The organism is Serratia sp. HMSC15F11 (assembly GCF_001808215.1).
GTDB lineage: Bacteria > Pseudomonadota > Gammaproteobacteria > Enterobacterales > Enterobacteriaceae > Serratia > Serratia nevei.
In genome coordinates this window covers 78,293-133,784 of record NZ_KV792508.1, presented here as the reverse complement: position 1 = coordinate 133,784, position 55,492 = coordinate 78,293, and the positions used below count along the sequence as shown (strand labels likewise).

Below are 55,492 nucleotides of genomic sequence, written 5' to 3'. Positions count from 1 at the left end.
AGATCCCATAGAGCTAAAGGAATTCCTCGAAGTTTCGTTGCGCTCGATCTCGACATTCATCGACAGCAACATGTGTACATTGACTCAAATTCTCCTGGAGGAAAAGAGAGCTCAGATCCATGAGGGTTCTATCGACAAACGCAGCCTGGTCAGCCGGTTGCTTGATGGTGGAAACGTGGATGTTGAGCAATTAGGCAGGCAACTGGGTTACAGTCTTTTTCAGCGGCACCGTGCCTGTCTAATCTGGAGCGAGATCGAGGATATGGATATTCGCCGACTGGAGACAATGGCGTATGCGGTGGCACATCTCATGGGTTCGACAGCTCCCCTCATCGTCTTCGCTGGCCCTGCGACCTTATGGGTTTGGTGCCATACGACAAAAGTATTGGATTTAAACGAACTGCAAGATATTGCTCGGCGTTTCCCAACACTACGAGCGGCCATCGGCTCACCGATCGCAGGAATAGGCGGCTTCCGCCGATCTCATCTGGAAGCCTTGACCACCCAGAGATTATTAGGGCGATTAACTGGTGCGCCGGCCGTTGCTACGATAGACCAGGTGAGGATGGTGTCCCTGATGACCCACGACGCCCGTGCGGCTAGGCAGTTTGTCTTGAGAACGCTCGGACGCCTAGCGACAGATTCTGTGGTACTTCAACGATCGCTGCATGCTTTCCTGGCCAACGGTTGTAATGTCACCCAGACCGCTGAAGCACTGCGTACGCATCGCAATACATTGCTGCGCCGCCTGGATCGCGCTCAGCATCTACTGCCTCTCCAGTTTGCCGACCACCGTATTCAAGTTGCAGCAGCCCTTGAACTGTTGATTTGGAATATCCCGCTGAATGACGAGGAAAGCAGATGATGAGATGAGCAGGGCACGTTCTTGCGGCTCACTCAGGGCTGTCTTGAGGCGACGCAGGATGGAAACAATAAGCGATATGCTGGGGGTTATATAATGAATGCAGGGAACAAAGCATCTTTTGGTGGCGTTGCACCATTGAAGTTTCGCAGCCTGGGGGGCTGGGTGGAGCCGCCTGCCGACCTACAGCCCTCGCTTGAAGGGGATGTGAAGGCTGATGTCATCGTGGTCGGTGCCGGATTTGCCGGGCTATCGACTGCGCTGGAGTTGAGGGCGCTGGGGGCGCAGGTCATCCTGCTGGAGCAGGAGTTCGCCGGCTTCGGCGCCAGTGGCCGCAATGCCGGCTACCTGCTGGGCAGCATGGGAATCGAGTACGAGATGTTCGTCAAGCGGTTAGGTGTGGCACAGGCGACGCAGTTCGTCAGGTTCTACGACGAGGCAGTGCCCTACGTGGAAGGTCGAATGAAAACGTTAGGTATTGACTGTGATTACAACCCGTCCGGTGTGTTGCGAGCAGGTATTCATCTCAGCCAGGAAAAACGCCTGCGGCAAAACATGGCATTGGGTCAAAAGTTAGGGGCAAAGACCCGCTTCGTGGACAGTTCCGAAATGCGGGCGCGGGGAATTCCGCCGGCCTTTCTTTTCGCCGCCGAGCAGTGTGGTGGCACGTTGAATCCTGGGAAGTATGTCGGCGGTCTGCGCCGTGCGGCTATCGAGGCGGGGGTGAAATTTTACGAGCGCACGCCATTGCTCTCCTTCAGCGAGGGTTCGAGCATTGTCTGCAAGACTGCGCACGGTAGTGCGACCGCTCCGGTAATGGTATTGGCGGCCAATGCTTACCTCCCCCAGCTAGGCGTGCTGCGCAACAAGGTTGCAGCGATTCGGGTGTCGGCGATAGAAACGCAACCGCTCTCGCCGCAACAACTTGCTGCTCTGGGATGGCAGGGAAGAGAGGGGATCATCACGCCGCACTATACCATGGAGAGTCACCGCCTGACGGCGCACGGCACCATGGTATTGACTGTCAAGAAGTTGGGCTATGCCTATGGTTCAAAGACGCCCAACATCCCCGATCAAGGTGCCTATGTGGCATTGGAACAGGTACTACGCGCACGCTATCCGGCCTTGCACGACCTAGGTATCAAGCATTGTTGGAGTGGTTATGTCAGCGGCGCCTATGACTTCCTGCCGGTACTCGGCGCAATGGGCGAAAAACAAAATATTTTCTATACCGCCGGTTGCTCGGGCCATGGACTCGGCACCCAATCGTTTATCGGCTTGCTTTTGGCCAAGCAAATCAACGGCAGGACGCCAGAGCTGTTGGCTGCGTTGCACCACAAGACGCCATCCATGCTGCCTGAGCCCTTGCAGTGGTGCGCCATACAGTCCGCGTTTGCGGCGGCTAAGTTGATGGATGACTGGATCGATAGGAAAGTACGTAAAGATATTGCCATAAAAGGCTGATTGCATTTGATGTCGTTGCCCTTGGTTCGTGACGGCGGAGCAACGACGTAACTCTAGTGACAGAGGCTGTTATCGTGGAATTAATAGATATATTCGCGTTGTTCTCGTGTGTACTCCTGGTGGTGTGCGGTTTGTATTATGGTGCGGCATTTGTCAGGCGCAAAAACTACCTGCTTGGCGTGGAATTTTTGATAGTTGGTATTTCCGCGACAAACTTTACGACCTTCATCGCTACCGGCTGGCAAACCAACTACGATGTTGCCATTTTTCTTGATGCCTTTTCCCGAGGTGTCGGTGTGCCGATTGTTGGAACGCTTGGCTTGATGGCCGTGACGCATGGCTACAAGCCGTCGCCGGCGAAGGATTTCATCTTGTTCTTGGCCGCTTTCAGTGTCACGGCTATTTACTTCCTGTCGACGGCATTCAAACCGTGGCTGCCCTATTTTTATGTGCTGATGTGGGCGCTGTACACATTGTATCTGCTGTATTTCATTTGGTGTCTGGTGCGTGCCGGCGAATTCCTGCATGCGCTGGCGACTCTGCTGGGGGGGGGCGCAGGGGGGACGATTGCGCTGAAGTATGACTTCTTCCCGATCCTGGGAGATGGCACGAAGATGGTCTTTATGACCTGTGCCTTCCTTACTTGGTCTTACATGATGGCGCAGTTATTCTATGCTTATTGCGCACTTCAGCGCTCAATGAAAACCTCTACGCACACTATGGTTCATTCTCGTTGACGCGTACCGGTTTGTTGAATCAATTAGATCTGGAATGAGCCGTGTAAAAGGCCATTGCTTTCTGGCAGGGGCTGTACAGCACTCTGAGTAAAGACTTTTTTTCAGTCAGTGGCAGAGTGAAAAATGCAAAGTTTATTCGTATACGGCACCCTGGGGACGGGCAGACCCAACGCGCACATTATGGAAGCCATCGGCGGCAGCTGGGAAGAAGGCAGCGTTGGCGGATCGCTGCTTAACGAAGGCTGGGGCGCCGAGATGGGCTACCCAGGCATCGTGTTGGATAACAGCGGCAATCGGGTGAATGGTTTTCTGTTCCGTTCAGCTAATCTCGTCAACCACTGGCCGACTCTCGATGCGTTCGCAGGCGAGGGGGATGAACGGGTAGCGGTCAGCGTCACCACCGCCGGCGGCGAAACCGTCGATTCGTTTATCTACATGTTGAAGAAATGATCTGAAGCCGCCTCGCCGAGTGGGTGCGAGGCGCATGACCCGCCGGCAATTGAACCTTCGTTTATTTTGCCGCGCTACAATAGGCGAAAATTTCCCCATGGAGCCTATCGTGCGCAAATCCAGATTCCTGCTCGTGACCTTGCTGTGCCTGTGCGCCGCCGCCGTGCTGTACGTGATGGCTTACCGGGCGCTGGGGCATTACCTCAGCGACGGCGAGAAGGCCTACCCGGATATCAGCGTTGAAATCCGCTGAGAGTCGTGCGGCGCCGCGGTGATTGCGCCGACTTTTTCGCACTGATTTACCCGCCATTTACCCGCCGTCGGCAATGATGACGCTGCGTCTCCACACTGTGTGGTTCTCTTGGGCGGAATGCGGTTATGTCACTGCAACAGGTTTCGAATGTCTCTTTGAGCAACAACGGCTTAAAGGGTATCAGTTACAAACATTACGCGTTGGCGATCGTGGCGTTTTCGGCGATCGTGCGGTTTATTTCCTTAACGGATCGGTACTTTTGGTGCGATGAGGCCTCCAGCGTGCTGACCAGCCGCTATGATGTGGGCGCTTTGCTGTACCACGCCTCCTTCGACGTTCACCCGCCGCTTTATTATCTGTTGCTGCATGGCTGGATGGTTCTGTTTGGCGACGGCATCATGGCCGCCCGTTCGCTGAGCCTGGTGTTCGGCGTGGTGACGGTGGCGCTGGCAATGCGCTTTACCCGTTGGTTGGCCAACGAGCGGGCGGCGCTGATAGCGGGATGGCTGATGGCAATCATGCCGATGGCGGTGCGTTACAGCCAGGAGGCGCGCATGTACGCGCTGATGGGGATGCTGGCGATTGCCGCCGCCATGGTGCTGGCGAAGTGGCTGAAAACGCCGGATAACCGCCGCTATCTGGCGCTGTATGCGCTGTTGATGACGCTGAGCTTTTATACCCATTACTTCACCATTTTCACGCTGATCGCCCACTGGCTGGTGGTGTTGGCGCTGTCGTGCCGCCGTGAAGGCGTACGTTACATCAAGCAGCCGGCGTGGTGGCTGGCCAATGTGGCGATCGGGGTGGCCTACATTCCCTGGCTGCTGGTGCTGTTCAATCTGCTGGCGCATATCGCCGAACTGCGGGTCGGCGGCGACGTCGGTTGGATCCCTCAGGTCTCCTGGGGCGATCTGCCGGCAATGTATTGGCGTTTTCTCACCAGCCATGACGGCAGCAACTATCCCACGGCGATTCTCTGGCTGCTGCCGGCGATGTTTATCGCGTTGTGCGCGCTGCTGCTGAAACGGCGCGCGATGCCAAGGACATTCTCGCTACTGCTGCTTGGCGGCATTCTGATCCCGGTGACGCTGGTATTCGCCATTTCCTGGCGCACGCCGCTGTTTGTCGATCGCTACCTCTATTCCGCCGCGCTCGGCATTCCGCTGGTGTTGGGCGTGTTGATCGCCGGAATGAAAAGCCGGGTGCGCGGGATCTCTTTGCTGTTGTTCTTCAGCCTGCTGTTCGGCTGCGGCGTGCGTAACGACTACCCAGTCGAGAAAGATGAGTTCAAGGTGATGGTGCACTATATCAACAGCCACTATCAGCCTAACGATGCGGTAGTGGTCAGCAACATGTTTAACTACCTGAGCTACGTGTATTACAACAAGAAGGGCTATCGCGCCTTGCTGTATACCCCGGCCAGGCCCAACGGCATTTCGGGCAAGCCCAATGCCTATGGCTTCGGCACCTTTTTCCACGATCGGGCGGCGCAGACCTATGTCGATAAGCTCAGCGATTTATCGAAAGGCCATCGCCGGGTCTGGCTGGTCAGCGGCGGGGATTTCAATCAGGACTTCGGCCGTTCGCCGCCGGGATGGGTCAATACCGCCACCTTCAAGAGCGGCGGTTTCGAATCGCGCCTGTTTGTGGTGCGTTGAGCGAAATGTCATATTTCCCATTCGGCGTTACATCTGGCCGAGCAAACTTACGCGGGGATGACAGTTCTATACATTGGGATTGGTACTGTAGCTCTACCCGATGATGTTGTGTGTTATCCATTCCCTGTAGTGTATTACCCCATCCCTGTTAAGTTTATCCCGCCTTGCGCGGGATTTTTTTTATCTGCGCCGGGCGAGATGCACGCTGCCGGTCATGATGTTGCGTGTGGCTGGCAGGGCGAGAAAATCGTGTGGGAATCCCAGCTCGATGGCGCTGAGATCGTCCAATCGTCGCCAATGATCTTCCGCCAGCGCCACCTTCAAGGCGCCGAGGTTATCTTCCAATTGCGCCAGGGTTCGGGCGCCGACGATCGGCGCGGTGACCGTCGGGTGACGCAGTGTCCAGGCCAGCGCGATTTGTGATGGGGAATATCCAGTCTCATCAGCTATCTGGTTGACGGCGTCGGCGATATCAAGATTGTGTGCGTTCAATGTCCCCTTGGCTCGCACGGCTTCACGCCGAGAGCCCGCTTCATCGGGCGACGGTTGCAGATCCTGCCGCCGGTATTTGCCGCTTAATACGCCGCCGGCCAGCGGCGACCAAGGGATCACGCCCATCCCCAATTCTTGCGCCATCGGCATCAGCTCGCGTTCGACGGTGCGCTCCAGCAGACTGTACTCGATTTGCAGAGCGATCAGCGGCGACCAACCACGCAGGTCCGCCAGCATTTGCATTCTCGACGCCTGCCAGGCGGGAAGGTCCGATACTGCTACATACAGCACTTTTCCGGCGCGTACCAAATCGTCCATGGCGCGCATGATCTCTTCCACCGACGTGGTGAAATCCCAGGCGTGCAGATAGAGCAGGTCGATGTAATCGGTATTGAGCCGTTGCAGGCTTCCCTCCACCGTTCGCAGCATGCTTTTGCGATGATTGCCGCCGGAATTGGGATCGTCCGGCTGCATCGGCAGGGTGTATTTGGTGGCGATCACCAACCGATCGCGGCGCCCGGCGGCGAATTCCCCCACGAAACGTTCGGCGCTGCCCTCGGTATAGCGGTTGGCGGTATCGATAAAGTTGCCGCCGCGTTCGACATAAACGTCAAACAGACGGCGAGCCTCGGCCAGTTCGGCGCCCCAGCCCCAGTCGGCGCCGAAGGTCATGGTGCCCAGCGCCAGCGGTGAAACGCGCAGGCCGGAACGGCCCAATAAACGATAGTGATCCAGCGATAGTGACGTGTTCATAGGCATTCTCCCGTGTAGGTAGCGTCTACGGTAGCGCCCGCAGGTTGTTTAAGGAATGCACTATAATCTTCATGAATTATTAAGGAGGGAGAGCAGAATGAGGGGCAGTGATTTCGCCGAGTTGCGCGCCTTTGCCGCGATTGTTGAGCATGGCGGTTTCGCTCGCGCCGCTGCACATTTGGGGATGTCCGCTTCGGCGCTCAGCCAAACGCTGCGCAACCTGGAGGAACGTCTGGGTGTGCGTTTACTGAATCGTACCACTCGCAGCGTGGCGCTGACTGAAGCCGGAAGACAGATGTTGGCGCGCCTGACGCCCGCGATGGCCGAGATTGACGCGGCGGTGGCACAGGCGGTCGAGCAACGCCAGAACCCCTCAGGTCTTTTGCGGCTTAATGTAACCCGCGTGGCGGCGTTACATTTTCTGGCGCCTTTGATCGCGCCGTTTCATCATCAATATCCTGATATTACGCTCGATCTCAATGTTGAGGAGCGGTTGGTGGATATCGTTGCCGGCGGTTTTGACGCCGGCGTGCGGCTGCACGAGAAACTGGCGAAAGATATGGTGGCGGTCAAGCTGGGCGGGGAGGTGCGGATGCGTGTCGTTGCTTCACCGGCGTATTTGGCGCGTCACGGCCGGCCGTCAACACCGGGCGATCTGCATCGACATCGCTGCTTGAATTACCGCTGGCCGACCAACGGCAGTTTGTATCGTTGGGAGTTTGAGTGCGACGGTGAAAAGCAGGAGATCGCCGTGGAAGGGCCGGTGATAGTCGATGAGCCGGAAGTCTTGGTGCGGGCTGCGATGGATGGGGCTGGCATTGCCTACCTGTTTGAGCAACAGGTTGCCGCCGGTTTGGCCGATGGCCGGTTGTTGCCGCTGCTCGATGCCTGGACGCCGCCGTTCCCCGGTTTCTATCTGTACTATCCGGCAAACCGCCAAATGCCGCGCCCGCTGCGTGCTTTTATCGACTTCGCCCGTCAACAGGCAGAGCAGGGCGCATAACGCGATTTTTTTGAATAACACCGTCAGTTTTATTCGGTATTCAGCCGCTGCGCGCTTGATTAGATTGAACGCGAGAGGGGCGCCGTCGGCGCCTTTGTGCAATGAGTGGAGAATTTCTATGGCGAAGACAGTAGTGGTGTTTCATTCCGGCTACGGCCATACCGAGCGTTTGGCGAAAGTGGTGGCGGAAGGCGCCGGGGCGGCAGCACTGATCGCCATCGACCAGAACGGTGATATCAGCGACGAAGCCTGGCAGGCGCTGGATGAGGCGGACGCCATCATCTTTGGTTCGCCAACCTATATGGGCGGCCCATCCTGGCAGTTCAAGAAATTCGCGGACGCCAGCTCCAAGGCCTGGTTCGGCCGCAAGTGGCAGGACAAAGTGTTCGGCGGCTTTACCAACAGCGCCAGCCTGAACGGCGACAAGCAGGTCACGTTGATCGCGCTGCAGACGCTGGCTTCGCAACATGGCGGCCTGTGGGTCAGCCTGGGGCTGCTGCCGGCCAACACCAAATCGGCGCAGCGCACCGACGTCAATAACCTGGGCGGTTCGGTGGGGCTGCTGGTGCAGACCCCGGCGGATGCCGGCGTGGATGAAATGCTGTCGGGCGATCTGGCGACCGCCAAGCTCTATGGCCAGCGCGTAGCGGGTTTTGCCGCCAAACTGGCGTAAGGTCTCCCGTGCAGAGAGGGCAGCGACGCGACTGAACGGACGCCGCGTTCATTTTCTCTGCACAATTGGCGTGTAAGCCGCGAAATGTTATTAGCCTGCTTGGGCTAACAGTGCATTTCGTACAAATATTCCCGGTTCCTAGGCCGGGTTTTTTGTTGCTAAGGTCTGCTTAAGCTTTCACCGCTATACTGCGCGGCAGCACAGGCATGCAACGTATGGCTGTGTCGTAACTGTCGATTTGCTGTTGTTCAAGCAAGCCCGCGCTATGCGGGCTTTTTTGGGGTTGTTATTGCACGGGCGGCCCAGTTGCAGGAAAATAATCGCGTAGTTATTCAAACATCATTCAACGACCAATAACCACAAGCTTATTAATGTAATTAACGCCGGCGGCGGCCTATTACGCTATGCGCTATGCTGACAGCAGAGTCGGCATTATTTGCTGACGCTATGCGGGTGAGCCCGCCGCGGTCGCATCAGGCTAAGAAAAGTCTGTTAATTAAATGTTAACGTTTTTTATTATTGATTTGTCTGGCTTTTTTGGTTGAAATCCGAGTTGACTATCCCTCACTGGCCGGGCGAGAGAGTATGCACATTATTATTCTGGTTATTAGCGAAATATGGGCGAGGCGATGAACGTCAGAATAAACGCCAGGCATGGCCTGCCTCTGACGGTTCAGCTGATCAATCTTTTCATGCTGGCCTTTTTACTTTCTCTGGTGGGTATTCTTAGCCGGCCGATTGGTTCGCTTTCTTTATTTTGGCCGGTGAATGCGATTCTGCTCGGTCTGCTGCTGCGCAAACCCGTTTACGCCACGCCGCTCGGCTGGCTTACCACTTACCTGGGCATGGTCGCCGCCGATCTCAGCACCGGCGAAGGCTGGTCCCTGGCGCTGTGGCTGAACGCCTGCAACATGTCGCTGATCGCCGTCGGTTACGGCATCATGCTGATGCTGCCCCAGTCGCAACGGCGCATGGGCAAACCCCAGGCGATACTCTATATGTTCAGCGCCAGTCTGGCCGGTGCGGCGGTGGCGTCGACGCTGTCGGTGCTGCGCAACGACAGCCTGTACAACAACACGGTGGTGGTCGCGTGGCTGGCCTGGTTCAGCGAGCAGTTCTCGACGACCTTGCTGCTGTTGCCGGTGCTGATGGCGGCGCCGCGGCTGAAGCAGCTGTTGCGCATACAGGTGCGTTGGCGTTTGAAAGGCTGTCTGCCTCTGCTGGCGCTGCTGCTGTCGCTGATCTTCAGCGTCTATATCGGCGGGCCGGGCGCTATCGCCTTCCCGATCCCGGCACTGCTGTGGTGCGCGGTGCGTTACCAGCTGTTCCCTGTAACGTTGCTGACGCTGTTGACCGGCATGACCGAGATCAGCAGTATTTCCGCCAACCTGGTGCTGTACGAAACGCCGAACAACCACAACGCCTTCCTCGACACGCTGATGTCCGCCCGCTTGGGCATCGCCATGTTGGTGATGGGGCCGCTGATCCTCGCCAGTTCTATCGCCGCCAACCGCAAGCTGATGCGGCGTCTGGAGCACAGCGCCAACCACGATTTTCTGACCGGGGTGCTGGCGCGCAGCGCGATGACGCGCAAAGCGGGCGAGCTGCTGGAGCACAAGCACCGCTCCAAAGAGGCGGTGTCGCTCCTGCTGATCGACATCGACCATTTCAAGCAGATCAACGATACGCACGGCCACAGCGCCGGCGATCAGGTTTTGGCGTCATTTGCGCACATCGTACGGCGCGAGCTGCGCCACGATCAGCTGTTCGGCCGCTTGGGCGGGGAAGAGTTCGCCATAATGCTGCCGCGTGCGCTGGCGGCACAGGGCGTGGCGCTGGGGGAACATCTGCGCCGGCTGGTGGAGCAGGCGGAACTGCAGGCGGAAGGCAAGCAAACGTTGAAAATTACCATCAGCGTCGGCGTCGCCAGCCTGGCGATGAACGAGGTGAAATCGCTGGAGCAGCTGATGAATATGGCGGATATCGCGCTGTATCGCGCCAAATCGCAGGGGCGTAATCGGGTGGAGTCGTTCAATGTGGTGAACGGCAACAGCGTCGAGCATATCCTGTTCCGCTAACCGTTTTCAGCCTTGCCTGGGCTCGAAGCGGGTTTCGCAATTAGGGCAAATCAGTATCACGTCTTGCAGCATTGCCGCGCATTTTTGCCGGGTAACATAGCCGCATTTAGGGCAGACGATTTGGGTGGAGCGGTTGATAAAACCTTTAACGCTGATGGAATCGGACATATCAATAGCCTGTGTCAGGTGAAAACTCACGCTAACACAGGCGACGACAAATTTCGTTGGTTATTTTCTGTACGCAGAAGCTTACAGGCTTTTCAGCGCCTTGATGGTCTCATCCATGTCGATCTCGTGCTCGGAGAAGGTATGGGTGGTGTTCTGGAAAGTGGTAATGGTCAGCATGCGCAGCGTTTGCATGGTCTGCGCCTGGTCTTCTGACTGCGGGCGAATGCGGTTCATCAGCAGGCCGACCGACAGCACGGTGTTCTCTTTATCCACGTCGGCTTTGACCGGCACTTCCTTGGTGAAAGTATTGAAAGACTTGATGCTGGCGATCTTGATTCTTTCGTTGGCGATGATGATGTATTTGCTGGGCGCCAACACTTTGACCGCATAAGCCGACGGGCCTTTGGTGTTGTTGGTCGGTTCGAAGGTCACCGCCGCATTTTTCTTAATCAGCTCCGGGTTCTGCACTTTAATCACGTGAAAATAACGATTTTCTCCGTTCTCGTCGGTAATAAAGCCGAAGCCTTTGTCTTCAAAAAAAGTCGTTATCTTGCCGTTCATCGCTATTCTCACAAAAGGGTTCTATACAGAGCTTATGATAGCGCGGAATGCCTTGCAGCGACAGATTGCGCGGGCGGCATTTAGTCATGCGATAACGGCATTTAGCGGCTTTCTCCCCACATGCTATGTTCATGCTGACTTCATTCAATGCGAAAAAGGAATAGCGATGGGCATCAAACGTCTCAATCACGCCGTGCTGTATGTCAGCGATGTGCGGCAGAGCGCCGACTTTTATCATCAGGTGTTGGGGTTCAAGCTCAAGCCGTCCGACAGCCCGGATCGGGCGGTGTTTACCCAGGCCGCCGATTCGGACAACGATCACGATTTGGCGCTGTTCAGCAAGAACCTGGGCCAGCAGCGCGCCGGGGTCTTTCGCGCCAACAACGAGCCGCCGGCGGAGCATGAGCCACCGGCCGGGCTGTACCATCTGGCCTGGGAAGTGGATAGCCTGGAGGAGCTGGAGCGTATTCGTCACCAGCTGGCCGAACGCGGCATTCTGGGGCTGGAAGAGGATCACGGCGTGCACAAAAGCATTTATGGCCACGATCCGGACGGGCTGCTGTTCGAGGTGACCTGGTTTATTCCGCCGGCGTTGCTGACCGACGAGGACAAAAACCAGCAGGGGATCCGCCCGCTGGACTTCGCCGCCGAGAAACGGCGTTTCGCCGGCCGGTAAGCGGCTCGGGTACGGGGCGCCGCGGCGCCCTGACGATCACAGCACTTTGTTGAGAAAGTTGACGGTGCGCGGATGCTGCGGCTGAGCCAGCACTTGCTTGGCGTCGCCCTGCTCGACGATTTGCCCGTCGACCATAAACACCACCCGATCCGCCGCTTCGCGCGCAAAGCCGATTTCATGGGTGACCACCACCAGCGTGACGCCCAGATCCGCCAATCCCTTTATCACGTCCAGCACTTCGCCGACCAGCTCGGGATCGAGCGCGGAGGTCGGTTCATCGAACAGGATCACCTTCGGGTTCAGCGCCAGCGCGCGCGCGATGGCGATGCGCTGCTGTTGGCCGCCGGAGAGGTGGCGCGGGTAGGCGTCCGCCTTATGGCGCAGCCCGACCGTATCCAGCAGCTCATAGGCTACCGCTTTCGCCCGTTCACGGGAGTGGATCTTGTGCACCACCGGCGCTTCGATGATGTTTTCCAGCACCGTCAGATGCGGGAACAGGTTGAAGTTTTGGAACACGTAGCCGACGTTGATGCGCTGCCGGAGGATGGCCTTTTCCTTCAGCTCGTACAGCCGGTTGCCCTTGCGGCGGTAGCCGACGTAGTCGCCGTCGATGCGGATAAACCCCTCGTCGACGCGCTCCAGATGGTTGATCGCCCGCAGCAGCGTCGATTTTCCGGAGCCGGAAGGCCCGAGGATCACGGTCACGGTGCCCGGCTGCAGCGTCAGGCTGACGTCGTCCAACGCCTTGTGTTTGCCGAAGAACTTGCTGACGTTGCTGATTTCGATCAGGCCGCGCGCCGGCACCGGGGTGAGGTTGCGTACCGGCTGTTCGGGCAAGGCGTAATAATCAATGGCTTCAGACATGCGGGTCTCCTAACGTTTTAGCCAGCCGGCCAGTTTCTGCCAGGGCGTCGGCGGCAGTTCGCGCACCGCGCCCCGGGCGAAATAGCGTTCGATGTAGTATTGGATCACCGACAGGGCGGTGGTGATGAACAGATACCAGACGGTGGCCACCATCAGCAGCGGTATCACCTGCTGGGTGCGGTTATAGATCACCTGGATGGTGTAAAACAGCTCCGGCAGCGCCAGCACGTAAACGATTGAGGTGCCTTTCGCCAGACTGATGATCTCGTTGAATCCGGTCGGAATAATGGATCGCAGTGCCTGCGGCAGAATGATGCGGAAGGTGCGGCGATAGCCCGGCAGGCCCAGCGCCGCCGCCGCTTCGTGCTGGCCGTAATCCACGCCCAGGATGCCGCCGCGGATGATCTCGGCGGTATAGGCGGACTGCACCAGCGTCAGGCCCAGCACCGCCACGGCGAACTGGCCGAGAATGTCGATGGTCGGATAGCTGGCGAACACCACGGAGGTGAAGGGAATGCCCAGCGAGATGGCGTCGTACAGGTAGGAAAAGTTGTACAGGATGATCAGCACCAGAATCAGCGGCAGCGAGCGAAACAGCCAGATATAACCCCAGGCCAGCGACGCCAACAGGTAAGAGCGCGACAATCGCGCCAGCGCCAGCAGGGTGCCGAACAGGATGCTGAACAGCGTGCCGAGCAGCGTCAGCAGCAGGGTTTGCCCCAGCCCAGCCAGCACCGCCGGCGCGAAGAACCACTCGGCGAACACGCCCCATTCCCAGCGCGCGTTGCCCGCCACCGATTGCACGATGGCAGCCAGAATAAACAGCGAAAACAGCGCGCCGATCAGCCGCAGCGGATAGCGGGCGGGCACCACTTTCAAGACTTCTTGTTTGGACATGTCATGTCTCCTGATACAGATAAAGGGGCCTTAGGCGATTTTCCTTTCCGACGCGCAACAACACGCGCCCTCTGCAATCAGGCTTTTGCGGAACGGCAGGCGGCCATCGTAGGGTGGGCGGCTGTAAACCTCGCTGTCGACGGTGGGATCGAACTGCGGCTGATACCCGTTGCTCAGATACAGGCCCACCGCTTCGGGCTGGCGAAAGCCGGTGGTCAGATAGAGCCGGTGATATCCCTGCGCCAGCGCCAGCGTTTCGAGCTGCTGCAACACCCGCTGTGCCAGGCCCTGGCGACGCAGATCGCCCCGCGTCCAGATGCGCTTCAGCTCGGCGGTTTGTGCGTCATAGCGTTTAAAGGCGCCCATGGCGATCGGCGCACCGGCGCGCAGCAGCACGATGAAGGCCCCCTGCGGCGGCGCGTACAGATCCAGCGGTTCCGGTTCCTGGTCACCAAAATAGTCGCCGTAACGCCGGCGATATTCGCCGAACAGCCCCTCGATTACCGGGGCGATCAGCGGGTCGGTCGGCAGCGTCTGAATGAAGGTGTCTTGCGTCATCGCGCGCTCCTAATCGCCCAGGCCGGGCGGGTTGATTTCCGACTGCGCAAGGCGTTCGACGCTCTCGCCCCAGCGGTTGAGCACCCGATCGTACTGCCCGCCGCCGATCGCGCCGTTCAGCGCTTCGTTCACCGCCTGCACCAGGCCGTTGCCTTTACGGGTGGTGACGGCGATGTGTGCCGCCTTGGGCCAACCGCCTTCCACCGTGCCTGCCAGCCGGGTGCGGCCGTTCAGCGCCGCTTTATAGGCGCCCAGCACGTTCGGCCCGAAGTAGGCGTCGGCCCGGCCGGATTGGATCGCCAGCGTGGCGGCTGCATCGTCGGTCACGTAGATTGGCTGGAAAGGTTTAAGCCCCTGCTGCCGATTCTGCTTGTCCCATGCCAGCAAGATGGCTTCCTGATTGGTGCCGGAGCCGACGATAATTTTTAATCCGGCGATATCGGCAGGCTGTTTGATCGTCGCGATCTTGCCGCCGGTTTTGACATAAAAGCCGAGCGAGTCGATGCGGTAGGTAGCGAAGTCGAAGCGGGTTTTGCGCTCTTTGGTCACGGTGACGTTGGTGATGGCCGCGTCATACTTGCCGGAAACCACCCCCAGCGGCCAGTCTTCCCACGAGGTTTGCACCACGTTAAGCGTTAGGCCCAGGCTGTCGGCCACCAGCTGAGCGATATCCACCTCGCTGCCGATCAGCCGCCGGTTGTCGGCGGCGAACAGCGCCAGCGGCGGCGTGTTGAGCGCGGCGATCGCGACGGTGAATTGGCCCGGCTTCACGAAGTGGAAATCGGCCGGCAGTTTGGCGATCGCCTGCGGGTTTTTCGGCGCGTGGATCGGGGTTTCATTGGCCTGCAAATCGATGCCGGTGCCCGCCTGTGCGGCGCCGGTCAGGCTCAGCAAGGCCGCCACGAGGGCGGCAGTAACGGTTTTCTGCATAGCGGGTATCCCTGAAAGCGATCTTATCATTGGGTGAATCTGTTCAGCGGGCGCTTCAGGCCCAGGTGCTCGCGCAGCGTGTCGCCGTGGTACGCCTGGCGGAACAGGCCACGCTGTTGCAGGACGGGCACCACCCGATCGACGAAGTGGCCGAAGGCGTTGGGCGTACCGCCGCTGATGATGAAACCGTCGGCGGCTTTGCCGTCGAACCAGCGCTGCAGACCGTCCGCCACCGCTTCCGGCGTGCCGCTGAACACCGGGCGCGGCGAGGCGGCTTCCAGCGCCACCTGGCGCAGCGTGAGGTTGCGCTCGCGGGCGCTGCGCTTGATGGCGTCGGTGGTGCTGCGAAAGCTGTTTTGCCCCAGATCGCCGATGTCGGGGAAGGGCGCGTCCAGCGGATGGCGGGCGAAGTCGTAATGCTCGAAGTAGCGGCCGAGGTAGTTGAGGGCGTTCTCGATGCTGACCAGGCGGGCGGTTTCCTGGTACTGGCGCTCGACGTCCGCGTCGTCGTCGCCGACGATCACGCTGACGCCCTGGAAGATGCGCAGATCGTCCGGTTCGCGCCCCTGTTCCACCAGCTGTCGCTTCACGTCCTGATAGAAATCCTGTGCCTGTTCCAGCGTGTCGTGATGGGTGAAGATCGCATCGGCGTGTTGGGCCGCCAGCCGTTTGCCGTCTTCGGAGGCGCCGGCCTGGAACAGGATCGGGCGCCCCTGCGGCGTGCGGCCGATGTTCAGCGGCCCCTGTACAGAGAAGAACTCCCCCTGGTGATTGAGAGTGTGCAGTTTGCCGGTGCGGAAGAATTCGCCGCTGGTCTTATTACGCACGAAGGCGTCGTCTTCCCAGGAGTCCCACAGCCCTTTGGCGACGTCGAGAAATTCGCCGGCAATGCGGTAACGCAGGCTGTGTTCCGGGTGTTCAGTGCGCGAGAAGTTTTTGGCCGAGCCTTCCAGCGGCGACGTCACCACGTTCCAGCCGGCGCGGCCGTGGCTCAGGTGATCGAGGCTGGCGAACTGGCGGGCGACGGTGAACGGATCGCTGTAGGAGGTGGAGAGGGTGCCCACCAGGCCAATTTTATCGGTGGCGGCGGACAGCACGGCCAGCAGGGTGAGCGGTTCGAAACGATTAAGAAAATGCGGAATGGATTTTTCGTTGATATATAACCCGTCGGCGACGAAGACGAAATCGAATTTCCCCTGTTCGGCTTTTTTCGCCGAGGCGATATTAAATTCGAGGTTAATGCTGGCGTCGGCGGTGGCGTCCGGGTGGCGCCAGGCGGACATATTTCCCGATGCGCCATGCAGAATGGCACCCAGGCGCAATTGCCGTTGATTATTCGCGTTGTCGCTCATCGTGATTATCCTGTCATGCGCCGCAGAGGCGCGCGGTGTTTGATGGGTCCACTATTGATGAGCGGCGGCGGGATGTAAAACAACAAAACAGCATATTCAAATGTTGAAAATTGCAAATATCACGGCGAGCGAAATAATAAGGCCCGACGCGGCATGTGCGGCGTCGGGGAAATACTATTTTCATTATTCAGGCGTTGCTGAGGGCTTTTTCCGGCGCGGTGGTTAATTGTTGCAGCGTGCGTTCCGCCAGCAGCGTGAAATATTGCGCCGCAGGGAACAGGGCCCGTTCATCGGGATTGAAACGCGGATGATGCAGGCCGAACTCGCTGGCGGAGCCGATGCTGACAAATACCCCCGGTACATGATGCAGATACAGCGCGAAATCTTCACCGCCCATCTGCAACTCCGCCTCTTCGACCCGGTAGCCGGCCTCGGCGGCAACGGTTTTGCTGAACGCCGCCCAATGCGGGTCATTGATCACCGCCGGCGGCCCCGGCTGCCAGCGGAGTTCGGCCTGCGCACCCAGCGCGGCGGCTATGCCGTCGATTACCTGGCGAATCTTGTCCGGCATCTGGCGGCGCACCGCGTCGCTGTGGGTGCGCACCGTGCCTTCCAGCTCCACGGTTTGCGGCAGCACGTTCCAGGTATTGCCGCCTTCGATGCGCGTTACGCTCACCACCAGCGATTCCAGCGAGCTGAAGCTGCGGCTGGGCAGCGTCTGCAGGACGCCGACGATCTGGCTGGCGGTGACGATGGTGTCGACGCCCTGTTCCGGTTTGGCGGCGTGCGCGCCCTTGCCGGTGATGAGGATCTGGAAGCGATCGACGTTGGCGTAGAACGGCCCGGCGCGGGTGGCGAAGGTGCCGGTGGGCAGCTCCGGCGCATTATGCAGGCCAAACACCGCGGCGACATTATCCAGCGCGCCGGCGTCGATCAGGTGCCGGGCGCCGTTGAAGGTCTCTTCCGCCGGCTGGAAGAAGAGGCGTACCGTGCCGGGCAGGTCGGCCTCACGCGCTTTCAGCAGGTGTGCGGCGCCGAGCATCACTGAGGTATGAAAGTCGTGGCCGCAGGCGTGCATCACGCCGCGGTTTTGCGAGCTGAAGGGCACGTCGGCGATTTCGTCGATCGGGAGAGCGTCAATGTCGCCGCGCAGCGCGATGATCGGCCCCTTGCCGCTGCCGATCTCTGCCACGACGCCGGTTTTCAGCGCCAGCGGCAGCAGGCGAATGCCCGCTTCTTGCAGCCAGCGCGTCAGTCGGGCGGTGGTGGCGAATTCGTGATTGGAAAGCTCCGGGTTTTGGTGCAGCTCACGCCGATAGGCGATGATTTTGTCTGCCAACTGGCTGGTCATAGGCTTGGCTCACAGTGGGAAATAAACCCTAACCCTAGTGCAGCGGCCGCCGAAGCAAAAAGACCATCTGGTTATATTTCATAGCGATTGCGTCTGCACGGGAGCGTCAACGCTGGGGGAAACGGGCGAGTTTGGGCGTTCGCTCGTTGTTCGCCGGTGGGTGGAGAGGATTGACCTGGCACGGTAACTTATCGCAACCGGTGCAATCAATTTACACCGGACAACACGGATTTTTTCACTCTTTATCGGATTTCTGTGATCGCGGTGGTGGACAAAATCCTGCCTGCTTGCTGTACTGTAATAGACACAGGTTTTGTGTCTTTCATTCACGTTAAAGGTAAGTTTGATGTCTAAGATTAAAGGTAGCGTTAAGTGGTTTAATGAATCCAAAGGCTTCGGTTTCATTACTCCGGAAGATGGTAGCAAGGACGTTTTCGTTCACTTCTCTGCCATCGTTAGCAACGGTTTCAAAACGCTTGCTGAAGGCCAGCGTGTAGAATTTGAAATCACGAACGGTGCCAAAGGCCCATCTGCCGCTAACGTTACTGCTATCTAAGCTGCGTAGCTGAATTTCTTAAAACCCGCTCATTGAGCGGGTTTTTTATTGGGCGCGTTATGCCTCGCTGCGGCGGCCTAACAGGCTGAACAGCAGGATGGCGACGGCGTAGCAGCCGACGATGGTCAGCGCCATCGACAGGCTGGACGTGCCGCCCAGCCCGGTGAGCGGCACGGCGCAGGCACCGAGCGCGAACATGCACACGCCGATCAAGGCCGACGCGCTGCCCGCTTTGTCACCCTGGCTTTGCATGGCCAGCGAAGAGGCGGTTGGGCCGACGATGCCGATCACCGCCACCGAAAAGAACAGCGGCACCAGCAACACCACCAGCGGCGCATGCAGCGCGGCGGCCAACAGCAGCAACAGCGATGCGACGGCCGCCAGCGTTAGCCCGCTCTTCAACACGCGACGCTCTCCCCAACGCGAACTGAGGCGGCTGGCCAGCTGCGCCGCAATGATCAGCCCGACGCCGTTAATGGCGAAGCACAGGCTGAACATCTGCGGGCTGAGGCCGTAGATCTGCTGCAAGACGAAAGGCGAGGCGCCGATATAGGCGAACATGCCGGCCATCACGAAGCCCTGTGTCAGGCACAGGCCCATGAAATAGCGCTGGGTCAACAGACTGCCCAGCGACATCATCATCGCCAGAATGCCGCCCTGGCTGCGGCGCTCGGCCGGCAGGGACTCGTGCAGTTTCAGCGCCGACAGGCTGAACAGCAGCACGGCGATGGCCGCCAGCACGCCGAAGATGCCGCGCCAGTTCATCACCTGCAGCATAACGCCGCCCAGCACCGGCGCGACGATCGGCGCCAGGCCGTTGACCAGCATCAGCAGGGCGAAGAAGCGGGTCAGCTCATGGCCGGCATACAGATCGCGGGCGATGGCGCGGGAAATCACCGCGCCACCGGCGCCGGCGATGCCCTGCAGCAGGCGTGCGATCAGCAACTGGTCGATGGTGGGCGCCAGCGCGCACCACAGCGAAGCGCCCAGCAGCAGGATCAGCGACAGCAACAGCGGGCGCATGCGGCCCAGTTTGTCGCTGTAAGGGCCGAAAATCAGCTGGCCGACGCCCAGGCCGAGCAGCCCGGCGGTCAGGCTGAGCTGCGCGGCGGCGGTGGAGGTATTCAGTTCGCCCGCCATTTCCGGCAGGGCGGGCAGATAGAGATCGGTGCACAGCGGCCCCAGCGCGGCCAGCAGGCCAAGCACGACGGCGTACACCAGACGTTGTCTGGCTAAGTGTTTGGTCATGGGAGATTAGCGTTTCCTGAACAGGTGAGAAATGGCCTGCTGATACAGATCGCGCAGCAGGGACGCATCGGCTTTTTGCGTGGTAAGGATGCGGTAACCGGTGCCTTCACTCATGACGGCGATAAACTCCACCCGCGCGGCGATCTCTTCCGCGCTGAAATGGGGATACAGCCGCTGCAGGTTGTGGCACACGTGGCGAAACAGCCGCGCTTCCGCATCGCTGAGCATTTTGGCTACCACCGGGTTGCGCGTGGCCTCGGCGGTCACTTCCAGCATCAGCATGTGATCGGTTTCGCTCTCGCCCGGCTGCTGAAACAGCGTGCGCGCCGCCAGCGTGCCGGCGATCAGGTTGATGTGATCGCCAAGGTTTTCCAGCCGCTGCATCTTGCTGGCGATGATGCGGTTGACGATTTCCTCGATAATCGCGTCTTTATTGGCGAAATAGCGATAGATTTGCCCGACGCTGAGCTGCGAGCCCTGGGCGATTTCCGCCATGCTGGCGGCGTGGAAGCCGTGGCGGCGGAAGCTGGTTTTCGCCGCTTCGACGATCTGATCGCGGCGGGCCTGCACCTTGGCCTGTTTACTGTCGTTGGGGGAGAGCATTTGCCCGATCCTTTGCTACGCGTGAGCCGGGTTCACATTTTTGGGTGTGAACGTTCATTCTCAATTGTAGTGTAGTCGGCCGGAAAGACGCAAGATGAACGCGTGCTGTGGGGAAAAGGCGCTTAAGCGAACAGGTAGGATTTGATAAAGGCGGCGACGATCAGCACACACAGCGCAACGGCAATCGCTTCGGCGGCGGTTTTCGGCAGGCTAAACATAGCGGTTTCTCATCCAGTCAGAAGTACTGGATGAGATTATGCGCATGCAAGATTAAGGAAACATTAAGGGCTTAGCGCCCGTTGACCCACATCACCAGCATGAAAGCCAGCAGCGTCATCGCCAGCGAGCCGGCCAGGTTGAGCAGCATGTTGGCCAGCGCCCAACCGAAGCGGCCATCCTGCATCAGGTACACCACCTCCAGCGAAAAGGTGGAGAAGGTGGTCAGGCCGCCGCAGAACCCAGTGGTGATCAGTAATTTCCAGGTGGGGTCCAGATGCGTCATGCGGGTGAAAATCGCCATCGCCAGGCCGATGATAAAACCGCCGATCAGATTGACCATCAGCGTACCGAGCGGAATGTGGGCGTTCAGCGGATTCATTTTCATGCTTACCGCCCAGCGCAAAACGCTGCCGACGCCGCCGCCGATAAATACGGCCAGTAAAGAGCTCAACATGGGGCAACTACCTTTCAATCAGAGAAATTCACGGGACTCGGAAAGGGACAGGCGTAACGCTACGCGCCTCTCTCCGAGAGGTTACGTAGACATCATCAGCCTGTGAAGGCGGTTAGGGAGGAATGTCATCTCCAGCGTGCCGCACGGCCTTTTTTACCGTACCCGGTGGATGTTACACCTAACGCCGCCTATTTTGTAGTATCGACAATCTGCGAGGTTACCCCATGGAAATCAGAACGGCGCGCCTGAGCGATCGCCAGGCTATCGCCGAATTAATGACGGCGTTGGATTATCCCGGCACCGAGGCGTTTCTGACGCAGCGAATGCACCAGCTGCTGGCGCATCCGGACGAGGCGCTGCTGGTGGCAGTGGAGGGCGAGCGGGTGCTGGGCGTGCTGTCGCTGCATTTTCTGCCGCAGCTGGCGTTGGCCGGCGACATTGGCCGCATCAGCTATTTTTGCGTCGACGACCGAGCGCGCGGCGCAGGCGTAGGGCGGCGGCTGTTGGCGGAGGGCGAGGCGCTGGCGCACCGTCGCGGCTGCGATCGGCTTGAAGTCCATTGCCACAGCCGCCGCGAGCGGGCGCATACGTTTTACCGGCGTGAAGGCTTTGTCGAAGCGCCGAAGTATTTTGCCAAGTTATTAAACCAGTAAGTTAGTCGCCCGTCGGCGCCGCCGTTTCCAGCCGGTTGCGGCCATTTTGCTTCGCTCGGTAAAGCGCACCGTCGGCCGCTTTCAGCCAGTCCAGATAACCGCCCAGCGCGGGGTGGTAGTTGGCGATGCCGGCGCTGATCTGTAGCCGCAGCTGTGGCGCCTCTTTGAAGATAACGGCGTCCAGCCGCTGCTGGATGCGCCGCAGGACGGTTTCCGCCTGTTCGGCGCTGGTGTTCGGCAGCACTGCGCCAAACTCGTCGCCGCCGTAGCGACCGACGATATCCACGTTGCGCAAGCCAATCAGCAGCTCTTCCGCCAGCGCCGCCAGGGCCTCATCCCCCAGCGCATGGCCGAAAGTATCGTTGATGGTTTTGAAACGATCGATATCCATCAAGATCAGCGTGGCGTTGTCCTGGTAGCGGCGGCAACTGTCGAACTGACGATGCAGCAGATGCTCCCAATGGCGGCGGTTGTACAAGCCGGTCAGCCCATCGCGGTGCTGATGCGTTGCAGCTCCTGTTTTTTTTCCGCCAGCCGTTTGGCGGTGCGGTAGGTCACCAGGCCGAGCAGCGTGGGATAAAGGTAGATCATCGGCAGGCACAGATAGATTTGCAGCGGCGTGCTGTGCGGGTGGAACGGGAAACCGAGCAGCGCGCCGGTCAGCGCCGCCGCGGCCAATTGAATCGCCAACCCTTTGACAAACAGGGCCTTACCGGCCGAAGCGATGTTGTTCATGCTCATCATCGACAGGATGACGATCGCCGGCAGCGCGTTGAACGCCATCATCGCCGCCCAGAAGCCGCCGAAGGCGGAGTCGATCAGCAGGTTGCGGATCTCGGCTTTGAACGGATCTTTGGCGCGGCAGGCCAAGCGGTAGGCGAGATGCGGCCAGAGAAAACCGTGAAAGGCCAGCAATAGCCAGACCGCCGTGGGCGGAGCCAAGGGATAGAGTGCGGCGCAAACGCAGATAAAGCCGAGCCCCAGACCGGCGACGCGGGGCAGATAGGTGCGTTTGGCGAAGCTGAGGCCGGATTTTCGGGCATCGAAAATGGGGGGGGCAATATACATCCGGCATCTCCCTGATAAGTATCATGGCAGCGTATCATGCGGGTGATAAACTAAGAATAGTCTGGAGTTCACGCCGTGAGGCGGCGTGGCATTCCTGCGACGGATCTCACTCTGTTACATGTTGCGGTTGTGCGAGCGGGGGGAAAGTCGCTAAATATTCGCAGGCAAGGTCAGTTTTTCTCGCTGTTCACGCAGCGCTCTATGATAAGAAGGTGAGTATGGAAGGTATCAGTATTACCAAACTTCTGGTGATTGCGGTATTGGTGATTTTACTGTTCGGCACCAGCAAACTGCGCACGCTCGGCGCCGATCTTGGTGCGGCGCTGAAAGGCTTTAAAAAAGCCGTGGGTGACGACAGCACGCCGCCGGCCGCCGGCAGCAACACTGCCGAGAGCCAGTCCGCTCAGCAGAGCGTCGAGAAGAAAGACGTTTAATCCCGTCTGAGGGCGCGCAATAAAAAACGGATGCCTTGCGGACATCCGTTTTTTGGCGTTTCCGCCGTCTTTAGCGTAACAAACTATTACGCGTTATTTCACTTCCATCCCTTTGGCCTGCAGATCGGCGTGATAAGACGAACGCACGAACGGGCCACAGGCGGCGTGGGTGAAGCCCATTGCCATCGCTTCTTCTTTCATCTCGTCAAACTCGGCCGGGCTGACGTAGCGCTGCACCGGCAGGTGGTGGCGGCTCGGCTGCAGATACTGGCCCAGCGTCAGCATGGTGACGCCGTGACGGCGCAGATCGCGCATCACTTCGACGATTTCCGCGTTGGTTTCGCCCAGGCCGACCATCAGGCCGGATTTGGTCGGGATATTCGGGTGCGCCTCTTTAAAGCGCTCCAGCAGCTTCAGCGACCACTCGTAGTTGGCGCCCGGGCGCACCTGGCGGTATACGCGCGGCACGTTTTCCAGGTTGTGGTTAAACACGTCCGGCGGCGTGGCGGTGAGGATCTCCAGCGCGCGGTCCATACGACCGCGGAAGTCCGGCACCAGCGTTTCAATTTTGATGTTCGGGCTCTTGGCGCGGATGGCGGAGATGCAGTCGGCAAAGTGCTGAGCACCGCCGTCGCGCAGATCGTCGCGGTCAACCGAGGTGATCACCACGTAACGCAGCGCCATGTCGGCGATGGTTTGCGCCAGCTTTTCCGGCTCGTTGGCGTCCGGCGCGATCGGGCGGCCGTGGGCCACGTCGCAGAACGGGCAGCGACGGGTACAGATGGCGCCGAGGATCATAAAGGTGGCGGTACCGTGGTTGAAACACTCGGACAGGTTAGGGCACGAGGCTTCCTCACAGACGGAGTGCAGGCCGTTTTTACGCATGGCGGCTTTGATGCCCTGAATGCGCGTTGAATCGGCAGGCAGTTTGATCTTCATCCACTCGGGTTTACGCAACAGCTCCTGCCGTTCGGTGACCACCGTTTTGACCGGGATCAGCGCCATTTTGTCAGCATCGCGGTATTTGACGCCGCGTTCCATCTGAATTGGTTTACTCATAATCGTGCAGGTTCCAGTTACGAAGCTTGAGTTATTTTTTACTGATTATCAACAGCTTACAATCTTATGGTGACGTGATGGTCAAGCCGAGCCGAAATTATATCACTTTTGACGCGATCCATTCAGCCCTTATTGTAGGATTATATTGGAGTGGCTATGGCAAGCAGTGTTGACTGGAGATAATGAATCAAAGCAAGCGTAACAGATTATCTCGGTAGTCAAATACGATATATATGTAGGGACTAAGTCGATAGGTTAAATTTTGTGGGATTTTATTGGGCCCATTAATGGTATATTAATAGACCCGCAGCGCTATTAGAGTAGATACTTGAACTTTTTATTCATCTTTGAAAGGATGATGGCAAGTAAAATAGAAAAAACAGAGCTAAGTAAGAATATGGTATACATACTCTCAGAGATTCCGAATCTATCAGATGATACGATTTTTATGATGAAAGGATGTGTTAGGTAAACAGCTGTTGCTATTGTTGACATCGATTTCACGCTTTTTTTGATATTGATGTTTTTTGCTATTAAGAAAAGAGCTGGTGCTAAAATTGATACGGAAAAAAGCGTATCTATAGGCAGTATGTCACCAATAGAATAGTAATAGATCGACTCAAAGATTACGCAAAAGGCAGAGAGCGCTGCTATAGAGATAGCGATTCTTTGATTGATTTCTATTTTCTGGGTTCGTAAATAATGACCAATGAACATAAAAGGGAATCCCATAAATAGAAAATTACGGTATAAGTTAATAAGAATGTAACGGTCTTGAGTTAGCTGTTTCCCATGGATTTTTAAGTAATACTGTATAAGTACACCACATATTATCAATGCAAATGAAATTGCCAACATAACGTTCATATTTGACTTTCTGGTCAAAAATAAAAGTACTCCTCCGACAAACATCGCGACCAAATACCAGAGATGATGAAAACCCAGAAGCATTGTTATAGCGAGATCTAATTTCCCAGTGCTCGTATGAATATCAAACTGCTTGTAATAAATAGGAAGGTAAATAATCATCCATAGAGTATAAAGGATGATTACTCGTTTAACCCAAGTGTAAAATCCTGATTTTTTCAATAGAGGCGATTAAAAAATAACCATTGACAATAAAGAAGAATGGAACAGCATATCTAAAGAGACCATTAACGAGCGAATATGAGTAAATGCTTTCCATTCCAAGGTTATGTACATGCATACTGATGATTAGTATGGCCGATAAAAATTTGAGGTTGTCCAGTGCACCGAATCTGATAGTCCCCATCAATATCCCCGTAGCTTTGTAATGAAATCTCTGAGTGAAACTTTAATGTTCCATATAAATTAATATATCACAATCAGTAGGATAGGCAATGTTGAAGTATTTTCAATAAGCAGGGTGAAAAAATTAGAGGGAATGGGGGAGTAGACATAACACAATGTTAACTTACAGGGTTTTCTGTTTATCCTTTTGATATTAAATTAATTTAGTGCTATTGCGTTGATTCGATAGATAACGTGTTGATTTCTATGCTCTGATGAGGTGATCTTGAGCGATTTCTGGATACCTTCGAGGTTTCATCCACCGAAAGTAATGGGTATGGCATGGTAATTTCGGTATGGGATATTTCTTAAAATAATAATTTTATCTTACAGGGCTAGGCTATTGACGATTTTTTTGGTGTTGATTTTTATTATTTCATGGGGTTTATTTCAATGCTTTGAATTTATTGGTTTTTTTTGATTTTTTGTGACTGTTTTAGCATTTTGCAGCATGAAATAATGACCTATCAATCAATGGTCTGTCGAATGTTGTAAGTTTAGCAATGAGTTTCGGTTTGGTGACCGATAAAGCGATTGATTTTCAATGGGAAATCCGTCAAAATATTTAAAATTTTAATCGAGCAATGCAATAATATGAAGAAAAACATCAAAAATCTTTCATATATGTTTTTTGTGCAAATGGCAAACTATGTTTTCCCATTAATAACAATACCTATTGTTGCCAGGGTATTTGGTCCTGAAAAATTGGGGTTGATAAATTATATCGCAGCGATTGTTGGGTATTTCTCTCTTGTTGTCAGCTATAGCTTTAACTTTACTGGCGTCAGACGCGTTACGCGGGAAAAAAACAGTAGTAATCAGATATTCTCAACAATATTTACCTCGCAGATGTTACTGATTTCTATAAGCATGGCTATATTTGCAATATGTATATTCACTATTGGTGATCTTAAGAATAACATTGCGCTTGCGCTGATTACTTTTTGCTCGTGCTTGTCCTTGCTTTTTACCCAAACATGGTTTTTGCAAGCTTATAGTGATTTTAAAACCATTGCACTTCTATCTTTTGTTTCAAAATCAGCTTCTTGCATATTGATTGTTGTGCTCATTAAATCTCCGGACGATATTTTACTCTATGCGGCGATCCTTAATGTAATAACTCTAATAACGGCAATTATCACATTTGGTATTATCATCAGTAAATATCGTGTAAAGTTAAGATTCGCACCAATAAAAGACTGCATACGTTACTTGAAGGAAGATAGGCACCTTTTTCTCTCTAGTGTAGTGACAAATTTGTATACTACTACAGGGATTGTTCTCTTGGGGGCAATATCTACAAAGCAAGATGTTGGTTACTATTCTTCAGCCCAAAAGCTTATTGAAGTTGCTAAAAGTGTAATGATAATGCCAGTTTATCAAATTATTTTCCCTATCCTTTCGGAAAAATTTGGTAGGGATAAGAATGAAGGTGTTGAAACAGTAAAGAAAATTATGCCGATATTTATTTGCATGAGTTTGATGATGCTTATCGGTATGATTACTTTCAGTAAATTGGCTACGTTAATTATATTTGGTAAGGCTTTTTTACCGTCAGCACCTATCGTTGTGATTCTGTCTTTCGGCCTTTTTGCCGTGTTTTATGGCATTATTATTGGCGGCCAAGTGATGCTGAATATGGGGCTCGATAAAGTATTTGTGAAAATACAAATCATAGTTTCAGTATTTAGTTTGACTGCTAATTACTTGATTCTGCCGTATGGCGGAGGTTTAACTACTGCAACTATATGGACAGTATCTGAATTTGCAATATCGTTATATCAGTATATTGTGCTTAAACGTATGGGCATCATTCTTATTGACAGGGATACTTTCAAACTTTCATCTTTAAGTGTAGCTCTTCGCTATTTGACAAAACGGGATTCATAAAATGATAAAGAAATTTTTGAAAATGCTAAAAATCATTACCGAGAGAAGGGAAGAGACACCTAATGTTAATTGGGTTGAGATTAATGAAAGTAATAAAAAGCACTACAATAATTATGTGATACCAAAATTAATCTGGATATATTGGGACTCAGAGACGTTACCTGAAATTGTGCGAATGTGCATTGAGCAGGTTAAAAAACTATGTTCTGATTACGAAGTGATGGTATTGAACGAAAACAATGTTCATAATTATATTACCCTCCCTGAGGTTAATGGCTCGCTCCCTAAATCTAATGTTGCTGATATCATCAGGTTGTTACTTCTTAAAAAATATGGCGGAGTCTGGATGGATGCCAGCATATTTTTAACTGAAGGTCTTGAGTGGATAACATCAAGAATGCAAAATCACGAGGCATTTCTTTTTTACTCAAATGAATGTACGTCTAACATTGATAAACCTATCTCAGAAAACTGGTTTATCGTTTGCCCTAGGGAAAGTAATTTCATTCAGGCATGGCTTAGAGAGTTTGAAGGCTGTGCAACCAGTGACGATCCAAAGAATTATTATGCCAACTTAGAGAGACGAGATGAGCTGTTGCAACGTCTGACTCGGCCCGATTACTTGTTATGTTATATTTCAGCCATTGTTGTACTTGATAGAAATCACTTTAATATTTTGTATGCATCATCGGAAAGCACTGGGCATTACTTTAATTATAAGCATAACTGGGATGGCATTTATGTTGCTACGGAGTTGCTGCTAAAAAATAAAGATAAAGTCGCCATTCCTAAACTGATAAAGTTTAACTCCTCAACAAGGAAAGGGGTCGAGCGATTTATTAATAAACGAATTTATACTAAAAAGAGTTTATTAGGGGCATATATTGCTGCACAGAAGAAATGATAGACGTTAGCAATTTCTGATTGCGGTGAAAATGACCGCTAGCCCCTAGGCCTCATAGGTAATCGTGCAGGTTCCAGTTACGAAGCTCGACCGTCTGGTAGCCGAGTAAATGAACAAATTCCTGTACCAGGATTGGGTGTATGTCTTCAATGCCAACGCCGGGCGCCAGCGCGCTGACCTGCGTCATTTGCATGCCGGCGTAACCGCAAGGGTTGATGCGTTGGAAGGGGCTGAGATCCATCGCCACATTCAGGGCCAGGCCGTGGAATGAGCTGCCTTTGCGGATCCGCAAACCCAACGAACAGATTTTCTGCTCCCCCACGTACACGCCAGGCGCATCGGGACGGGCGCGCGATTCGAGGCGGAAGTGGGCGAGGGTGTTGATAACCGTATCTTCTATCGCCGTAACCAATTGGCGTACGCCGACCTTGCTGCGTTTCAGATCGATCATCACGTACATCACCTGCTGGCCCGGCCCGTGGTAGGTCACCTGGCCGCCGCGATCGCTCTGGACCACCGGGATATCGCCGGGCATCAGCAGGTGCTCGGCTTTGCCGGCCTGGCCCTGGGTGAAGACCGGGTGATGTTGCACCAGCCACAGCTCGTCCGGCGTAGTCTCGGTACGACTGTCGGTGAAGTTGTGCATGGCTTGGGATACAGGCGCGTAGGGCTGCAACCCCAGCTGACGCAAAATGATCTTGTCTGGTTGCAAAAGAGTCATCGTCAGGTTACAGAAGTGGTAAAGCCATTATACCGGGCGCTCCGGCCTGCGACCAGCCTTTCGCTGACCAAAAATGCGCAACCCGGGAAGACGCTGCGCCATCCCGGGTTGATAAGCAGGGGGTTATGCTGGAATTACAGCACCATGCGAACAATTTCAATGTTGCCCAACTCTTCGTACAGGGTTTCGACCTGCTCGATGTGAGTAGCGTTGATGGTGATGGAAACGGAGTGGTAGTTGCCTTTGCTGCTCGGCTTAACCTGCGGGTTGTAATCGCCCGGTGCATGGCGCTGCACCACTTCAACTACCTGGTCAACCAGCTCAGGCTGCGCCAGGCCCATCACCTTGTAGGTAAACGAGCAAGGGAATTCGAGCAGTTCGTTCAGTTTAGTTTTTTGCATGTGCGTGCGCTCCAGAGTGCTAGCTAATCTATAAAGTATAACTCCCGCCGGGGCGGGAGTTAGTGTTATTCAGTATATGGGGGCAATTTCGCCCGATTCAACCGTTAACCGAACCAGTGGTGGAACATCAGTTTGATGTAGTCCACGATGCGGCTGAAGAAACCGCCTTCTTTCACTTCGTTCATCACCACCAGCGGACGCTGGTCGATGGTTTTGCCGTCCAGCTGGAAGTTGATGCTGCCGACCACCTGGTTTTTCGCCAGCGGCGCGTGAATTTCAGGGGTGTTCAGCACGTAGCTGGCCTTCAGATCTTTCATGCGGCCGCGCGGGATGGTCAGGTAGACGTCTTTGTCCACGCCCAGCTCAACGCGGTCGGCATCGCCGAACCAGACCGGCTCGGAGGCGAACTCTTTACCGACCTTCAGCGGCGCCACGGTTTCGAAGAAGCGGAAGCCCCAGGTCAGCAGTTTCTTGCTCTCGGCTTCGCGGCCTTTGTAGGTGCGGCCGCCCATCACGGCGGAGATCAGACGCATCTGGCCTTCGGTCGCCGAAGCCACCAGGTTGTAACCCGCGGCGTCGGTGTGGCCGGTTTTGATGCCGTCGACGTTCAGGCTGTTATCCCACAGCAGACCGTTGCGGTTCATCTGGCGGATATTGTTGAAGGTGAACTCTTTTTCTTTGTAAATCGCGTACTCTTCCGGCACGTCGCGGATCAGCGCCTGGCCGATCAGCGCCATGTCGCGCGCCGAGCTGTACTGGCCCTGGGCATCCAGGCCGTGTACCGTCTGGAAGTGGGTGTTCTGCAGGCCCAGCTTGCTGACGTAGGTGTTCATCTGGTTAACGAACGCGTCCTGGCTGCCGGCGACGTAGTCGGCCATCGCCACGCAGGCGTCGTTACCGGATTGCAGGTTGATGCCGCGGGTCAGTTTGGAGACCGGCACGCGATCGCCCGGCTTCAGGAACATCAGCGAGGAGCCTTTGAACACCGGGTTGCCGGTCGCCCAGGCGTCCTGACCGACGGTCACCAGATCGTCCTGGCCGATTTTGCCCGCTTTCAGCGCCTGGCCGATGACGTAGCTGGTCATCATTTTGGTCAGGCTGGCCGGATCGCGACGCGCGTCGGCGTTCATCTCGGCCAGCACCTTGCCGGAGTTGTAATCAATCAGGATATACGCTTCCGCATCGATCTGCGGGACACCTGGGATCATGGTTTTGATGTTAACGTCATCGGCATGTGCAACGGAGGCTGCGCTCATTGCGATAACGGTGCCGAGTGCGATGCTTTTGATTAAGCGAAAAGAAGTTACTTGTTTCATGATCGGGACTACAACATCCGTGAAAGTAAAGTTAAAAAACGAGCCACACTATAGCAGATGCGATCCCGGCAGGCATTACCCATTCATCTGACTAATTGCGGTTAGAGAACTTTTAGCTGCAAGAAAATGTTTCAGCTAAATAACCGCTTATCAGCCGCGAATGCCCGCCGGGCTTAACGCTTAGGGTGCAGCAGTAACGAAAGACTGTTGTTGCGCTTCGCTGGCCAGGCGTTGCTGCAGCTGGGTTGCCTGCTGACGGCTGCTGAACGGGCCGAGCTGGACGCGATAAACGTTGCCGTTAGCCGCCACTTTGCCCGGCACGCCAAACTGCTGGCTCAGGCTTTGCTGCCAGCTCTGGGCGCGCTCGGCGCTGCTCAGCGCACCGACCTGCACCACGTAACCGCCGGAGGAAGACGCAGCAGCCATGCCGGCAGCCGCGGTGCCGGCCGCGACCGGCGCGGCCACGGCTTCAGGTTCTGATCCTTCCAGCACGCCGGCCGGTACGGCGCTTGGCGCGCCGAGGAAACCGCTGCGGCCGCCGGTTGCGTTGCCGCCGGCGGCTGGCGCGTTGTTGTCGTCGGTGCGCAGGCTGCTGTTATCGATCGGGCGCACCGCCGCGCCGCTGGCGACCGGCACGTCCTGTTGGATCGGGGTGCCCATGCCGCTGGAGCCGAGATCCGGGCGTGCCGGCAGGGCGTAGCTCTGTTTCGCCACGATGGTGCCGATGGTGCCCGGGCCGCTCAGCGTGCCGTCCGGCGCCACGTTGATGAAATCGACTTTGACCTTGGTGTTGTTGGACAGGTTGAGGCGATCGGCGGCGGCTTTCGACAGATCGATGATGCGGCCCTTGGTGTAAGGCCCGCGATCGTTGACGCGCACCACCAGCTGACGGCCGTTGGCCAGGTTGGTGACACGTACATAGCTAGGGATCGGCAACGTCGGGTGCGCCGCGGTCAGGCCGTTCGGATCGAACTGCTCGCCCAGCGCGGTGGTGTTACCGTTGGCTTCTTCGCCATACCAGGCCGCCAGGCCGGTCTGCGAGAAGTTCTGCGGATCTTTTACGATGCGGTAAGTATCGCCATTAACCTTATAATCCTGCATGTTATTAGGGTTATAGGGTTCATATTGAGGCTCGACGCCACCGATTTCCACCACCGGGCCGTTGTACGGCTGTTGTGGCGCCTGCTGTTCCGTGGTCGGGGCGGTACAGGCGGAGAGCAACACTGCCGCGACGCCGATCCAAAGCCATTCCTTACGCATTACTCACCTCTTATAAACTTTTAGACAGCATTTTCCGATGCGTGTGGATCGACATGATGATGCCGAAACCGGCCATCAACACTATCAGCGCCGAACCCCCGTAACTGACCAGAGGCAAAGGTACGCCAACTACCGGCAAAATGCCACTGACCATACCGATGTTAACAAAGACATAAACGAACAAAATCAGCATCAAGCCGCCAACCATCACGCGGCCGAAGGTGGTTTGCGCCTTGGCGGCGATCATCAGCCCGCGAATGATCACCAGCAGGTAAAGCGCCAGCAGCACCAACACCCCGATCAGCCCCAGCTCTTCGGCTAACACGGCGAAGATAAAGTCGGTATGGCGTTCCGGCAGGAACTCCAGCTGCGACTGGGTGCCGTGCAGCCAGCCCTTGCCGGACAGGCCGCCGGAGCCGATGGCGATCTTGGATTGAATGATGTGGTAGCCGGCGCCGAGCGGGTCGCTTTCCGGATCGAGCAGCATCATCACGCGGTCGCGTTGATAACCGTGCATCAGGAAGAACCACAGCACCGGGATAAAGGCCGCCAGCGCGACGGCGGCGACGGCGATCAGTTTCCAGCTCATGCCCGACAGGAACAGCACGAACAGGCCGGAGGCGGCGATCAGGATCGAGGTGCCCAGATCCGGCTGCGCGGCCACCAGCAGCGTCGGCAGGAAGATCAGCACCAGGGCGATGGCGGTGTTTTTCAGCGAAGGCGGGCAGACGTCGCGGTTCATAAAGCGCGCCACCATCAGCGGCACGGCGATCTTGGCGATTTCCGACGGCTGGAAGCGCACCACGCCGAGATCCAGCCAGCGCTGCGCGCCTTTACTGATCTGCCCGAAGGCGTCCACCAGGATCAGCAAAATCACGCAGAAGATATACAGATAGGGCGCCCAGCTTTCGTATACGCGCGGCGGGATTTGCGCCATGACGGCCATCACGATCAGCCCCATGACGATCTGCCCGATCTTGCGCTCCATCATGCCGATGTCTTGGCCGCTGGCGCTCCACATCACGAAGGCGCTGTAGACCAGCAGGGCCAGGATCAGCAGCAGGAACGTCGGGTCGATGTGGATTTTTGTCCAGATCGGCCTTTTTGTTGGCTTTCAGTCATGTTCTACCTTAGTCACCTTCTACGCCAGGCGGCAGCGGGGCTTCGCTTGGCAATTGCGTATTGTTGTCGCCCAGCAGAATATGGTCGAGGATCTGGCGGGTGATGGTGCCCACCGCCGGACCGGAGCCGCCGTTTTCCAGAATGATGGCGACCGACACCGTCGGATTGTTGAACGGCGCGAAGGCGGTCATCAGTTTATGATCGCGCAGGTGCTCCGCCAGTTTATGGGCGTTGTAAGTTTCGTAGCCGAATACCTGTGCGGTACCCGATTTCGCCGCGGCTTTGTAAGGGGCGTCCGCAAAGTATTTGCGCGCCGTCCCGTTCGGACGGTTGGCCACCCCGTACATGCCGTCTTTGGCGATTTCCCAGAAGCCGGAGTGAATATCGCCGATCTGCGTGTCTTCTTCCTGTTTGAACGGCACCAGCGCGCCGTTGACGCGGGTGCTCTGCAGCAGGTGAGGCGTTTTGACGGTGCCGTCGTTGATCAGGGTGTTCAGCGCCTTGGCCATCTGAATCGGCGTGGCGGTCCAGTAGCCCTGGCCGATGCCCACCGGAATGGTGTCGCCCTGATACCACGGCTTTTTATAGCGCTTCAGCTTCCATTCGCGCGTCGGCATCAGGCCGGAGCGCTCTTCGGACAGATCGATGCCGGTGTACTGGCCGTAACCAAATTTGGTCAGCCAGGTCGACAGCCGATCGATCCCCATGTCATAGGCGACCTGATAGAAATAGGTATCTGCGGACTCTTCCAGCGCCTTGGTGACGTTCAGCCGGCCGTGGCCCCATTTTTTCCAGTCGCGGAAGCGTTTTTCCGAGCCGGGCAGTTGCCACCAGCCGGGATCGAACACCACGGTGTTCTTGGTGATCACCCCGGCGCTGAGCGCCGACACCGCGATGTAAGGCTTCACCGTCGACGCGGGCGGGTAAACCCCCTGCGTGGCGCGGTTGATCAGCGGGCGATTCGGATCGTTCAGCAGCCCCTGATAGTCCTTGCTGGAAATGCCGTCCACGAACAGGTTCGGATCGTAACTCGGGTTGGACACCATCGCCAGAATGGCGCCGGTGCGCGGATCGCTAACCACCACCGCGGCGCGGCTGCCTACCAGCAGCTGCTCGATATAGCGCTGCAGGTTGAGATCGAGCGTCAGGTAGACGTCCTGACCGGCGGAAGGCGGCTGCTCGTGCAATTGGCGGATCACCCGGCCGCGGTTGTTGACCTCGACCTCTTCGTAGCCGGTTTTGCCGTGCAGCGTGTCTTCGTAATAGCGTTCGATGCCCAGCTTGCCAATGTCGTGGGTCGCGGCGTAGTTGGCCAGCTTGCCGTCTTTGTCCAGGCGTTCGACGTCGCGGTCGTTGATCTTCGAGACGTAGCCGGTGACGTGGGTGAGGGCGGAGCCGTAAGGGTAGTAGCGGCGCTGGTAGCCTTTCACTTCCACGCCGGGGAAGCGGAACTGATTGACCGCAAAGCGGGCGACCTGCACTTCGGTCAGCGCGGTTTTCACCGGAATGGAGACGAAACGTCGCGAACGCTTGCGCTCTTTTTCGAAATTGGTGATGTCGTCGTCGGTCAGGTCGACCACCGTGCGCAGCGCCTGCAGCGTGGCTTTGAGGTCGTCAACCTTCTCCGGCATCAGCTCCAGCTGGTAAATGGTGCGGTTGAGCGCCAGTGGGGTGCCGTTGCGATCGTAGATAATGCCGCGGCTGGGCGCGATAGGCACCAGCTTGATGCGGTTTTCGTTGGAGCGGGTGCGGTAATCCTCGACGCGGACCACTTGCAGATTATACAGGTTGGCGATCAGGATGCCGGACAGCACCAGGATGACCAAGAACGCCACCAGGGCGCGGCGTACAAACAGGGCGGATTCAGCCGTATAGTCGCGAAAAGGGTTACGTTCTATTTTCATCCCGCTGCTTTATTTCACTCTGTCACGGTCACCACCGGCTATTCCCGGTGGTAAGGATGATTTGTAGTAATACTCCAGGCGCGGTAGAGGCTTTCGGCCACCAGGACGCGCACCAAAGGATGCGGCAATGTCAACGGAGAAAGTGACCAGCTCTGCTCGGCAGCGGCTTTGCAGGCGGGCGCCAACCCTTCCGGGCCGCCGATCAGCAAGCTGACGTTACGGCCATCCTGCTTCCAGCGTTCAAGCTGCTGCGCCAGCTGCGGCGTTTCCCACGGCGTGCCTGGGATATCCAGCGTAACGATGCGGTTGCCTTTGCCCACCGCCGCCAGCATCTGTTCGCCTTCTTTGTCCAGAATGCGCTTGATGTCGGCGTTTTTGCCGCGTTTGCCCGCCGGGATCTCGGTCAGCTCAAACGGCATATCTTTGGGAAAGCGGTGCAGGTAATCCATAAAGCCGGTTTGCACCCAGTCTGGCATTTTGGTGCCGACCGCCACCAATTGCAGTTTCACCGCTTAGCTCCAGAGTTTTTCCAGCTCGTACAGGCGACGGCTCTCTTCCTGCATCACGTGCACGATAACTTCGCCCAGATCGACCACGATCCAGTCGGAGGCTTCCTGGCCTTTCATGCCGTACAGCTCCATGCCAACGGCACGGGATTCCTGCACCACGTGGTTGGCGATCGACATCACGTGGCGAGTCGAGGTGCCGGTGCAGATGATCATGCAATCGGTGATGCTGGATTTGCCCTGGACGTCCAGAGCGATAATGTCTTGGCCTTTCAGGTCATCGATTTTATCGATGACGAAATCTTGGAGCGCTTTACCTTGCAAAGGTTCCCCCTCGGGTGTGTTCTGTTCAGTCGGCTGCGGCGGGCAAAATGCGCGCGCCGCGGCGTAACCGGATAATGGTTTCGGCAGGCTGCCGCTGAAAGCCAGCTAACTGGTGACTGCCCGGCCAGCTAAGGTTTCCGGGGTTTTCAGCGGATACCTGAAAAATAGCGGCGCAGTATATCACGCACCTTTCGCTAGCGATATAAACCCTGCAACTCGATGTAGCGCTGCACCGGGCGTGGCAGCAGGTCGTCGCAGTTGAGGCCCTGATGGCGGCGCTGGCGGATCTCGGTGGCGGAAATTTCCAGTTCCGGCGTATCGGCCAAATAGATATGGCCGTGTGGGCGACGGCTGAGCAGCGCCGGGTCGGCGGTGCGATGGCGTTCCAGCCACTGCTGCAGCTCCGGCGTGTCCATGCGATCGTTATAGCCCGGGCGCGCCAGCACCAGCAGATGGCAGACGTCCAACAGCGCCTGCCAGCGATGCCACTTATGCAGCGTCAACAGCGAGTCCTGGCCAATAATAAACGCCAGCGGCTGGGCGGCGCCACGCTCTTTACGAATCGTTTCCAACGTCTCGATGGTGTAGGAGGGAGTGGTGCGGTGCAGTTCGCGATCGTCGACCGCAAACAGCGGATTGCCGGCGATCGCCAGCTCGACCATTTTCAGGCGCTGCTGCGCATTGGCCTCCGGCTGCGGGCGGTGCGGCGGCACGTGGTTAGGCAGCAGCGTGACGCGATTCAGACCCACTTCGGCGGCCAACGCTTCCACCGGCCGCAGGTGGCCGTAGTGGATCGGGTCAAAGGTGCCGCCGAACAGCGCGTGCAAAACGGTGGGGTGTTCCGGATTAGTGGGCATCGGTAAAACTCGTGGCCAGGGGTTTGCCGCACAGCAGCATCGACAGGGTTTCCAGTTCCGGCCAGACCGACTGGCCATAATCCTGCTTGAGGGTCAGCTCGATTTGCGTCAGCAGCTGTACCGCCTGTTGCAGCTGGGGGCCGGACAGGCGTTGCAACGCCTGGGTTACCAGTGGGCGGCGGTTCTGCCAGACCTTGTGCTGATCGAACAGCGTGCGCAGCGGCGCGGAAGCCATGCGGCGCTGCAGCGTCAGCAGCAGCAGCAGTTCGCGCTGCAGAGTGCGCAGCAGGATCACCGGCTCTACGTCCTCTTGCTGCAGCTGCTGCAAAATATGCCAGGCGCGCTTGCTCTTGCCGGCCAGCAGGGCATCCAGCCAGTGGAACGGCGTGAAGTGGGCGGCGTCGTTCACCGCCTGCTCGACGCGCGGCAATGTGAGCTTGCCGTCCGGGTGCAGCAGCGACAGCCGCTCCAACGCCTGCGACAGCGCCAGCAGGTTGCCTTCGTAGCAGTAGCACAACAGCTGATTGGCGGCGTCGTCCAGCTCCAGCTTCATCGCCTTGGCGCGCGTGGCGACCCAGCGCGGCAGCTGCGCCTGTTCCGGCGTCTGGCAACTGACGAGGGCGCCGTGCGGGCTGAGCGCCTTGAACCAGGCGCTGTTTTCCTGCGCTTTGGTGAGGCGCGGGCCGCGCAGGATCAGCAGAATATCCTCGTGCAGCAGCGTGGCGAGCTTGGTCAGCTGTTCGCCGATCGGCGCCGTCGGGCCGTTTTCCGGGAAGATCAGCAGCAGCGTCTGGCGGCTGGCGAACAGGCTCATCGCCTGGCAGATGCCGAAGATGGCGTCCCAGTCGGTATGGGCGTCAAGGGAAATGCTGTAGTGCTCACTGAACTGCTGCTGTTGCGCGGCCTGCCGGAGCAAATCCTGGCTTTCCTGCAGCAGCAGCGGTTCATTGCCGCACAATAAATAACAAGCGCGCAGCCCCTCTCGGAGCTGCGCGGCAAGTTGTTCCGGATAAATGCGGATCATTGTGCGGTTTGGCTTGCCGCTCGTTCGCCGGCGGCAGCGGCTTTCTGCCGGTTCTCTTCTTCCGCCGCATGCACGGTCAGCAGTTTGCGCACCAGCTGTTGCGCCGCCTGCTCACGCATTTCCTGGCGAATGATCTCCTGTTCGGAGTCCTTGGCCAGCGCGGTCAGCGGGTTGTCGAAGAAGGAACGGAACACTTTCACCGACAGCGGATACAGGTCATGGCCCGGGATCAGCACCTGCGCCTGTACGGTCAGCACCAGCTGGTACTCGGCGGTTTTACCGTCCTGGAAGATCGAGGCGGTATCCTGGCTTTCCGTCGCGCCGACGATGCGCAGGGAAGGCACGTCTTTACGTTTCGGATCGCTGACGATAGTCACGTCGTTAAGACGCAGCTGCTCACGCACCGCGCGCGTCAACGGGCCGTAAGGATCCGAACTGTCCAGGATCAGCGTTTTCATTTCATTCGGCCCCTGCGTGGTGCCACGCAGGTGAAAACCGCAGCCGGCGGTGACCAGCACCGCCAACCCCAGCAACAGCGTCAGAATACGTTGTCGCACAACTCCTCCTTGTGTTAACCCACAACCAGGTTAAGCAGTTTGCCCGGAACGTAGATCACTTTGCGAATCGTGACGCCGTCCAGATATTTAGCCACCAGATGCTCTTCGGCAGCGCGCGCACGCACCTGCTCTTCGGTCGCATCGGCAGATACGGTGATTTTAGCGCGAACCTTGCCGTTCACCTGCACCACCACCAGCTTGGAGTCTTCGACCATCGCCTGCTCGTCGGCAACCGGCCATGGCGCGGTGTCCACGTCGCCTTCGCCGCCCAGCGCCTGCCACAGGGTGAAGCACACGTGCGGGGTGAACGGGTACAGCATGCGAACCACGGCCAGCAGCGCTTCCTGCAGCAGCGCGCGATCCTGCTCGCTCTCCTGCGGCGCGCGGGCCAGCTTGTTCATCAGCTCCATCACGGCGGCGATAGCGGTGTTGAAGGTCTGACGGCGGCCGATATCGTCGGTTACCTTGGCGATGGTTTTGTGCAGATCGCGGCGCAGCGCTTTCTGATCTTCGTTCAGCGCCGCTACGTCGAGCGGCTGTACCGCGCCTTTTTCCACGTGATCGTAGGCCAGTTTCCACACGCGTTTCAGGAAGCGGTTAGCCCCTTCCACGCCGGATTCCTGCCACTCCAGCGTCATTTCTGCCGGTGAAGCGAACATCATGAACAGACGCACGGTGTCCGCGCCGTATTTTTCCACCATCTCCTGCGGGTCGATGCCGTTGTTCTTCGACTTCGACATTTTGCTCATGCCAGCATAGACCAGTTCACGGCCTTGCGGATCGGTGGCCTTGATGATGCGGCCCTTATCGTCGCGCTCGACGGTGGCGTCAACCGGAGATACCCAGACGCGCTCGCCGCTGTTGCCGGTGTAGTAGAAGGCGTCGGCCAGCACCATGCCCTGACACAGCAGGCGCTTGGCCGGCTCGTCGGAATCCACCAGGCCTGCATCGCGCATCAGCTTGTGGAAGAAGCGGAAGTACATCAGGTGCATGATGGCGTGTTCGATACCGCCGATATATTGATCGACCGGCAGCCAGTAGTTGGCAGCGGCCGGATCCAGCATACCTTGGTCATACTGCGGGCAGGTGTAGCGCGCGTAGTACCAGGAAGACTCCATAAAGGTGTCGAAGGTGTCGGTTTCACGCAGCGCTGGCTGGCCGTCGACGGTGGTCTTCGCCCACTCAGGATCGGCCTTGATCGGGCTGGTGATGCCGTCCATGACCACGTCTTCCGGCAGGATCACCGGCAGCTGATCTTCCGGCGTCGGCATCACGGTGCCGTCTTCCAGCGTCACCATCGGGATTGGCGCGCCCCAGTAACGCTGACGGGAGACGCCCCAATCGCGCAGACGGTAGTTGACCTTGCGCTGGCCCACGCCCTTGGCGACCAGTTTGTCGGCGATGGCGTTGAAGCCCGCTTCATTGTCCAGGCCGTCGAATTCGCCGGAGTTGAACAGCGCGCCTTTGTCGGTCATCGCTTCGGCGCTCACGTCAGGCCGGCTGCCGTCGAGGTTCAGGATCACCGGTTTGATCGGCAAATCGTATTTGGTGGCGAATTCCCAGTCGCGTTGGTCGTGCGCCGGTACCGCCATCACGGCGCCGGTGCCGTATTCCATCAGCACGAAGTTGGCGACCCACACCGGCAGCTTCTCGCCGCTCAGCGGGTGGACAACGAACAGGCCGGTCGGCATGCCTTTCTTCTCCATCGTCGCCATTTCGGCTTCGGCAACTTTGGTGTTGCGGCATTCGTCGATGAAGTCGGTCAGCGCCGGGTTGTTGCGCGCGCCCTGTTGCGCCAGCGGGTGGCCCGCGGCGACCGCCACGTAGGTGGCGCCCATGAAGGTGTCGGGACGGGTAGTGTAAACCGTCAGCTTCTCTTCGCTGTCCGCCACGTCGAAGGTGATTTCCACGCCTTCGGAGCGGCCAATCCAGTTGCGCTGCATGGTTTTCACCTGCTCCGGCCAGCTTTCAAGCGTGTCCAGATCGTTCAGCAGCTGATCGGCGTAGGCGGTGATTTTGATGAACCACTGCGGGATCTCTTTACGCTCGACCTTGGTATCGCAGCGCCAGCAGCAGCCGTCGATAACCTGTTCGTTGGCCAGTACGGTCAGATCGTGCGGGCACCAGTTCACCGCCGAGGTCTTCTTGTAGACCAGGCCTTTTTCATACAGCTTGGTGAAGAACCACTGTTCCCAGCGGTAGTATTCCGGCTGGCAGGTGGCGATTTCGCGATCCCAGTCGTAGCCGAAGCCCAGCAGTTTCAGCTGGTTCTTCATGTATTCGATGTTGTCGTAGGTCCACGGGGCCGGTGCGGTGTTGTTTTTCACCGCCGCGCCTTCCGCCGGCAGGCCGAACGCATCCCAGCCGATCGGCTGCAGTACGTTTTTGCCCAGCATGCGCTGATAGCGCGAGATCACGTCGCCGATAGTGTAGTTACGAACGTGGCCCATGTGCAGTCGGCCGGACGGGTAAGGCAGCATGGATAGGCAATAGTACTTTTCCTTGCTGTCGTCTTCGGTAACTTTGAAAGTCTGCTTCTCTTGCCAGTGAAGCTGTACGTTCGATTCTATGTCTTCTGGACGGTATTGCTCTTGCATGGCGGCCGGTGGTCCTGTAGGTGTAAACCGTTGCCCCGGTCAGAGGCAACGCAATGAACATTTAGTATTCGTAGATCCGCATAGCATAGCTGATAAGACCTCCCGGCAACAACTCCAAGCGCCTGACTCGGCGCATTTAAAAAAAACGCCGCCATGACGCGGCTCACAAGCTGCGGATCCCGCGTCTTGCCAAGTGACATCAGTCATTTACGGCTAAAATAAGAACAAGTAGCTTAGGGGGTTCCCTACAGCCAAGTCCGGCGCAGCGTTTATCGAGGAGAGTCTATGAACAAGGTTGCTCAGTATTACCGCGAATTGGTGGCATCGCTGACCGAACGCCTGAAAAACGGTGAACGCGATATCGACGAACTGGTGGCCAGCGCGGAGCGGCGGTTGAACGAGGCCGAAGATCTGACCCGCGACGAGGTGCGGCAGGTGACGCAGGCGGCGCGGCGCGATCTGGAAGAGTTCGCCCGCAGCTATCAGGAAAGCCGGGATGAGTTTACCGACAGCGTGTTTATGCGGGTGATCAAAGAGAGCCTGTGGCAAGAGCTGGCGGATATCACCGACAAAACCCAGCTGGAGTGGCGCGAAGTGTTCAAGGATGTCAGCCACCACGGCGTTTACCACAGCGGTGAAGTGGTGGGGCTGGGCAATCTGGTGTGTGAGCAGTGCCACTACCACCTGGCGTTCTATACGCCGGAGGTGTTGCCGCTCTGCCCGAAATGCGGTCACGACCAGTTCCAGCGCCGGCCGTTTGAACCTTGATGACGTTCCCCGCTGCGGCGGGGAACGCTAAGGCCGGCATTTAACGGAGCAGTTTCTTCAGCAGGTTGCTCAGGAAACCGCCGCTGACGGCTGCCGGGGCGGCTTGCGCCTGCGCCGGTGCGTTGGCCGCTACGGCGATGCCGGCCGGGATTTTCTGCGCGACCACGATGCGGCTGTCCTGGGCGGCTTTCTCTGCCGCTTCCGGGCCGTAGGCGAAGCCTTCCGCCAGCACGAACTCAACGTCGGTGATGCCGATAAAACCCAGGAACAGCTTCACGTACGGCGTGATCAGGTCCGTCGGCGTGTCGGCATGGATACCGCCGCGGCTGGAGATGACGATCGCTTTCTTGCCCGTCACCAGCCCTTCGGCGCCGGCGGAGGTATAGCGGAACGTCTGGCCGGCGCGGGCGATCAGATCGAAGTAGATCTTCAGCTGTGTCGGGATGTTGAAGTTGTACATTGGGGCGCTGATGATCAGCGTGTCGTGCGACTTCAGTTCGGCAATCAGCTCATCGGACAGCGCCAGGGTACTTTGCTGGTGCGGCGTCAGCGGCTTGTCGCCGGCGGTAAAACCGGCCATCACTTCGCCATCCAGCTCCGGCAGGGTCGGGTTGGCCAAATCGCGCACGGTGAACGTGTCTTCAGGGTGATTTTCACGCCATTGTTCAACAAAAAAATCGACTAATTTTCCAGACTGGGAATATTCACCCAGAATGCTTGATTTCAGGACCAGTACGCGGCTCATTGGCTTATCTCCAGGCGAAGTCTAATCGGTAACGATGTCATCGGTGTAAACGCATGGTAGAGGCAAGCCAAGAACAGTGATAGCGCAAAAATTCGCTTAGTTAAATCAAAAAAGTTGAATGAGGGCGCGAGCGCGCCCCGATGGGATCAATAACGCGCTACGCGCTCGGCCAGCAGATCGATAAAGCCTTCGCGGTTGATGCCGGTCAGCACTTCCACGTTGGCCGCGTTGCCGGTTTGCTGGAAATAGTCCACCACCGTCATGCCGACGGTGTATTCCCCTTTGGTTTCCACCCCCACCCAGCGCTCTACGCCGGTAAACAGCTGCGGCGCCAGCAGCCAGGCGATGGTGCAGGGATCGTGCATCGCCGCGCCGGGCAGGCCGCGCGGATGGCTGAGGTACAGCGGCAGGTAAAAATCGAGCATCTCCGCGACCGCCTGCGCGACCGGATTGTCTATCTGGCGAATGCGCTCGATATCCTGCGGTAACACCAGCGCCTGATGGGTGACGTTCAACCCGGCCATGGTCAGCGGCACGCCGGATTTCAGCACCATTTCGGCGGCTTCGGGATCGACGAAGATGTTGAACTCCGCGACCGGCGTGGTATTACCGGCGTTCATGCCGCCGCCCATGAATACGATGCGCTCGATGCGGCTTTTCAGCTCGGCATGCTGGGCCAACAGCAGGGCGATGTTGGTCATTGGACCGGTCACCACCAGAGTTATCGGCTGCGGGCTGGCGCGCAGCAGGTCGGCGATCAGCTCAACGGCGCCGCGGGGATCGGGTTTGATTGTCGGCGTCGGCAGGTGGGTGTTGCCCATGCCGGTTTTGCCGTGGACATAGTCGGCGATCACCAGTTCGCGCATTAGCGGGCCGCCGGCGCCGGCGGCGACCGGTATGTCCTCGCGCTGCATCAGGGTCAACAGACCCAGCGCGTTATGCAGGGTTTTCTCCGGCGTCTGGTTGCCGGCGGAGGTGGTGATGGCTTTGACGTCCAGCTCCGGCGAACGCAGCGCCATAGCCAGCGCGATGGCGTCGTCGAGGCCGGGATCGCAATCGATGATAATAGGGCGGGGCATGTTCTTTCTCCTCTGTTTGTTATCCAGCGAGCATCGGATCAAAACCGGGGAGAAACAAGCGCTTTTAGTGCCGGGCGTTTGCGCGACGGGATAAGGCGTTCAGACACCGCAGAGTTCATGAGCGCTGCGTTTCCATTCTTCCACCTCGGTTGGGTGCAAGAAGGAGTAATAGACGGTAGTGCCGTCGGGCAAGATATTTTGCAGTGCCTGCATGCAGTTGGCCTCGCAGGGGCGCAGCTCGATATACACGTTGGTGATCGGCACCTGCTCCTTATCGGCGTCAAAGCGTTCGATGCGCCTTATCGCCGCAACCAGCGCGGCCATTTCGGCATGTAGCTTGACCCAGTTATGGGTGTAGATATCCGGCGGCATCTCCATTTTCATCTGGCTATTGCCAAAGGCATAGCGAGTGCTGCCGCGCAGCTGGTATTCGATGGTGGCGCAACAGGACTCAGGCCCGAAACCCGGTTTTTCAATCAGTTTCTTCTTGTCTTCCAACGTGCGTCGAACAATCGGATAACCGGATTTGATGTTGTACTCCGCTTGTACCAGTTGAATCATGCCAGCCTCTCTGGTGGGTGAGTTAATCATCAAAGGTAGGACAGCCTGCAGGGTCGCGCGTTGTTTACGGTCATCGCGACGGGGAGTTTAAGATAAATCCTAACTTTGTGGAGGCGGCAATGAGAGGCATTCAGGCGCATGGGCGCCGAAAAACAAGCGCCCCTTGGGGCGCTTGGGTTTAGGGGACTGCGCGATCAGTGCAGGATCTTGGCCAGGAAGTCCTTGGCGCGCTCGGACTCGGGGTTGTTGAAGAAATCGTCTTTGTTGCGGTCTTCGACGATTTTGCCTTCGTCCATAAAGATCACCCGATTCGCCACCTTACGGGCGAAGCCCATTTCGTGGGTCACCACCATCATGGTCATACCTTCGTTCGCCAGTTCGACCATGACGTCCAGCACTTCGTTGATCATTTCCGGATCGAGCGCCGAAGTCGGTTCATCGAACAGCATGGCGATAGGATCCATGCACAGCGCGCGGGCGATGGCGACGCGCTGCTGCTGGCCACCGGACAGCTGACCGGGGAACTTGTTGGCATGGGCGGAGAGGCCGACGCGCTCCAACAGCTTCAGGCCCTTCTCGCGCGAGGCGGTCTTATCGCGCTTGAGCACTTTCACCTGCGCCAGCGTCAGGTTGTCGATGATAGACAGGTGCGGGAACAGCTCGAAGTGTTGGAACACCATGCCGACCTTGGCACGCAGCTGCGCCAGGTTGGTTTTCTTGTCGTTGACCGGCGTGCCGTTCACCAGGATGTCGCCCTGCTGGATCGGTTCGAGGCCGTTGACGGTTTTGATCAGGGTGGACTTGCCGGAACCTGAAGGACCGCAGACGACGACCACTTCGCCTTTTTTCACTTCGGTGGTGCAATCGGTCAACACCTGAAAGTGACCGTACCACTTAGAAACATTTTTCAGGGATATCATCAAACAGTCCTTTTCTTCAAATAGCTTACCAGCGCCGAGGCGGCGAGGCTGATAACAAAATAGACAAAGCCGGCGAACAGGATCATTTCAACCTGGGTGCCGTCGCGTTCGCCGATGGTCGACGCGGTGCGGAAGAAGTCGGCCAGGCTCAGTACGTAAACCAGCGAGGTATCCTGGAACAGTACGATGCCCTGGGTCAGCAGCAGCGGCACCATGGCGCGAAACGCCTGCGGCAGGATCACCAGCCGCATGGATTGCCAATGGGTCATGCCCAGCGCCAGCGCGGCGGAAGATTGGCCGCGCGAGATGCTGATAATGCCGGCGCGGATGATTTCCGAGTAATAGGCCGCTTCAAACAGGGAAAAGGCTACCATAGCCGAGATCAGGCGAATATCGGTTTTCGGCGATAACCCTAGAACCTGTTGTAATAAGCTTGGAACCACCAGATAGAACCACAGCAGCACCATCACCAGCGGCACCGAGCGGAACAGGTTGACATACAGGGTGGCGAACCAGCTGATCGGTTTGAACGGCGACAAGCGCATCACCGCCAGCACGGTACCCCACAGAATGCCGACCACGATGGCGGTCACGGTGATCTTCAGCGTGATCACCATGCCCTGCAGCAAATAAGGGAAGCTTGGGACGATCGACGCCCAGTCAAATTCGTACATTATTTACTCCCCAGGTTGCCAGGCAACTGCACTTTCTTTTCGACCAGACGCATAAACAGCATGATAACGGCGTTGATGCCGATATAAGCCAGCGTGATGGCGGTAAAGGATTCATAGGCGTGTGCGGAGTAATCCAACAGCTTGCCGGCCTGCGCGGCCATGTCCACCAGCCCGATGGTGGAGGCGATGGCGGAGTTTTTGACCAGGTTGAGCATTTCCGAGGTCATCGGCGGCACGATCACCCGGTAGGCGTTCGGCAGCAGCACGTAGCGGTAGGTTTGCGGCAGCGTCAGGCCCATCGCCAGCCCGGCGGCTTTCTGGCCGCGCGGCAGGGACTGGATGGCGGCGCGCACCTGCTCACAAACGCGGGCGGCGGTAAACAGCCCCAGGCAGAGCATGGAGGAGACGAAGAACTGCACGTTGGGATCCAGCTCGCTTTTGAACCAGGTGCCGATATTGGCCGGCAGCAGCTCGGGGATCACCAGATACCAGGTAAAGAATTGCACGATCAGCGGCACGTTGCGGAACAGTTCGACGTAACAGGTGCCGAGGGTGGAAAGAAAGCGGTTGGGCACGGTACGCAAGATACCGAACAGCGAACCGACGAAGAAAGCGATAATCCATGCACAGACGGAGAGGGCCACGGTGACCTGAAAGCCGGACCAGATCCAGCCGAGGTAAGTGGTGTTCCCAAACGGGGCCTGCTGCAGGAAGATACCCCAGTTCCAATCTATTGACATAACAAACTCCGGTAAACGGGCGCAGGGCGCCGAAGATTGATGACTTGATGAGCGCCGATCGCCGCGCGGCCAGTCTGGCTGGCTTGTTGTGTACGGATGTCGGTGGCGCGCGTTGGGGAAAATGAGGGAGGGGAACGGCCCCCCTCATTCCTGTCTGTCCCAGTCATCAACTGGGCCGGTTTGGCCTGTGGCCGCCCCGGCTCTTGTTCTATTTAGTTCAACGCTTTGTCGTTAGGCTCTTTGAACAGCTGCTTCATGTCGTCCGACAGTTCGAAGTTCATGTTGAGGTTTTTCGGTGGAATAGGCTGCTTGAACCATTTGTCAAACCACTTGGCCGCTTCACCGGAGGTTTGCGCCTGGGCGATGGTGTCATCGACCAGCTTTTTGAACTCAGGATCGTCTTTGCGCAGCATGCAGCCGTAGGCCTCTTTCGACTGCGGCGTGCCGATGATTTCCCACTGATCCGGCTTCTTGGCCTTGGCGCGCTCGCCCGCCAGCAGGGCGTCGTCCATCATGAAGGCCACTGCGCGGCCGCTTTCCAGGGTGCGGAAGGAGTCACCGTGGTCTTTGGCGCTGATGATGCGCATGTTCATTTTGTCGCTGTCGTTCAGCTTGTTCAGCAGCACTTCGGAGGTGGTGCCGGAGGTGACCACCACCGGTTTGCCGGCCAGGTCTTTAAAGTCTTTGATGTCGGAGCCTTTTTTCACCAGCAGACGGGTGCCGACCACGAAAATGGTGTCGGAGAAGGCGGCCTGTTTTTGGCGCTCGAGGTTATTGGTAGTGGAGCCGCACTCGAAGTCATAGGTGCCGTTTTGCAGCAGCGGGATGCGGTTCTGCGAGGTAATCGGCAGCATTTTCACCTGCAGATTCGGTGCATTCAGTTTTTTCTTAACGGCTTCAACGATTTGGTTGGAGTAGTCCTGAGAGTAGCCCACAACTTTTTGTTGGTTGTCGTAGTAGGAAAAGGGCACTGACGATTCGCGGTGGCCGACAACGATCACGCCGTTGTCTTTGATTTTCTTCAGCGTACCGGACAGGTCTTCCGCATGCGCCACGCTACCTGCCATACCGAGCAGCAGTAACGATAACGCCAATTTACGCATTTGCATGGTCCAACTCCTTTGCTGTTGTGGTGGCTCTGACTAAAGAGCGTCAGGTTAAATCGGCTATTTATTGTTCAAGTTATAAAGATAGTCTTAGAACGGATAGCCGTTAAAAAATAACCGATTGTGAATATCTTGAAACTAAAATGTTTCATTTTTTGAGACGCCGCGCGCACCAAATCAATGCAACGAAACCCTGACGCCCCCGCGTGGTGCGCTCAATGCACCCAAAATGTGCACAGGTGCGACAAAACGTCAGCAAAAGTAAATCGGCGCGCGATGTCACCAGAGTTAAAGCAAGGAGTGTGCCAGCCGCGTTGATTTAACGGCGTTTTCTGACCAAGGAGGGGACAGTGACGAGAACGCGGGGCGCGGCGGGCGCGCCCCGGCGAGAAGGACTATTTGCGGCGCAGGCCCAACATCAGCGCCCAGCCGCCCAGCAGCAGGGTTATCACCCACAGCGGCGTGGCGCCGAAGCGCGCGTAAGGCGTGACGCCGGTGGTCGGCGTGACCTTCACTTCGAGCACCTGACGGGTAAACTGCGGGATCTCGGCGATCACCTCGCCGTTCGCATCCACCGCGGCGGTAACGCCGTTGTTGGTGCTGCGCAGCAGCGGCCGGCCGAGCTCCAGCGCCCGCATGCGCGCCATCTGGAAGTGCTGCCACGGGCCGATGGAGTGGCCGAACCAGGCATCGTTGGAGATGGTCAGCAGGAAATTGGTGTCCGGGCGGAAGTTATCGCGCACCTGCTGGCCCAGCACGATTTCGTAGCAGATGGCCGCCGTCAGGTTGTACCCGCGCACGCTGAGCTGCGGCTGCACGTAGTCGCCGCGGCTGAAGGAGGACATCGGCAGATCGAAGAACGGCGCCAGCGGCCGCAGCAGCGTTTCCAGCGGCACGAACTCGCCGAACGGCACCAGGTGGTGCTTGTTGTAGCGATCCTTGGCCGGGTAGCTGTACGGCGTCGGTTCGCCGAGCACGATGGCGCTGTTGTAGATCCGCTGGCCCTGTGGCGTGGCGCGCACGTCGACGATGCCGGTGATCAGGCTGCTGTTCTTCGCCCGCATCAGGTCGTCCATCATGGTCAGGAAGCCGTTCTGGTTGGCTTCATAATCCGGGATGGCGGACTCCGGCCAGATGACGATCGGCGCCTTGCCCACGTACGGACGGGTTTCGTCCAGATAGGTTTGCAGCGTGCTGACCAGCGCTTTCGGATCCCATTTCATCGACTGCGCGATGTTGCCTTGCACCATGGCGACGTTCACCGCTTTCTCCGGCTGCGGAGTAAACCACTGCAGCTGGCGCAGCGGCCACGGCAACAGCAGCAGCGCGGCGGCGATGACCGCAGCCGACAGGCGGCGCTGATTGACGGCGTACACCAGCAGGCCGGCGATGGCCATCAGCACAAAGGTGATGGCGTCGACGCCCAGCAGCGGCGCGATGCCCTTCAGCGGGCCGTTGATCTGGCTGTAGCCGAACTGCAGCCACGGGAAGCCGGTCAGCACCCAGCCGCGCAGGAATTCGGTCACCTGCCACAGCGCCGGCGCGGCGATGGCCAGCCGCCACCAGCGGGTGGTCGGCCACAGGCGCGTCAGCAGCCCGGCGAACAGCCCGGTATACAGCGACAGGTAAGCGGCGAGCAACACCACCAGGAAGACGTTGACGGCGAAAGGCATGCCGCCGAAATCGGCGATGCTGACATACACCCAGTTGATGCCGCTGCCGAACAGCCCGAAGCCCCAGACAAAGCCGAGCAGGGCAGACTGTTTGGTGGTGCGATTGAGGGTAACGGCCAGCAGGCCGAACAGGGAGACGATGGCCGCGGGCCAGAAGTCGTAGGGCGAGAACGCCAGCGTCCCGCCGGCACCTGACAACAGCGCCAGCAGGGCGCGAACCCGCTGGCGTTCAAGTAATGAGGCTTTAGCCATGTTGGATTTAATCTTCCAGTTTCGGTGGTGGAGAATCGTCCGGAATTTTTACATGAACCTGGATAATACGTCGACTGTCGGCCATGGCAACTTTAAATAGGTAACCTTCGATTTCAATGGTTTCCCCGCGCGCCGGCAGGTGACCGAAGGCCTGCATCACCAGACCGCCGATGGTATCGACCTCGTCATCGCTGAAATGGGTGCCGAAGGCGTCGTTGAAGTCTTCGATCGGGGCCAGCGCGCGCACGGTGTACATGTGACGGCTGAGCTGGCGGATATCCAGATCGTCTTCGTCGTCGTATTCGTCTTCGATCTCGCCGACGATCAGTTCCAGAATGTCTTCGATGGTGACCAGGCCGGACACGCCGCCGAATTCGTCAATGACAATCGCCATGTGATAGCGCTGGGAGCGGAACTCTTTCAGCATCCGGTCGACGCGCTTGCTTTCCGGCACCACCACCGCGGTGCGCAGCACCTTGTCGATGCTGAACGGCTCGGAGTCTGCGCGCATGAACGGCAGCAGATCCTTGGCCATCAGGATGCCTTCGATGTGATCTTTGTCTTCGCTGATCACCGGGAAGCGCGAGTGGGCGGAGTCGATAATCACGTCCAGGCACTCTTCCAGCGTCTGGTTGCGCTTGAGCGTCACCATCTGGGAGCGGGGGATCATGATGTCGCGCACGCGCTGCTCGGCGATATCCATCACGCCTTCCAGCATGTCGCGGGTATCGGGATCGATCAGGTCGTTTTGTTCGGAATCACGGATCAGCTCGACCAGATCGCCACGGTTTTTGGGCTCGCCGTGGAACAGCTGGTTAAGGATAAGAGTAAAGAACCCCTTCTTGGGACTGGGGCTGTCATTGCTTTGTGAATGGTCGTCGCTCATGGCGTTTTCGTTACTGTCACTCATGTCAGAGTTAAGGGGCGTCAGCGACAGCCCCGCAGGGGGCTGTAGGGTAAACGGCTGACGTCAGACGGGGTCTTTTTCCGCCAGGTACGGATCAGGATAACCCAGTCCGTGCATGATTTCGGTTTCCAAAGACTCCATTTCTTCGGCTTCATCGTCTTCGATGTGGTCATACCCTAGCAGATGAAGACTGCCATGGACAACCATATGCGCCCAGTGGGCCTCCAGCGCCTTGCCTTGCTCAATCGCTTCCTGTTCAACCACCTGGCGGCAGATGATCAGGTCGCCAAGCAGCGGCAGCTCGATGCCCGGCGGGGCCTCGAACGGGAAAGAGAGCACGTTGGTCGGCTTGTCTTTGCCGCGGTAGGTCAGGTTCAGCTCGTGGCTTTCCGCTTCGTCCACCAGACGCACGGTCACCTCGGCCTCTTCCTGAAATTGCGGCAGCACGCCTTCCAGCCAGCGCTGGAAGGTGGCCTCATCCGGCAGGCCGTCGCCGCTTTCACAGGCAATCTGCAGATCCAAAATCACCTGGCTCATGGTGTCTCCTGCTCGGAGGCGGCGAGCGCCTCGCGCTTACGTTGTTCGGCAATCGCGTCTTTGCGTTTCTGTTCGGCCGCTTCCCAGGCCTCATAGGCGATGACTACGCGGGCCACCACCGGGTGGCGCACCACGTCCTCGCTGTGGAAGAAGTTGAAGCTCAGTTCTTCCACGTCCGACAGCACTTCCACCGCGTGGCGCAGGCCGGATTTCTGGTTGCGCGGCAGGTCGATCTGGGTGACGTCGCCGGTGATGACCGCCTTCGAGTTAAAGCCGATGCGCGTCAGGAACATCTTCATCTGTTCGATGGTGGTGTTCTGGCTCTCATCCAGAATGATAAAGGCGTCGTTCAGCGTACGGCCGCGCATATAGGCCAGCGGCGCGACTTCGATCACGTTGCGCTCGATGAGCTTCTCCACGCGCTCGAAGCCCAGCATCTCGAACAGGGCGTCGTACAGCGGGCGCAGGTAAGGATCGACCTTCTGGCTCAGATCGCCGGGCAGGAAGCCCAGTTTTTCGCCGGCTTCGACCGCAGGGCGGGTCAGCAAAATGCGGCGAATTTCCTGGCGCTCCAGCGCATCCACCGCGGCGGCAACCGCCAGGTAGGTTTTGCCGGTGCCCGCCGGGCCGATACCGAAGGTGATGTCGTGATCGAGAATGTTGGCGATGTACTGCGCCTGGTTAGGCGTACGCGGTTTCACCATGCCGCGCTTGGTTTTAATGGTGACCGCCTTGCCGTAATCCGGCACGCTGTCGGCCACCTGTTCCAACACCCGGCTCTCTTTGATAGCCAGGTGGATTTGCTCCGGATCGATATCCGGGATCACGCCGCGAATCGGCGCGGTATCCACGTACAGATGGCGCAGGATATCGGCGGCGGCAACCACGCACAGGTTTTTGCCGACCAGCTTGAAACGGTTGTCGCGGCGATTGATTTCAATGCCCAATCGGCGCTCGAGTTGCTTGATGTTGTCATCAAACGGGCCGCACAGGCTGAGCAAACGCTTATTGTCTGCGGGCTCTAACAAAATTTCTTGTGTTGCGACGTTCAAACTATTCCTCTAGGTCACATCGGGCCTGGTTGATGTCACATAGCGCGTTCGGGACGCGCGTGTTCAGGACGAGCCTGAATACTCTCTTTCTTGAATTATTCATGGTGCGCCGCAACGGCGCAAGTTTACCGCTGATCTATCTGTGCGCCATCGGCGGAATTCAAGGGAAGATAAGGAAAAAACGCGGCGGGGCGCAAAGCCCGCCGCGTCATCACTGAACAAGGCCGCCGTGAATCAGTTCTTTTTCACGAACTCGGATTTCAGCTTCATCGGGCCGAAGCCGTCGATTTTGCAGTCGATGTTGTGATCGCCTTCGACCAGGCGAATGTTTTTCACCTTGGTGCCGATCTTCAGCATCGAGGAGCTGCCTTTGACCTTCAGGTCTTTGATCACGGTGACCGCATCGCCGTCCGCCAGCAGGTTGCCGTTGGCGTCTTTGACGATCAGCGCGTCCTGATCTTCCGCCGGGGTGCTGTCGCTCCACTCGTGGGCGCACTCAGGGCAGATGAACAGGGCATTGTCCTGGTAGGTGTATTCTGAGTTGCACTTCGGGCAGTGTGGGAGTTGCATGTTATGTCGCCTCTTCAACAATAAAAAAATAAAAAAGAAAATCACCGGGCGCGTGCGCCCGGCGGAGAAACGGTAAGGAGTAGCGCGAATGGGCGGCGATAAGGCGGCCGCCGCGGCGTCAGGGCTGGTAAATGCCGACGCCCAGCGCGTTTTCTTTGCGGGTACGGGCGATCACCGACTGCGGGGATTCATGTACGCGCAGATCCATCTGCTGTTCGGTGCGCACTACTGCGCCACGCAGGGTGTTGGTCAGCACCTCGGTAATTTCCACGTCGACGAACTGGCCGATCATGTCGGGCGTGCCCTCGAAGTTTACCACACGGTTGCACTCCGTGCGCCCGGCCAGTTCCATCACGCTTTTGCGCGAGGTGCCCTCCACCAGAATGCGCTGGACGGTGCCGAGCATGCGGCGGCTGAACTGCAGCGCCTGCTGGTTGATGCGATCCTGCAGAATATACAGCCGCTGTTTTTTCTCTTCTTCGCTGACGTCGTCGACCATGTCCGCCGCCGGGGTGCCCGGGCGCGACGAATAGATGAAGCTGAAGCTGACGTCGAAATTGACGTCGGCGATCAGGTTCATGGTCTGTTCGAAGTCGGCCTGGCTTTCGCCCGGGAAACCGACGATGAAATCGGAGCTGAGCTGAATGGCCGGCCGCGCCTTGCGCAGCTTGCGGATAATCGCCTTGTACTCCAGCGCGGTGTGCGCACGTTTCATCATGGTCAGGATGCGATCCGAACCGCTCTGCACCGGCAGATGCAGGAAGCTGACCAGCTCCGGCGTGTCTTCGTACACCGCGATGATGTCATCGGTGAACTCGATAGGGTGGCTGGTGGTGAAGCGAATGCGATCGATGCCGTCGATGGCCGCGACCAGGCGCAGCAGTTCGGCGAACGAACAGATCTCGCCGTCATGCGTGGCGCCGCGGTAAGCGTTGACGTTTTGGCCGAGCAGGTTGACCTCGCGCACGCCCTGCGCCGCCAGTTGGGCGATTTCGAACAGCACGTCGTCGCTCGGGCGACTCACTTCTTCGCCGCGGGTGTAAGGCACCACGCAGAAGGTGCAGTATTTGTTGCAGCCTTCCATGATCGACACGAATGCGGTCGGGCCTTCGGCGCGCGGTTCCGGCAGACGGTCGAATTTTTCGATCTCCGGGAAGCTGATGTCGACCACCGGGCTGCGGGTGCCCTGAACGTGATTGATCATTTCCGGCAGGCGGTGCAGGGTCTGCGGGCCGAATACCACGTCGACGCAGGGCGCGCGGCTGCGGATCAGTTCGCCTTCTTGCGAGGCCACGCAACCGCCGACGCCGATGATCACCGACGGATTCTTTTCTTTCAGCAAGCGCCAGCGCCCCAGCATGGCGAAAACTTTCTCCTGCGCTTTTTCACGGATTGAGCAGGTGTTCAGCAGCAGCACGTCCGCCTCTTCGGCATTTTCGGTCCACTCGAAGCCGTGCGTGCTGTTCAACAGGTCGGCCATTTTCGATGAATCATACTCGTTCATCTGGCAGCCCCAGGTTTTGATATGTAGTTTTTTCGTCATTGACTTGCCATTACTCAGTGCGGAGCGAAAGTTGCGTTACGCGACATGCAGGGCGCGTATTGTAATCATTTGCCGCCGTTGTGACCAGCGCGGGGGAAAATGGCACGCGACCTGAAGCCGAAGCGAAAATCCGGTACACTGCGCAAAACGCCATGCCGGGTGGGATGGCGACCATTCATACAGAAAACATAGCCAATATGAAGACATCTCAAAATCGGTATGACGCGGTGGTGGTGGGCGGCGGCATGGTCGGCGCGGCGGCGGCCCTGGGGCTGGCACAGGCGGGCTGGTCGGTGGCGTTGCTGGAACATCAGGCGCCGCAGACGTTCGAGGCGCAAAGCCCGCCGGATCTGCGCATTTCCGCTATCGGCTGCACTTCGGTGGGGCTGCTGAAACAGCTCGGCGCCTGGCAGGCCGTGAAGGCGATGCGCACGGCGCCGTATCGCCGGCTGGAGACCTGGGAATGGGCGTCGTCGCGCGTGGCGTTCGACGCGGTGTCCCTGGGGTTGCCCGAGCTGGGCTTTATGGTGGAAAACCGCATTCTGCAGCTGGCGCTGTGGCAGCAGTTCGCGCAGTGCGCCAACCTGACGCTGCTGTGCCCCGCCAGGCTGCAATCGCTGCAGCGGGCGGACAATGCCTGGCAGCTGACGCTGGACGGCGGCGAGACGCTGCAGGCGCGCCTGGTTGTCGGCGCCGACGGCGCCAACTCGCAGGTGCGCAAGCTGGCGGCGATCGGCACCAACGGCTGGCAGTATCGTCAGGCGTGCATGTTGATCACCGTCGATACCGGCGCGCCGCAGCAGGATGTGACCTGGCAGCGTTTCTTCCCGTCCGGGCCGCGTGCCTTCCTGCCGCTGTACGACAGTTGGGCGTCGCTGGTGTGGTATGACAGCCCGCAGCGCATTCGCCAGCTGCAGGCGATGCCGCCGGCACAGCTGGAGCGTGAGATCGCCGCCGCTTTCCCGGCGCGACTGGGCCCGGTCAAGGTGCACGCCGCCGGTTCGTTCCCGCTGACGCGGCGTCATGCGCAGCGTTACGTGCTGCCGGGGTTGGCACTGCTGGGGGATGCGGCGCATACCATCAATCCGCTGGCGGGGCAGGGCGTCAATCTGGGGTATCGTGACGTGGATGCCTTGCTGAACGTATTGAGCGATGCGCGGGAGCAGGGAGAGGACTGGAGCAGCGAGGCGGTACTGCTGCGTTATCAGCGCCGCCGCCGTACCGACAATTTGCTGATGCAGAGCGGCATGGATCTATTCTATACGGCTTTCAGCAATAACCTGGCGCCGCTGAACGTGGCGCGTAATCTGGCGCTGATGGCCGCGCAGCGGGCGGGCAAGCTGAAAGAGCATGCGTTGAAGTACGCGTTGGGATTGTAACCGACAGGGCTCAGCTGCGGCTGGGCCCGTTAGGATTGGCTGAACGCCGGACAGCAAAAAGCCCGCCGAAGCGGGCTTTTCTAAATATGGCTGGGGTGCCAGGATTCGAACCTGGGTATGCTGGTATCAGAAACCAGAGCCTTACCGCTTGGCGACACCCCAATTATGGTGGCTACGACGGGATTTGAACCTGTGACCCCATCATTATGAGTGATGTG

57 protein-coding genes, 1 tRNA gene, 2 pseudogenes and 1 riboswitch (1 of these 61 only partly in view) are annotated in these 55,492 nt (G+C 57.7%); of the genes and pseudogenes, 18 read left to right on the top strand and 42 right to left on the bottom strand.

Annotated elements, in window-relative coordinates:
• The 6 genes from HMPREF3138_RS23450 to HMPREF3138_RS23430 all read left to right on the top strand — a co-directional run.
• Positions 1-865 carry the 3' portion of a PucR family transcriptional regulator gene (locus tag HMPREF3138_RS23450; RefSeq protein ID WP_181421354.1) on the top strand. It extends 392 nt beyond the left edge of the window, so 865 of the gene's 1,257 nt are visible here — the last part of the coding sequence; the start codon falls outside the window, past its left edge; its stop codon occupies positions 863-865.
• Between the two features lie 93 nt (positions 866-958).
• Entirely contained in the window at positions 959-2,326 is a 1,368-nt protein-coding gene (locus tag HMPREF3138_RS23445) for an NAD(P)/FAD-dependent oxidoreductase (RefSeq protein ID WP_038877394.1), read from the top strand.
• Positions 2,327-2,400: 74 nt separating this feature from the next.
• Positions 2,401-3,063 carry a hypothetical protein gene (locus HMPREF3138_RS23440; protein ID WP_197698861.1) on the top strand — a complete coding sequence of 221 codons (663 nt, stop codon included), beginning with the start codon at positions 2,401-2,403 and terminating at the stop codon, positions 3,061-3,063.
• Positions 3,064-3,186: 123 nt separating this feature from the next.
• Positions 3,187-3,513, top strand: a complete 327-nt coding sequence (locus HMPREF3138_RS23435) for a gamma-glutamylcyclotransferase family protein (RefSeq protein WP_038877396.1) — start codon at positions 3,187-3,189, stop codon at positions 3,511-3,513.
• A gap of 109 nt (positions 3,514-3,622) precedes the next feature.
• Positions 3,623-3,766 (top strand): hypothetical protein, encoded by a 144-nt coding sequence (locus HMPREF3138_RS26785; protein ID WP_016928795.1) that lies wholly within the window; start codon positions 3,623-3,625, stop codon positions 3,764-3,766.
• Between the two features lie 125 nt (positions 3,767-3,891).
• Positions 3,892-5,424, top strand: coding sequence for a glycosyltransferase family 39 protein (locus tag HMPREF3138_RS23430; RefSeq protein WP_038877399.1), 1,533 nt, complete (start codon positions 3,892-3,894; stop codon positions 5,422-5,424).
• A 180-nt stretch (positions 5,425-5,604) separates the two neighbouring features.
• On the opposite strand, the gene HMPREF3138_RS23425 is transcribed toward HMPREF3138_RS23430, so the two are convergent.
• Positions 5,605-6,669, bottom strand: coding sequence for an aldo/keto reductase (locus tag HMPREF3138_RS23425; protein WP_038877401.1), 1,065 nt, complete (start codon positions 6,667-6,669; stop codon positions 5,605-5,607).
• Between the two features lie 97 nt (positions 6,670-6,766).
• Here HMPREF3138_RS23425 and HMPREF3138_RS23420 point away from each other — a divergent pair, with 97 nt between their 5' ends.
• From HMPREF3138_RS23420 to HMPREF3138_RS23410, 3 genes are all read left to right on the top strand, one after another.
• Positions 6,767-7,672 carry a LysR family transcriptional regulator gene (locus tag HMPREF3138_RS23420; RefSeq protein WP_038877404.1) on the top strand — a complete coding sequence of 302 codons (906 nt, stop codon included), beginning with the start codon at positions 6,767-6,769 and terminating at the stop codon, positions 7,670-7,672.
• Positions 7,673-7,790: 118 nt separating this feature from the next.
• Positions 7,791-8,345: a flavodoxin family protein gene (locus tag HMPREF3138_RS23415; RefSeq protein ID WP_038877406.1), complete on the top strand. Its 555-nt coding sequence runs from the start codon at positions 7,791-7,793 to the stop codon at positions 8,343-8,345.
• Positions 8,346-8,974: 629 nt separating this feature from the next.
• Entirely contained in the window at positions 8,975-10,423 is a 1,449-nt protein-coding gene (locus HMPREF3138_RS23410) for a GGDEF domain-containing protein (RefSeq protein ID WP_038877558.1), read from the top strand.
• Between the two features lie 6 nt (positions 10,424-10,429).
• On the opposite strand, the gene HMPREF3138_RS27305 is transcribed toward HMPREF3138_RS23410, so the two are convergent.
• Both HMPREF3138_RS27305 and HMPREF3138_RS23405 read right to left on the bottom strand, forming a co-directional pair.
• Positions 10,430-10,591 (bottom strand): YnfU family zinc-binding protein, encoded by a 162-nt coding sequence (locus HMPREF3138_RS27305; protein WP_216636306.1) that lies wholly within the window; start codon positions 10,589-10,591, stop codon positions 10,430-10,432.
• A gap of 81 nt (positions 10,592-10,672) precedes the next feature.
• Positions 10,673-11,152 carry a cold-shock protein gene (locus tag HMPREF3138_RS23405; protein WP_038877408.1) on the bottom strand — a complete coding sequence of 160 codons (480 nt, stop codon included), beginning with the start codon at positions 11,150-11,152 and terminating at the stop codon, positions 10,673-10,675.
• Positions 11,153-11,318: 166 nt separating this feature from the next.
• Here HMPREF3138_RS23405 and HMPREF3138_RS23400 point away from each other — a divergent pair, with 166 nt between their 5' ends.
• Positions 11,319-11,828, top strand: coding sequence for a VOC family protein (locus HMPREF3138_RS23400; protein WP_038877409.1), 510 nt, complete (start codon positions 11,319-11,321; stop codon positions 11,826-11,828).
• Between the two features lie 36 nt (positions 11,829-11,864).
• Here the strand turns inward: HMPREF3138_RS23400 and HMPREF3138_RS23395 are convergent, their stop codons facing one another.
• The 6 genes from HMPREF3138_RS23395 to HMPREF3138_RS23370 form a co-directional block, all read right to left on the bottom strand.
• The gene (locus HMPREF3138_RS23395; RefSeq protein ID WP_038877411.1) at positions 11,865-12,692 is read right to left on the bottom strand and encodes an amino acid ABC transporter ATP-binding protein; all 828 of its coding nucleotides are present in this window, start codon (positions 12,690-12,692) and stop codon (positions 11,865-11,867) included.
• A 9-nt stretch (positions 12,693-12,701) separates the two neighbouring features.
• Complete coding sequence (locus tag HMPREF3138_RS23390; protein ID WP_004940038.1) at positions 12,702-13,589, bottom strand: amino acid ABC transporter permease; 888 nt, start codon at positions 13,587-13,589, stop codon at positions 12,702-12,704.
• Positions 13,590-13,619: 30 nt separating this feature from the next.
• Entirely contained in the window at positions 13,620-14,147 is a 528-nt protein-coding gene (locus HMPREF3138_RS23385; protein ID WP_038877413.1) for a GNAT family N-acetyltransferase, read from the bottom strand.
• A 9-nt stretch (positions 14,148-14,156) separates the two neighbouring features.
• Positions 14,157-15,077 carry an ABC transporter substrate-binding protein gene (locus HMPREF3138_RS23380; protein WP_038877415.1) on the bottom strand — a complete coding sequence of 307 codons (921 nt, stop codon included), beginning with the start codon at positions 15,075-15,077 and terminating at the stop codon, positions 14,157-14,159.
• Between the two features lie 26 nt (positions 15,078-15,103).
• On the bottom strand, positions 15,104-16,429 hold the full coding sequence (locus tag HMPREF3138_RS23375) for an LLM class flavin-dependent oxidoreductase (RefSeq protein ID WP_038877418.1): 1,326 nt from the start codon (positions 16,427-16,429) through the stop codon (positions 15,104-15,106).
• 187 nt (positions 16,430-16,616) lie between these two features.
• Entirely contained in the window at positions 16,617-17,780 is a 1,164-nt protein-coding gene (locus tag HMPREF3138_RS23370) for a M20 peptidase aminoacylase family protein (protein WP_038877420.1), read from the bottom strand.
• A gap of 346 nt (positions 17,781-18,126) precedes the next feature.
• On the opposite strand from HMPREF3138_RS23370, the gene cspE reads away from it, so the two are divergent.
• Complete coding sequence (cspE, locus tag HMPREF3138_RS23365; RefSeq protein ID WP_004940030.1) at positions 18,127-18,336, top strand: transcription antiterminator/RNA stability regulator CspE; 210 nt, start codon at positions 18,127-18,129, stop codon at positions 18,334-18,336.
• A gap of 57 nt (positions 18,337-18,393) precedes the next feature.
• Here cspE and HMPREF3138_RS23360 read toward each other — a convergent pair whose 3' ends face one another.
• The 3 genes from HMPREF3138_RS23360 to crcB form a co-directional block, all read right to left on the bottom strand.
• Positions 18,394-19,584 (bottom strand): multidrug effflux MFS transporter, encoded by a 1,191-nt coding sequence (locus HMPREF3138_RS23360; protein WP_038877422.1) that lies wholly within the window; start codon positions 19,582-19,584, stop codon positions 18,394-18,396.
• 6 nt (positions 19,585-19,590) lie between these two features.
• Positions 19,591-20,187: a TetR/AcrR family transcriptional regulator gene (locus HMPREF3138_RS23355; RefSeq protein WP_038877424.1), complete on the bottom strand. Its 597-nt coding sequence runs from the start codon at positions 20,185-20,187 to the stop codon at positions 19,591-19,593.
• Between the two features lie 289 nt (positions 20,188-20,476).
• Entirely contained in the window at positions 20,477-20,860 is a 384-nt protein-coding gene (gene crcB / locus HMPREF3138_RS23350) for a fluoride efflux transporter CrcB (protein WP_004940022.1), read from the bottom strand.
• 79 nt (positions 20,861-20,939) lie between these two features.
• A riboswitch (Fluoride riboswitch) is annotated at positions 20,940-21,002 on the bottom strand.
• Between the two features lie 82 nt (positions 21,003-21,084).
• Here crcB and HMPREF3138_RS23345 point away from each other — a divergent pair.
• Entirely contained in the window at positions 21,085-21,513 is a 429-nt protein-coding gene (locus tag HMPREF3138_RS23345) for a GNAT family N-acetyltransferase (protein ID WP_038877426.1), read from the top strand.
• Position 21,514: 1 nt separating this feature from the next.
• Here the strand turns inward: HMPREF3138_RS23345 and HMPREF3138_RS23340 are convergent.
• Positions 21,515-22,581: pseudogene (locus HMPREF3138_RS23340) on the bottom strand (diguanylate cyclase).
• A gap of 218 nt (positions 22,582-22,799) precedes the next feature.
• Here HMPREF3138_RS23340 and tatA point away from each other — a divergent pair.
• The gene (gene tatA / locus HMPREF3138_RS23335; protein ID WP_038877431.1) at positions 22,800-23,015 is read left to right on the top strand and encodes a Sec-independent protein translocase subunit TatA; all 216 of its coding nucleotides are present in this window, start codon (positions 22,800-22,802) and stop codon (positions 23,013-23,015) included.
• A gap of 93 nt (positions 23,016-23,108) precedes the next feature.
• Here tatA and lipA read toward each other — a convergent pair whose 3' ends face one another.
• From lipA to HMPREF3138_RS27525, 3 genes are all read right to left on the bottom strand, one after another.
• Positions 23,109-24,074, bottom strand: a complete 966-nt coding sequence (gene lipA / locus HMPREF3138_RS23330; RefSeq protein WP_025160046.1) for a lipoyl synthase — start codon at positions 24,072-24,074, stop codon at positions 23,109-23,111.
• A gap of 315 nt (positions 24,075-24,389) precedes the next feature.
• Positions 24,390-25,163: an acyltransferase family protein gene (locus HMPREF3138_RS23325; protein WP_071605357.1), complete on the bottom strand. Its 774-nt coding sequence runs from the start codon at positions 25,161-25,163 to the stop codon at positions 24,390-24,392.
• Positions 25,132-25,347: an acyltransferase family protein gene (locus HMPREF3138_RS27525; protein WP_038877436.1), complete on the bottom strand. Its 216-nt coding sequence runs from the start codon at positions 25,345-25,347 to the stop codon at positions 25,132-25,134. The genes HMPREF3138_RS23325 and HMPREF3138_RS27525 overlap by 32 nt, the downstream gene beginning before the upstream one ends.
• A 632-nt stretch (positions 25,348-25,979) precedes the next feature.
• Here HMPREF3138_RS27525 and HMPREF3138_RS23315 point away from each other — a divergent pair.
• Positions 25,980-27,275 (top strand): flippase, encoded by a 1,296-nt coding sequence (locus HMPREF3138_RS23315; RefSeq protein ID WP_057522941.1) that lies wholly within the window; start codon positions 25,980-25,982, stop codon positions 27,273-27,275.
• A 1-nt stretch (position 27,276) separates the two neighbouring features.
• Complete coding sequence (locus tag HMPREF3138_RS23310; RefSeq protein ID WP_038877438.1) at positions 27,277-28,179, top strand: capsular polysaccharide synthesis protein; 903 nt, start codon at positions 27,277-27,279, stop codon at positions 28,177-28,179.
• Positions 28,180-28,231: 52 nt separating this feature from the next.
• Here the strand turns inward: HMPREF3138_RS23310 and lipB are convergent, their stop codons facing one another.
• The 12 genes and pseudogenes from lipB to leuS all read right to left on the bottom strand — a co-directional run bounded on the left by lipB (position 28,232) and on the right by leuS (position 40,768).
• On the bottom strand, positions 28,232-28,900 hold the full coding sequence (gene lipB / locus HMPREF3138_RS23305; protein ID WP_038877440.1) for a lipoyl(octanoyl) transferase LipB: 669 nt from the start codon (positions 28,898-28,900) through the stop codon (positions 28,232-28,234).
• Between the two features lie 134 nt (positions 28,901-29,034).
• A complete protein-coding gene (gene ybeD, locus HMPREF3138_RS23300) occupies positions 29,035-29,301 on the bottom strand; it encodes a DUF493 family protein YbeD (protein ID WP_004940012.1) in 267 nt (88 codons plus the stop codon).
• A 104-nt stretch (positions 29,302-29,405) separates the two neighbouring features.
• Positions 29,406-30,617, bottom strand: coding sequence for a D-alanyl-D-alanine carboxypeptidase DacA (dacA, locus tag HMPREF3138_RS23295; protein ID WP_038877442.1), 1,212 nt, complete (start codon positions 30,615-30,617; stop codon positions 29,406-29,408).
• Positions 30,618-30,797: 180 nt separating this feature from the next.
• Entirely contained in the window at positions 30,798-31,877 is a 1,080-nt protein-coding gene (gene rlpA, locus HMPREF3138_RS23290; protein ID WP_038877444.1) for an endolytic peptidoglycan transglycosylase RlpA, read from the bottom strand.
• A gap of 10 nt (positions 31,878-31,887) precedes the next feature.
• Positions 31,888-32,999 (bottom strand): annotated as a pseudogene (gene mrdB, locus HMPREF3138_RS23285) (peptidoglycan glycosyltransferase MrdB).
• 8 nt (positions 33,000-33,007) lie between these two features.
• Complete coding sequence (gene mrdA, locus HMPREF3138_RS23280) at positions 33,008-34,903, bottom strand: peptidoglycan DD-transpeptidase MrdA (RefSeq protein WP_038877446.1); 1,896 nt, start codon at positions 34,901-34,903, stop codon at positions 33,008-33,010.
• Between the two features lie 38 nt (positions 34,904-34,941).
• The gene (gene rlmH, locus HMPREF3138_RS23275) at positions 34,942-35,412 is read right to left on the bottom strand and encodes a 23S rRNA (pseudouridine(1915)-N(3))-methyltransferase RlmH (protein WP_004940002.1); all 471 of its coding nucleotides are present in this window, start codon (positions 35,410-35,412) and stop codon (positions 34,942-34,944) included.
• 3 nt (positions 35,413-35,415) lie between these two features.
• Positions 35,416-35,733 (bottom strand): ribosome silencing factor, encoded by a 318-nt coding sequence (rsfS, locus tag HMPREF3138_RS23270; RefSeq protein WP_038877448.1) that lies wholly within the window; start codon positions 35,731-35,733, stop codon positions 35,416-35,418.
• 194 nt (positions 35,734-35,927) lie between these two features.
• Positions 35,928-36,590, bottom strand: a complete 663-nt coding sequence (gene nadD / locus HMPREF3138_RS23265; RefSeq protein ID WP_015376938.1) for a nicotinate-nucleotide adenylyltransferase — start codon at positions 36,588-36,590, stop codon at positions 35,928-35,930.
• Positions 36,580-37,614, bottom strand: a complete 1,035-nt coding sequence (gene holA / locus HMPREF3138_RS23260) for a DNA polymerase III subunit delta (RefSeq protein WP_038877450.1) — start codon at positions 37,612-37,614, stop codon at positions 36,580-36,582. Before holA ends, nadD begins: the two co-directional genes overlap by 11 nt.
• Entirely contained in the window at positions 37,611-38,171 is a 561-nt protein-coding gene (gene lptE, locus HMPREF3138_RS23255) for an LPS assembly lipoprotein LptE (RefSeq protein WP_070559358.1), read from the bottom strand. The genes holA and lptE overlap by 4 nt, the downstream gene beginning before the upstream one ends.
• A 14-nt stretch (positions 38,172-38,185) precedes the next feature.
• Entirely contained in the window at positions 38,186-40,768 is a 2,583-nt protein-coding gene (leuS, locus tag HMPREF3138_RS23250; RefSeq protein WP_038877455.1) for a leucine--tRNA ligase, read from the bottom strand.
• A gap of 285 nt (positions 40,769-41,053) precedes the next feature.
• Here leuS and HMPREF3138_RS23245 point away from each other — a divergent pair, with 285 nt between their 5' ends.
• Entirely contained in the window at positions 41,054-41,536 is a 483-nt protein-coding gene (locus HMPREF3138_RS23245; RefSeq protein WP_070559356.1) for a zinc ribbon-containing protein, read from the top strand.
• A gap of 40 nt (positions 41,537-41,576) precedes the next feature.
• On the opposite strand, the gene HMPREF3138_RS23240 is transcribed toward HMPREF3138_RS23245, so the two are convergent.
• The 11 genes from HMPREF3138_RS23240 to HMPREF3138_RS23190 all read right to left on the bottom strand — a co-directional run bounded on the left by HMPREF3138_RS23240 (position 41,577) and on the right by HMPREF3138_RS23190 (position 51,782).
• Complete coding sequence (locus HMPREF3138_RS23240; RefSeq protein WP_038877456.1) at positions 41,577-42,281, bottom strand: FMN-dependent NADH-azoreductase; 705 nt, start codon at positions 42,279-42,281, stop codon at positions 41,577-41,579.
• Positions 42,282-42,427: 146 nt separating this feature from the next.
• On the bottom strand, positions 42,428-43,360 hold the full coding sequence (gene rihA, locus HMPREF3138_RS23235) for a pyrimidine-specific ribonucleoside hydrolase RihA (protein WP_038877458.1): 933 nt from the start codon (positions 43,358-43,360) through the stop codon (positions 42,428-42,430).
• Between the two features lie 99 nt (positions 43,361-43,459).
• A complete protein-coding gene (locus HMPREF3138_RS23230; protein WP_038877460.1) occupies positions 43,460-43,921 on the bottom strand; it encodes a hypothetical protein in 462 nt (153 codons plus the stop codon).
• A 194-nt stretch (positions 43,922-44,115) separates the two neighbouring features.
• On the bottom strand, positions 44,116-44,841 hold the full coding sequence (locus tag HMPREF3138_RS23225; protein ID WP_019454076.1) for an amino acid ABC transporter ATP-binding protein: 726 nt from the start codon (positions 44,839-44,841) through the stop codon (positions 44,116-44,118).
• Positions 44,841-45,515 (bottom strand): glutamate/aspartate ABC transporter permease GltK, encoded by a 675-nt coding sequence (gltK, locus tag HMPREF3138_RS23220; protein ID WP_004939982.1) that lies wholly within the window; start codon positions 45,513-45,515, stop codon positions 44,841-44,843. Before gltK ends, HMPREF3138_RS23225 begins: the two co-directional genes overlap by 1 nt.
• A complete protein-coding gene (locus tag HMPREF3138_RS23215; protein WP_038877462.1) occupies positions 45,515-46,255 on the bottom strand; it encodes an amino acid ABC transporter permease in 741 nt (246 codons plus the stop codon). The genes gltK and HMPREF3138_RS23215 overlap by 1 nt, the downstream gene beginning before the upstream one ends.
• 212 nt (positions 46,256-46,467) lie before the next feature.
• Positions 46,468-47,364 carry an amino acid ABC transporter substrate-binding protein gene (locus HMPREF3138_RS23210; protein WP_038877465.1) on the bottom strand — a complete coding sequence of 299 codons (897 nt, stop codon included), beginning with the start codon at positions 47,362-47,364 and terminating at the stop codon, positions 46,468-46,470.
• Between the two features lie 392 nt (positions 47,365-47,756).
• Positions 47,757-49,286 carry an apolipoprotein N-acyltransferase gene (lnt, locus tag HMPREF3138_RS23205; protein WP_038877468.1) on the bottom strand — a complete coding sequence of 510 codons (1,530 nt, stop codon included), beginning with the start codon at positions 49,284-49,286 and terminating at the stop codon, positions 47,757-47,759.
• Positions 49,287-49,293: 7 nt separating this feature from the next.
• On the bottom strand, positions 49,294-50,172 hold the full coding sequence (gene corC, locus HMPREF3138_RS23200; protein WP_025301851.1) for a CNNM family magnesium/cobalt transport protein CorC: 879 nt from the start codon (positions 50,170-50,172) through the stop codon (positions 49,294-49,296).
• A gap of 84 nt (positions 50,173-50,256) precedes the next feature.
• On the bottom strand, positions 50,257-50,730 hold the full coding sequence (ybeY, locus tag HMPREF3138_RS23195; protein ID WP_033637441.1) for an rRNA maturation RNase YbeY: 474 nt from the start codon (positions 50,728-50,730) through the stop codon (positions 50,257-50,259).
• The gene (locus HMPREF3138_RS23190; protein ID WP_025301852.1) at positions 50,727-51,782 is read right to left on the bottom strand and encodes a PhoH family protein; all 1,056 of its coding nucleotides are present in this window, start codon (positions 51,780-51,782) and stop codon (positions 50,727-50,729) included. The genes ybeY and HMPREF3138_RS23190 overlap by 4 nt, the downstream gene beginning before the upstream one ends.
• A gap of 32 nt (positions 51,783-51,814) precedes the next feature.
• Between HMPREF3138_RS23190 and HMPREF3138_RS26550 the strand changes: the two genes are divergently transcribed.
• The gene (locus tag HMPREF3138_RS26550; RefSeq protein ID WP_139145179.1) at positions 51,815-52,000 is read left to right on the top strand and encodes a hypothetical protein; all 186 of its coding nucleotides are present in this window, start codon (positions 51,815-51,817) and stop codon (positions 51,998-52,000) included.
• 16 nt (positions 52,001-52,016) lie between these two features.
• Here HMPREF3138_RS26550 and HMPREF3138_RS23185 read toward each other — a convergent pair whose 3' ends face one another.
• Both HMPREF3138_RS23185 and miaB read right to left on the bottom strand, forming a co-directional pair.
• Positions 52,017-52,352 carry a zinc ribbon domain-containing protein YjdM gene (locus tag HMPREF3138_RS23185; protein WP_038877472.1) on the bottom strand — a complete coding sequence of 112 codons (336 nt, stop codon included), beginning with the start codon at positions 52,350-52,352 and terminating at the stop codon, positions 52,017-52,019.
• Positions 52,353-52,470: 118 nt separating this feature from the next.
• Complete coding sequence (miaB, locus tag HMPREF3138_RS23180) at positions 52,471-53,895, bottom strand: tRNA (N6-isopentenyl adenosine(37)-C2)-methylthiotransferase MiaB (RefSeq protein WP_038877474.1); 1,425 nt, start codon at positions 53,893-53,895, stop codon at positions 52,471-52,473.
• 197 nt (positions 53,896-54,092) lie between these two features.
• Here miaB and ubiF point away from each other — a divergent pair, with 197 nt between their 5' ends.
• Positions 54,093-55,274 carry a 3-demethoxyubiquinol 3-hydroxylase gene (gene ubiF / locus HMPREF3138_RS23175; RefSeq protein WP_038877476.1) on the top strand — a complete coding sequence of 394 codons (1,182 nt, stop codon included), beginning with the start codon at positions 54,093-54,095 and terminating at the stop codon, positions 55,272-55,274.
• An 87-nt stretch (positions 55,275-55,361) separates the two neighbouring features.
• On the opposite strand, the gene HMPREF3138_RS23170 is transcribed toward ubiF, so the two are convergent.
• A tRNA-Gln gene (locus HMPREF3138_RS23170) sits at positions 55,362-55,436 on the bottom strand.
• Between the last annotated feature and the right edge of the window lie 56 nt (positions 55,437-55,492).

Bases quoted from the DNA above. Each gene is read 5' to 3' on its own strand.
- HMPREF3138_RS23445 (WP_038877394.1), top strand. From the start codon at position 959: ATGAATGCAGGGAACAAAGCATCTTTTGGTGGCGTTGCACCATTGAAG.
- HMPREF3138_RS23435 (WP_038877396.1), top strand. From the start codon at position 3,187: ATGCAAAGTTTATTCGTATACGGCACCCTGGGGACGGGCAGACCCAAC.
- HMPREF3138_RS23430 (WP_038877399.1), top strand. From the start codon at position 3,892: ATGTCACTGCAACAGGTTTCGAATGTCTCTTTGAGCAACAACGGCTTA.
- HMPREF3138_RS23425 (WP_038877401.1), bottom strand. From the start codon at position 6,669: ATGAACACGTCACTATCGCTGGATCACTATCGTTTATTGGGCCGTTCC.
- HMPREF3138_RS23420 (WP_038877404.1), top strand. From the start codon at position 6,767: ATGAGGGGCAGTGATTTCGCCGAGTTGCGCGCCTTTGCCGCGATTGTT.
- HMPREF3138_RS23415 (WP_038877406.1), top strand. From the start codon at position 7,791: ATGGCGAAGACAGTAGTGGTGTTTCATTCCGGCTACGGCCATACCGAG.
- HMPREF3138_RS23410 (WP_038877558.1), top strand. From the start codon at position 8,975: ATGAACGTCAGAATAAACGCCAGGCATGGCCTGCCTCTGACGGTTCAG.
- HMPREF3138_RS27305 (WP_216636306.1), bottom strand. From the start codon at position 10,591: ATGTCCGATTCCATCAGCGTTAAAGGTTTTATCAACCGCTCCACCCAA.
- HMPREF3138_RS23405 (WP_038877408.1), bottom strand. From the start codon at position 11,152: ATGAACGGCAAGATAACGACTTTTTTTGAAGACAAAGGCTTCGGCTTT.
- HMPREF3138_RS23400 (WP_038877409.1), top strand. From the start codon at position 11,319: ATGGGCATCAAACGTCTCAATCACGCCGTGCTGTATGTCAGCGATGTG.
- HMPREF3138_RS23395 (WP_038877411.1), bottom strand. From the start codon at position 12,692: ATGTCTGAAGCCATTGATTATTACGCCTTGCCCGAACAGCCGGTACGC.
- HMPREF3138_RS23390 (WP_004940038.1), bottom strand. From the start codon at position 13,589: ATGTCCAAACAAGAAGTCTTGAAAGTGGTGCCCGCCCGCTATCCGCTG.
- HMPREF3138_RS23385 (WP_038877413.1), bottom strand. From the start codon at position 14,147: ATGACGCAAGACACCTTCATTCAGACGCTGCCGACCGACCCGCTGATC.
- HMPREF3138_RS23380 (WP_038877415.1), bottom strand. From the start codon at position 15,077: ATGCAGAAAACCGTTACTGCCGCCCTCGTGGCGGCCTTGCTGAGCCTG.
- HMPREF3138_RS23375 (WP_038877418.1), bottom strand. From the start codon at position 16,429: ATGAGCGACAACGCGAATAATCAACGGCAATTGCGCCTGGGTGCCATT.
- HMPREF3138_RS23370 (WP_038877420.1), bottom strand. From the start codon at position 17,780: ATGACCAGCCAGTTGGCAGACAAAATCATCGCCTATCGGCGTGAGCTG.
- cspE (WP_004940030.1), top strand. From the start codon at position 18,127: ATGTCTAAGATTAAAGGTAGCGTTAAGTGGTTTAATGAATCCAAAGGC.
- HMPREF3138_RS23360 (WP_038877422.1), bottom strand. From the start codon at position 19,584: ATGACCAAACACTTAGCCAGACAACGTCTGGTGTACGCCGTCGTGCTT.
- HMPREF3138_RS23355 (WP_038877424.1), bottom strand. From the start codon at position 20,187: ATGCTCTCCCCCAACGACAGTAAACAGGCCAAGGTGCAGGCCCGCCGC.
- crcB (WP_004940022.1), bottom strand. From the start codon at position 20,860: ATGTTGAGCTCTTTACTGGCCGTATTTATCGGCGGCGGCGTCGGCAGC.
- HMPREF3138_RS23345 (WP_038877426.1), top strand. From the start codon at position 21,085: ATGGAAATCAGAACGGCGCGCCTGAGCGATCGCCAGGCTATCGCCGAA.
- tatA (WP_038877431.1), top strand. From the start codon at position 22,800: ATGGAAGGTATCAGTATTACCAAACTTCTGGTGATTGCGGTATTGGTG.
- lipA (WP_025160046.1), bottom strand. From the start codon at position 24,074: ATGAGTAAACCAATTCAGATGGAACGCGGCGTCAAATACCGCGATGCT.
- HMPREF3138_RS27525 (WP_038877436.1), bottom strand. From the start codon at position 25,347: ATGGGGACTATCAGATTCGGTGCACTGGACAACCTCAAATTTTTATCG.
- HMPREF3138_RS23315 (WP_057522941.1), top strand. From the start codon at position 25,980: ATGAAGAAAAACATCAAAAATCTTTCATATATGTTTTTTGTGCAAATG.
- HMPREF3138_RS23310 (WP_038877438.1), top strand. From the start codon at position 27,277: ATGATAAAGAAATTTTTGAAAATGCTAAAAATCATTACCGAGAGAAGG.
- lipB (WP_038877440.1), bottom strand. From the start codon at position 28,900: ATGACTCTTTTGCAACCAGACAAGATCATTTTGCGTCAGCTGGGGTTG.
- ybeD (WP_004940012.1), bottom strand. From the start codon at position 29,301: ATGCAAAAAACTAAACTGAACGAACTGCTCGAATTCCCTTGCTCGTTT.
- dacA (WP_038877442.1), bottom strand. From the start codon at position 30,617: ATGAAACAAGTAACTTCTTTTCGCTTAATCAAAAGCATCGCACTCGGC.
- rlpA (WP_038877444.1), bottom strand. From the start codon at position 31,877: ATGCGTAAGGAATGGCTTTGGATCGGCGTCGCGGCAGTGTTGCTCTCC.
- mrdA (WP_038877446.1), bottom strand. From the start codon at position 34,903: ATGAAAATAGAACGTAACCCTTTTCGCGACTATACGGCTGAATCCGCC.
- nadD (WP_015376938.1), bottom strand. From the start codon at position 36,590: ATGCCCACTAATCCGGAACACCCCACCGTTTTGCACGCGCTGTTCGGC.
- holA (WP_038877450.1), bottom strand. From the start codon at position 37,614: ATGATCCGCATTTATCCGGAACAACTTGCCGCGCAGCTCCGAGAGGGG.
- leuS (WP_038877455.1), bottom strand. From the start codon at position 40,768: ATGCAAGAGCAATACCGTCCAGAAGACATAGAATCGAACGTACAGCTT.
- HMPREF3138_RS23245 (WP_070559356.1), top strand. From the start codon at position 41,054: ATGAACAAGGTTGCTCAGTATTACCGCGAATTGGTGGCATCGCTGACC.
- HMPREF3138_RS23240 (WP_038877456.1), bottom strand. From the start codon at position 42,281: ATGAGCCGCGTACTGGTCCTGAAATCAAGCATTCTGGGTGAATATTCC.
- rihA (WP_038877458.1), bottom strand. From the start codon at position 43,360: ATGCCCCGCCCTATTATCATCGATTGCGATCCCGGCCTCGACGACGCC.
- HMPREF3138_RS23230 (WP_038877460.1), bottom strand. From the start codon at position 43,921: ATGATTCAACTGGTACAAGCGGAGTACAACATCAAATCCGGTTATCCG.
- HMPREF3138_RS23225 (WP_019454076.1), bottom strand. From the start codon at position 44,841: ATGATATCCCTGAAAAATGTTTCTAAGTGGTACGGTCACTTTCAGGTG.
- gltK (WP_004939982.1), bottom strand. From the start codon at position 45,515: ATGTACGAATTTGACTGGGCGTCGATCGTCCCAAGCTTCCCTTATTTG.
- HMPREF3138_RS23215 (WP_038877462.1), bottom strand. From the start codon at position 46,255: ATGTCAATAGATTGGAACTGGGGTATCTTCCTGCAGCAGGCCCCGTTT.
- HMPREF3138_RS23210 (WP_038877465.1), bottom strand. From the start codon at position 47,364: ATGCAAATGCGTAAATTGGCGTTATCGTTACTGCTGCTCGGTATGGCA.
- lnt (WP_038877468.1), bottom strand. From the start codon at position 49,286: ATGGCTAAAGCCTCATTACTTGAACGCCAGCGGGTTCGCGCCCTGCTG.
- corC (WP_025301851.1), bottom strand. From the start codon at position 50,172: ATGAGCGACGACCATTCACAAAGCAATGACAGCCCCAGTCCCAAGAAG.
- ybeY (WP_033637441.1), bottom strand. From the start codon at position 50,730: ATGAGCCAGGTGATTTTGGATCTGCAGATTGCCTGTGAAAGCGGCGAC.
- HMPREF3138_RS26550 (WP_139145179.1), top strand. From the start codon at position 51,815: ATGTCACATAGCGCGTTCGGGACGCGCGTGTTCAGGACGAGCCTGAAT.
- HMPREF3138_RS23185 (WP_038877472.1), bottom strand. From the start codon at position 52,352: ATGCAACTCCCACACTGCCCGAAGTGCAACTCAGAATACACCTACCAG.
- miaB (WP_038877474.1), bottom strand. From the start codon at position 53,895: ATGACGAAAAAACTACATATCAAAACCTGGGGCTGCCAGATGAACGAG.
- ubiF (WP_038877476.1), top strand. From the start codon at position 54,093: ATGAAGACATCTCAAAATCGGTATGACGCGGTGGTGGTGGGCGGCGGC.